This window comes from Paraburkholderia silviterrae, from assembly GCF_004353915.1.
Lineage (GTDB): Bacteria > Pseudomonadota > Gammaproteobacteria > Burkholderiales > Burkholderiaceae > Paraburkholderia > Paraburkholderia silviterrae.
Map to the genome: position 1 here is coordinate 374,965 of NZ_SMRP01000005.1, position 45,550 is coordinate 420,514.

The window sequence follows — 45,550 nt, forward strand, 5'->3', positions numbered from 1 at the left end:
CGTTGGCTGTTCCTGCACGTACTGACGAACAGGCCCTCCATGAACATCATCAAGCCCATGGCCGCCGGCATCCTGACGCGCACTTACCGCCTCGATGGCGTCGAGCGGCTCGGCGTGGCCATGCCGGTCATGACGACGCTCGACGAAGCGCCGCGCATCGTCGGCGAACAGGAGCTGTGGCAGCTCGCCCCCGAGGTGCTGCGCACGGCAACGCTCGATGCCGGGTTCGCCAAGCCGAACGCCGAATTTCTCGTTGCCGCCAGCGCCTGGCGCGCGCATTGCGACACGCGGCATGCAAGCCGCGTCGGCATCGAGTTCGGCGGCTGCGCGAAGCATCTGGCCGTCGCCTTCCCCGAAGCGGCCGACGAGACGCACATCGCGCTCGACGAATTCATGCCGCTCGCCGACGACGCGCCCGCGCGCCACGCACACTATGGCGAGTGGGATCAGGCCAGCGCCGCCGCCGATCCGTTCGGCTTCCCGCCGGCATTCGAGCGCGCATGGTTCAACGTCGCGCCCGCCGACCAGCAGCGGCACGATCTGCAAGCCTGGCCCGACGCCCTGCCGTGGCGCATCGCCGGCATGCATCCTGAGCACGCGCAGCAGCAAGGCAAGCTGCTGCCGCTGCGCGGCCGATGCTTCGTAGTCCGACAAGGCTCGACGAGCCTCGAACCGGTGCCGATGCGCCTGTCGACCGTGTGGTTCATGCCCGACCGGGAGCGCGCCGTTCTCGTCTTTCACGGCGAGACGCCGCTCGCGCAATTCGATGCGAGCGATATCGCCAGCCTGATGCTCGCGCTCGAGACACCGGACGAAAGCCGCAGCATGGAGCACTACGCAGAGGTTCTGGCAAAGCGCTCGGACCCGCAGAACGCGGCCATGCACGCGTTGATCGACGCGGACCTGATGCCTTCGAACGTGAGCGCGGCCGTCGCCTTTCCCGACCCCACGCCGCCGGCACCGGCATGGCAACTGTCCATGCAGCGCTACGGCGAACGGCTCGCGCGCGAGGCCGAGGCGCGCGCACAGGCAATGCCGCCAGCGGCGGCGGCCACGCTTGCCACACAGCCCGGCGCCGGATTCGGCGCGCTCGGGATGCCCGGCCCGGCACCGGCCCTGCCACGCCTGAGCGAGTTGCCCAGCTACGCGGAGAAGCAACAGGCCATGGCCGACGAAGCCATCGCGCAAGCCCGGGCGCACGCGGCCGCAGCGCGCACACAAATGGCCGCGCAACCGGGCGTTCCGCAAGGCATCAGCACCGCGCGGCGCGGACCGCCTCAAATCAAGCACCTGATGGATGCCTTGCGTGCTTCCCAGGCCACGCAGCTCGTGCCGCCGGAGACGGAAAGCAAGCTCCTCGCCATGTACCGGCAAGCGGCCCAGCATCAGGAAGCGGCACTGCCCGCAACTGCGGAAGCTTCGCAGTCCGCAAGGCATCGTGTGCAGGAAAAACTTGCGCGCGGCGCGTCGCTGGCCGGCGAGGATCTGACCGGCATCGACCTGAGCGGACTCGACCTGCGCGGCGCCGATCTGCGCGACGCACTCATGGAGAGCGCGGACCTGACCGGCACCGACCTGCGCGAAGCGACGCTCACGGGCGCGGTGCTCGTGCGGGCAACGCTGCACCAAACGCAGCTCGCCGGCGCCGACCTCAGCGACGTCAACCTGTCGCTCGCGAACTGCAACGACGCTTCGTTCAAGGGCGCAAAGCTCGACCGTGCGACGTGCGAGAACACCGTGTTTCGCCGCTGCGATTTCAGCGAGGCGCATCTGGAGCGGCCCAACCTGCGCGAGTGCGAATGGGAAGCGGTGCGCTTCCTGGGCGCGGCGCTCAACGACCTCATCCTGACGGGACAGACTTTTTCCGGCGCCGACTTCAGCGGCGCAACGATCCGCAAAATGACACTCGTCAAGTGCTCGCTGAAGGAGACCGCGTTCAGCGGCGCGGATATCGAAGGGTTCGGCCTGCTGGAAACCAGCGCCTCCCACGCGCGCTTTAACGACGCGTCGATCCGCAAGGCGTGCTTCGTCAAGGGCACGCGGCTCGACGCAGCGAATTTCGCGGGCGCGGCGCTCACGGAAGCCAATTTTCGCGCGGCGGACGCGCCGGGCCTCTGCCTCGAAAACGCGCGCACGGTGCAATGCGACTTCTCCGACGCCGTGCTCACGGGTGCGAACCTGCGCGGCGCGCGACTGCACGACGCGATGATGATCCGTACCGATCTGAGCGACGCCGACCTGACCAACAGCGACCTGATCGGCTCGGTCCTGCGCGGCGCAAAGCTCACACGCGCGAAGCTCGCGGGGGCGAACCTGTTTCGCGCGTTGCTCGCCGAGGCGCATCTGGAGCATGCCGCCGGACTCGACGCCGCCTACACGGTCCAGACCATGTGGTCCCCACGCGCGAGGGCAGCGGCATGACGTTCACACGCGTAACCCTGCTCCAGCACCTGCGCGAGGGCGCGCCCGTGCGCGACGTGGAACTGAGTGGTCTCTCGCTGGAGGACTGCGAGCTCGCTGGTGCGCGATTCGAAGGCGTGACTTTCACCGGGACGACGCTCGCGCGCGCCTCGCTGAAGGAATGCCTGTTCCAGCGTTGCGAGTGGCACGGCGTGACGCTCGCGCACGCGGACCTGAGCGGCAGCACCTGGGTCGATTGCAGCCTCATCTCGGTGGATGCATCGCACAGCGACCTCTGCAACGCCCGGTTCTCCGGCACGCATGCGCGCGACTGCGATTTCACGTCCGCGCGGGCGGAGGGCCTGGCCTGCATCGAAGGTGAGCTCGAGCGCTGCCGCTTCGACGCCGCTGCGCTCTCGCGCGCCCTCTTCGAGCGCGTAGCGCTACCCGGCATCTCGTTCAGGCAGACGCATATCGTCAAGACCGTTTTCCACAAACTCGATCTGCGCGACGCGGCCTTCGCCGGCGCAACGTTTGCCCAGGCTGCGTTCATCGACTGCAAGCTCGACGGCCAGCGGCTGCACGATCTCACTCTGCAGTCCTGCCAGTTCATCGAGTGCTCGCTCACGGATGCCGTGTTCGACCGCGCGACACTGGCCGGCTGCAACTTCCAGCGCGCGGAGCTCGGAGGCGCATCGCTGCTCGCGGCCCAGGCGCCGGGCGCGATCTTCTATCAGGCGCGGCTCGCGCTCGCCCGGTTCCGCGACGCTCACCTGCCCGGCACGATGTGGATCGAGGCCTATGCGCAGCATGCGGACTTCGGCGGCGCGTCGCTGGAGGACGCGCAGTTTCGGGGCGCCGACGCGAGCCACGCCTCGTTTGCGGGCGCGCAGCTCACGCGCGCCGACTTTTCGGGCGCCATCCTCACCGGCGCCGACATGCGCGACGCCCGCATCGAGGGCCTGCGCTGCCAGGGCGCCATCGACGCGCCCTGCGCCGGCCTGCCCGGCATCGCCCCCGACGACGATGCGCGGCTTGCCGCCGAGCAATGGTCGCGCGAGCGCGATGCGCGCCTCGGCACCGATATCTACGGAGAATCCTGATGAAAACGAACATCGCCGCATTCCCTGTGAAGCGATCCAGCGCCGCCATGCCGCTGCCCGCCGGCATGCCGCTTCCTGCCGGCAGGGTCCTCACACGGCTGGCCGACAATCACTGGCTCGTCGAAATGCCCGGCGCGAATGTGCCTTGCCGGCGCGCCGTCTCGTGTCTGGTCGACCCGCAGCCCGGCGACCGCGTCGCGCTATGCGACAGCGATGGCGAGACCTTCGTGCTCGCCGTGCTCGAGCGGCCCGACCATGGCGCGCTCACGCACCTGCGCGTCGACGGCGATCTGCTGCTCGAAGCCACGCACGATCTGCAGCTGCGCGCGGGCCGCGAGCTGGCCGGCGAGGCGCAGCAGACCCTGCGCCTCGACACCGCGGATCTGCGCGTGGGCACGCGAACGGCCCGGCTCACCGGCGAGGACGTCGAAGTGCAGGCGGGCGAAGCGCGCCTGCACACGGGCCTCATGCGTGTCGTTGCGAACGTGCTCGAAAGCGTTGCGAAGCGCATCACCCAGGTGAGCCGCACTTCGTATCGCAGCGTCGAGACGGTCGATCATCTGCGCGCGGCGCACGTCGATCACGCGGCCTCCACGAGCATGCGCCTGCACGGCCGTGCTGTGCTGCTGACGGCCGAGCAGCTCACCAAGGTCGATGCCGACCAGATCCACCTGGGGTGAACATCATGGTCATGGTCAATTCGAGCATCGGCGGCGGCAACGACGCCACCAGCGTCAATGCCACCCCACCCTTCGGCACGCCGGTCGGCTATGGCAATCACGCCAGCCGCAGCGAGGCGATTCCCAACAATCCCACCATCCAGGTGGGGGGCGGTCCGGTCCACAACGTGGCAACCGTCATCCCGTCCACCAAGGGCGATGCCGGTGGCTCGATGGGTGGCGTCGCGTCCGGCACGGTCAGTTCGTATAGCCGCAACATCATCGGCTCGAGCAAGGTGTTCGTGGGCGGCAGCCAGATCACGCGCAACACCGACCCCACTACGCAGAACGCGACAAACACGCAAGGCACGGGCACGTCGCCGAGTCAAGTGACCATCTACGTGTTCGCATGAGAATCGATTCGATATCCTCAGAAAAACCGCTCACGCCGCTCGCCGATCCTGCGCGCCGCCGCTGGATCGCGGCGCTCGGCGGCTTGCTCGTGACCGGCTGCTCGTCCACGCCGCCCGCGAGCGACGCGACCGCCTACAGCGTGCATATCGCGGTGGACAAGCTCGTGAACCCCGACAGCCGCGGGCGGCCCTCGCCGATTCTCGTCGGCGTCTACGAACTCAAGACCACCGACGCCTTCGCCCTCGCGAGCTTCCCCGCGCTCCAGGAGCGCGCGAAGGAGACGCTGGGCGAAGACCTCGTGTCGCTCGAACAGATGGTGCTCGTGCCTGGCGAGCGCCGCATCGTCAAACGGCGCGCCAACGAAATGGTCCACGCGGTGGGTTTCGTCGCCGGCTATCGACAACTGGAGCAAAGCGCCTGGCGCAGTTCGGTGGAATTGCAGGCCCCGCGCCGCAACGCACTCGTCTCGTTCGTCTGGCCGTTTGCGCCCGAGCCGCCTGCCATTGCGCTGCGTGTGGGCGAACGCAGTCTCGTTTCAGACATGAAGGGAAAAAATCAATGAGCACACTCGATGGATTGCACGACGCACCGCCCGATGCCTTGCCCCCACGCAATCCGCACGCTGCGCATAGCAAGGTCGTCTGGTCGGAAGGCATGTATCTGCGGCCCCAGCACTTCCAGCAACTCGAGCGCTACCTCGAAGGTTACGTGCAGCAGCGCTGCGGCGCGCTCGAAGGGCCGTTCTGGGGCTTCGCCGCACTCGATCTCGATGCGGACGCCCTCGCGCTCGGCAAGATCGCCGTCCTCGGCGCGCAAGGCGTCTTCCCGGACGGCACGCCGTTCGACCTGACGAGTGCCGATGAGCTGCCCGCACCCCTCGATATCCCGACGAGCGCCGATGGCGAGCTCGTCGTGCTCGCCTGGCCGGTCCAGCGCGCCGGCGCCGAAGACATCATCTTTGAAGTGCAGTCCGAATCGATCGCGCGATACAGCGTTTTCACCGGCGAAGTCGCGGACACCAACGCCGCCGCGCTCGGCCACGCCACCCTGGACCTCGCGCGTCCGCGCGTGCGGCTTGCCCTCGCCTCGCAGCTCGGCGGCGAATGGCAGACGCTCGGTGTCGTGCGCGTGCGCGAACGTCTCGCCGACAACCGCGTGGTGCTCGATCCGCGCTATGTTCCGCCCATGCTCGTTGCCAGCAGCCACCCGGTGCTGCAAGGCTACGCCGGTGAATTGCACGGGCTGCTCGAGCAACGCGCCCAGGCGCTCGCGCAACGCATTGCGCAACCGGCGCGCGCAGGCGTGGCCGAAGTCGCGGAATTCCTGCTGCTTGCGCTCGTCAACCGCGCGCTCGCCGATACGTCGCGTGCGCTTTCGAACCCCCACAGCCACCCGCACAGCTGGTTTCGCGAATGGCTGCGCCTTGCGTTCGAGCTCAGCACCTATACGAGCGACGCGCGCACGCCCGCGTTGCGGCCGGTCTACCGGCACGACGACCTGCACGGCAGCTTCGCGCCGCTGATGGCGCAGTTGCGCACGGCGCTCTCGATCGTGCTGGAGCAGCATGCGGTGGCGCTGCCGCTGCACGAGCGGGCGCACCGCGTATGGGTCGCCGAAGTGCCGTCGCTCGACTTGCTGCGCGACGCCGGTTTCGTGCTCGCGGTCCAGGCGGAGCTGCCCGCCGACACGATGCGCTCGCGCTTTCCCGCGCAAATCAAGATCGGCCCGGTGGAGCGCCTCGCCGACCTCGTGCACCTGCAACTGCCCGGCATCGGCCTGCGCCTCTTGCCTGCCGCACCGCGCCAGATTCCCTATCACGCGGGCTTTCACTACTTCGAGCTCGAAACGGCCGGCGACCTGTGGAAGCAACTCGAACAGTCGGCCGGGCTCGCACTGCATGTCGCCGGCGAGCTACCCGGACTCACGATGACCTGCTGGGCGATCCGCCGCTAGCGCGCCCGCATGCCTTGCGCTGCGCGCCGCCTTCGCCCTCTGCCCTGAGCCATGAACACCGTTGCCTTGTCGCCTAACGATATGCCCCTCGATGCCGCGCGCAAACCTCCCGCGCCCAAGCCCTTTCCCGCGGCTGCCGTCAGCGACCCGAACTCGCGCAACCGGCTGGTTTCGCTCGCCAGCCGGCTGCTCGACGCCATCGTGCAGATCAGGCTGCAATCGCCGACCGAACCGCGCGCCCTGCGCGAGCAGCTCATGCGGGAAATGCGCGCTTTCCAGTCCCATGCGCAGCAAGCCGGGTTGTCGCCGGAAACCATCGTCGCCGCGCGCTATTGCCTGTGCACGGCGCTGGACGAAGCGGTTGCGCTCACGCCCTGGGGCCGTGCGCATGCCTGGTCATCCTATGGATTGCTGGTCGCGTTTCATAACGAGACGTGGGGCGGAGAAAAGTTCTTTCAGCTGCTCGCACGCCTGTCGGCGCAGCCCCAACTGCACGTCGATCTGATGGAGCTCCAGTATGTCTGCCTCGCGCTCGGCTTCCAGGGGCGCTACCACGTGATGCGCGATGGGGCCGTCAAGCTCGAAGGGCTGCGCCACCGCCTCTACCGCCTGCTCAGCACCACGCGCGCGCCCGTGCCGCAGGCGCTCTCGCCGCAATGCCGCGCGCCGGACAGCACCGCGGCGCCGCGCCTGCGCTTTGGCTTGCCGCCGTGGGTATGGGTCGCCTCTGCCGCACTGCTGGCCGCCGTGTGCCTCGCGGGCTTCCGTTTCGCCATCGACTCGCGCGGGGCCCGCACCGAAGCGGCCATCGCCGCATTGCGCCTGCCCGAGGTGGCCGCGCCCGTGCCCAACGACATCGCCCGCTGGCTCGCCACCGATATCGCCTCGGGCCGGCTCACCGTGCACAGCACGGAGGACCGCACGATCATCGCCATCCGCGGCGACGGCGCATTCGTCTCCGGCGCCACGCAGGTCATACCGTCCTATCAGCCCACCGTCGAGCGCATCGCCGCCGCGCTGAACCGCTTTCCCGGCGATCTGGCCATCACGGGCCACACCGACAACCAACCCGTGCGCACGCCGGCGATCGGCTCGAACACCGCCCTCTCCGTCGCCCGCGCGGCCTCGGTCAAAGATGCGCTGCTCGCAGCCGGTCTTGCCGGCAACCGGTCGATCAAGGCCGAAGGCGCCGGCGACTCGCAGCCGATCGACACCAATGCAACGCCCGCGGGCCGCGCGCATAACCGGCGCGTGGACATCGTGCTGTTCCTCACGCGCGGCGCGCCCGCTCCATCGCCTTCGCACTCCTCATGAATGTACTGAGACGTTTCTTCCGCTTTCTCACCTCGCCGCTGCTGTGGGTCAGCATTGCCGTGCTGCTCCTTGCCGCGTGGATCTGGTTCGACGGGCCGCTCATCGCGTTCGGCGAAAGCCTGCCGCTGCAAAGCCGGCGCGCACGCGCGCTCGTGATCGCCGTGTTGCTGGTGATCTGGCTCTGGTGGCTCGTGCGGCGCCTGCGCCCACGCGCAGGTGCGGCTGGGCCGATTGCGCGCTGGCGCGAACGCCGCCGCCAGCGCCGCGAGCAGGCGGCAGCCGATGCCGGGCCGAACGTGGAACGCCTCGTCGAACTGCGCGCGCGCCTCATCGACGCGCTCACGCGGCTGCGCGAATGCGTTCCGTCGACGTCGCGCGTGGCGGCGTGGGCCGACCGCTTGACCGGCCGCAGCAAATACCGCCTGCCGTGGATCGTCGTCGCGGGCAGCGCCGGCTCCGGCAAGACGAGTCTTTTGGCCGGCAGCGGTTTGCGCCTGCATGGCCCGCTGCCGGACGGCGCGCCGGTGCCGCCCACGACGCAGTGCGACTGGTGGTACGCCGACGAAGCCGTGCTCGTCGACACGCCGCACGACACGCTCGAGACGCGCCCGGACGGCACGCCGGAGCCCAATGGCATCTGGGCGACGCTCACCGCGCTGCTGCGCCGCCACCGGCCCCGCCAGCCGCTCAATGGGGTGCTGCTGACCGTGGCCGCCGATACGCTCGTGGCCATGGCCGCAACCGAGCGCACGGCGTGCGCGGAGCGCCTCGCGCGGCCGCTACGCGCGCTGCAGACGCGGCTCGACGTGCGCGTGCCGGTCTATGTCTGCGTCACGCGGATGGACCGGCTGCGCGGGTTTTCCGACTATTTTCGCAACCTGGGCCACGAGGCGCGCGAGGCGGCGTGGGGCATCGGCTATGCGCTCAGCGACCCGCGCCCCAGCAACCCGCTGTGGCCAGCCCACAACGGGCTCGCGGAGCTTGCGAAACGGCTCGACGACGGCCTGTGCGCCGCGCTCGACGCCGAGCCCGATGCCGACGCGCGCGCGCTCGCCTACCTGTTCCCGCAACAGTTCGACGTCGTGCGGCAGGCCATTGCGTCATTCTGCGAAAGCCTCTTTCGCGAACCGCGCTTCGAAGCGCCGCTGCATTTGCGTGGCATTTATTTCACCGCCGCGCGCAATGGCCCTTCGACGACCGATTGCGTGCTGGGAACGCCGCACGACACTCCGGCTGCGCCACGCGAATTCGAAGCGGCCACCGAGCGCAACGGCTTTTTCATCAAGGCGCTGCTGCGCGACGTGCTGTTCGCCGATACCGGCTTCGCGGGCGTGAGCCGCACCGAGCGGCGCCGTAACGCGCTCTGGCAAACCGTACTGGCGACCTGCGCCGTTGCGATGCTCGCGGTCCTCGTCTGCGGCTGGATAGTCAGTTATACGAACAACCGCGCTTACCTGAACGAAGTCGATGCGCGCGTCGCCGCATTCGCGCGCGACGCGGCGCAGCCACTCGAGGACGCCAATCCACAAACCCTCGCGCCCATGCTCGATGCGCTGAAGGCGCTGCCCGACTCGCCGCGCTTCAACGCCGATTCGCCGCCCTTCTTTCGCTATCGTCTGGGGCTCTTTCAGGGCACGCGCGTGCGCGAGGCCGCCGAGGACGCCTATCAGCGCGCGCTTCGGGAGAAGTTGCTGCCGCTCGTCTCGGCGCACCTCGAACAACTGCTCTCCGGGGCGCCCACCAACGACATCGAGTACGACTATGCCGCGCTGAAGGCCTATCTGATGCTGCACGATCCCGCCCACTACGACGGCAGCTTCGTCGCGGCCTGGCTCTCGCTCGACATCCAGCGCACGCTGCCCGCCAACACGACCCAGGCCGAGCGCACGCAAATCGACACGCACCTGTCGAACCTGTTCGCCTCGCGCAGCATCGCCGCCGCACAGTTCGGACAGCCGATCAATCAGGCGCTCGTCGATGCCGTGCGCGCGCGCGTGGCCCAGGTCGCGCTGCCCGAGCGCACTTACCGGGTCCTGCGCCGCGAGCTCATGCGCACCATGAAAGCCGCGCCAGTCACGTTCGCCGACGCGGGCGGCCCGCAAGCCGCGCTGGTCTTCGTGCGCGCGAGCGGCAAGCCGCTGACCGACGGCATCGCGCCGCTGTTCACGTATCGCGGCTACTGGGACACCGTCGACAAGCGCATCGGCGAGATCACCGGCTCGCTCGCCCGCGACGACGCCTGGGTGCTCGGCATCGCGGGCGCGGCGAAGGCGGACGGCGTCACGCTCGCGGGATGGACGGAACAGGCCCGGCGGCTCTATCTGAACGAGTACATCACGACATGGGACGACTATCTCGGCGATTTGCGGCTCGCACCGGCGCCATCGATGCAGCAAAGCATCCAGCGTGCACGCGTGCTCTCCGCACCCGATTCGCCGCTGCGCAACCTGTTGCAGGTCGCCGCGAAGGAAACGCAGCTGCTGCGCCCGGAAGCGGGCAAGCCGCAACTGGCCGCGCGCTGGCGCCAGCGCATGGATGTCGCGCGCCATTCGCTCGAAGCCGTATTCGGCAAGACGCCGACCGATAGCCCCCTCACTGGCATGGATGCTCCAACGGAAACCCTCGTCGATGCGCACTTCGCCGCCCTGCGGCAGCTCGTTGCGGGCCAGGGCCCGGACGGGCGCGGCGGCGCGCCGCTCGACCCGGTCCTGCAAAACGTCGATGCGCTGTACAGCTACCTGACTTCCGCCAGCGCCGCGCTCGCTAGCGGCGGCGTGCCGCCCACGACCGACGTGTTCGCCAAATTGCAGGCCGATGCGGGCCGGCTACCCGTGCCGTTGCGCGGGCTCCTGAGCGACCTGTCGCGCAACGCCGTGCAAGGCGTGGGCGCGACCACGCGGCAAGCTCTCTCGGAGCAAACCAGCAACGGCGTCGGCAACGTGTGCCGGCAGATGATCGCCGGGCGCTACCCGTTCGTGCGCAATGCCGCCCGCGACATGCCGCCGGACGAATTCGCGCGGCTGTTCGCCTCCGGCGGTGTGCTCGACGACTACTTCCAGAAGAATCTCGCGGCCCAAGCCGATACGAACGGGACGCGCTGGCGCTTCCGGCCGGTCGCGGTGGCGAGCACGGACGGCATGGGCTTTGCCGCGGACGCGCCGCGCGACGCGCGCGTGCTCGACGCGTTCAGCCAGGCCGCGAAGATCCGCGACACCTATTTCGGATCGAATGGGCGCAGCCCGGCCTTCGAACTGGTGCTGACGCCGCAGGAAACCGATCCGGACATCCTGCAGTACACGCTCACCATCGGCGCGCAGACCCTGCGCTACGCGCACGGCCCATCCACGCCCCAGGTCGTCAAATGGTCGGCCGACAGCATCCAGCGCGTGGCGCTGGAGATCAACACCGTGGGCGGGCCGCAGACGCTGCAGGGCGAAGGGCCGTGGGCGCTGCAGCGCCTGTTCGACAAGGCGCAGATCGCCCCGGGCAATACGGCCGACACCCAGAACGCGACTTTCGATGTCGATGGCCACAAGCTGACGCTGCGCATGGCGGCAGGCACGGCCGGCGGCGACGCACTGCACCGCGCCGAACTGCTTGCCTTCCGCTGCCCGGCCTGACGCGGCGCGCTGGCATGCGCGCGGCATTTCCCCTGTTCCGCCCTGCGAGTCCCTCCCATGACTGAACAATCCAATTTCGGCATCAAGCTTTCGGTGCTCACCTGCAACGGCGCTGCGCCGGGAAACGTCGTCGGCACCGAATTCGGCGCCAGTGGCGGCACGATCGGCAACGGCGCCGGCAACACCCTCGTGCTGCCCGACGACACCGGCGGCGTAGCCGCCCACCATGCGGATATCCGCTGCGTGGCCGGCGGCTGGCGCATGCGCAACATCAGCGAGCGCGGCACGCTGACAGTCAACGGCAAGCCGCTCACGCCCGGCGGCGACATGCGCGTGGGCGTGGGCGACTTCATCGGCCTCGGCCCGTACGTGCTGCGCCTGGCACCCGGGCTCGTCCCCCCGGACTGGCGCGCCGACGCGGCACCTGCGCGCACGGACGGTGCCCAGGCGGCATCGGCACCGGATGGGTTGAGCCCGCCACACCGCGAAGCCGGCCCGCTCTCCGAAGCGCCCTCAGCCGGCTGGCTCTCGGACGGCACCACGCTGCTCGAGTCGCCGATCGCGTTCGGCGACCTGACGGATGTGCCGGTGGATCCGCTGGCCCTGTTCGGATCGGTCAACCGCGCATGGCCGGGCGCGCACAATCCACAAGCCGCCGACCTGTTTGGCGAGGAAGTCAGCGTGGGTTCGCGAGCCGATGGAGCGCCTGCGCCGCTGGAGCCGCGTGCTCATGCGGGCGAGCGCCGCACGCCGACCGAATTGAACAACGCGTTCACGATGAACGTAACGACGCCCGGCGTTGTGTCGCCTGGCGCTGCGACGCTCACGCCGGACGTCGCTACGCCGGGCGGCCCTACGCCTGAGCATCGTGACGAACTCTTGCGAGCCGATGCGGAAGGCGCGCCAGCCATGGCGCCGCTATCGCCGGAAGCGTTCGATGCCCACGGCCTGTTCGAGGAACCGGACCACGCCGCAATGGCAAACGCGAGCGACGATCCAGGGTCCAGCGGCGCGCCGTGGAACGACGCTGTGGAGCCGCGCGTGCCCATGAAAGTCCGCTACGACACGCATTTCGGCGTCCCGCCGCACGACGTCACGCCAGCTACGTTCGCCGGGCCGCCGTTTCGATTCGACGAGCTGGCCGCGAGGCAAGCATCCGCCGTAGCGCCCGCCCCCGCTCGCGGGGGGCGCGCTGCGGGGCTTGGCGCGGGCGTCACGACGGCTGGCATGGCGACACCCAGCGTGGCAACGCCAGGCGTGGAGGCATCCGGTGTGGGAACTTCCGGCATGGGGACTTCTGGCGTGGCGGCCTCTGGCGCTGCAACGCCCGGCGTTGCAAGGCCCGCCGGGCCGAGGCGCCACGAAGCCGGCGACCTGCGAGCACGCGCCGCGGCACCCCCCCCCGCTGAAGCACCCAACGACCGGTTCGCAGCGCTGCGCGCATCGTTTCCCACGACGCTCGCCGCGAGCCGCTCCAAGGGCAGCGCTGCACCGCTGCCGCCCGACGTCATCGACCCGCTGGAGATTCACGCCACGCTTGGCGCCCAGTCATTGCCCACGGCGCAAGAAGACGCCGTGTCGGCCCTCGTCGGGGCGTTCTTCGCGGGCGCGGGCATTTCGGCTCACGATGCGGCGGCGGCCGGCCTCGACATCGAGTTCATGTACATGCTCGGCGGCGTGGCCCGCACGCTGCTCAGCAAACGCCACGGACCGTCATAGCGAAGCGCCCGGGGCCCCGCTACGCAAGAGGTCATGCAGGAGATCTGCCGGAAATGGCCGGCTCTCGACAAAAGATGTCCGGACTGTTCGGTCGAGACACATTACACTGCGCTTCACAACTCCTATACATGACCTTTTCATGCCATCGCCGCGTTGGGTTCTTGATGCCATCAAGGACCCAACGTTTGTCGCGGCGCCCGCGTGAAGCCTTTTTGCTTATCGACAATATGGAAACCAGCCTCGACAAGCGCGCCGCGCCCGGCGCCACGCCTGTGTCCGCCGCCTCCACGGCCTCCACCGGTGTGCAGCGCACCGTGTACTCCGTGCTCGGCGCGATCAGCTTTTCGCATCTGCTCAACGACATGATCCAGTCGTTGATCCTGGCCATCTATCCGATGCTCAAGGACAACTTCTCGCTGTCGTTCACGCAGATCGGCCTCATTACGCTCACCTACCAGATCACGGCTTCGATGCTGCAGCCGCTCGTGGGCGTCTATACCGACAAGCGTCCGCTGCCGTACTCGCTGCCCGTCGGCATGGGCTTTACGCTGTGCGGCCTGTTGCTGATGTCGGTGGCGCCGAGCTACGCCGTGCTGCTCGTCGCGGCGGCGCTCGTGGGTTGTGGCTCCTCCGTGTTCCATCCGGAGTCCTCGCGCGTCGCGCGCATGGCCTCGGGCGGCCGCCACGGCCTCGCGCAATCGCTGTTCCAGGTGGGCGGCAACGCCGGCTCTTCGCTTGGACCGCTGCTCGCGGCCGCGATCGTCATTCCGCACGGCCAGCGCAGCATCGCGTGGTTCTCGGTGGCGGCGCTCGTCGCGATGTTCGTGCTCACGCAGATCGGCCGCTGGTACAAGGCTCATCCGGCGATGAAGAAAAAGCGCGCAGAGGTCCCGCACGTCGCGCTCTCGCGCCGCAGTGTGGCCACCGCGATCGGCATTCTCGTACTGCTCGTGTTCTCGAAGTACTTCTACCTCGCGAGCATCAACAGCTACTTCACGTTCTATCTGATCGACCGCTTCCACCTGCCCGTGCAGGCCGCCCAGGTGCATCTGTTCGTGTTCCTCGCGGCCGTGGCGGCGGGCACGATCATCGGCGGCCCGGTGGGCGACCGCATCGGCCGCAAGTACGTGATCTGGGGCTCGATTCTGGGCGTGGCGCCGTTCACGCTGCTGCTGCCCTATGCCAACCTGTTCTGGACCAGCGTGCTGACCGTGATCATCGGCGTGGTCCTCGCCTCGGCTTTCTCGGCCATCCTCGTCTATGCGCAGGAGCTGATCCCCGGCAAGGTGGGCATGGTGGCAGGCCTGTTCTTCGGCTTCGCATTCGGCCTCGGCGGCATCGGCGCGGCGGTGCTCGGCCAACTGGCGGACGCCACCAGTATCGCCTTCGTCTACAAGGTCTGTTCGTTCCTGCCGCTGATCGGCATCCTCACCGTGTTCCTGCCCGACGTCGAGGGCAAGCGGGCGACAAAGACAGCCTGAGCGCGATCCCCCGCCGCTGCCGCGCTAACGCGCGCGATGCATGAACCAACGGCCGGTTGCCCAGCGGGGCGCCGGCCGTAATGAGAGGGTCAGCCGGATCGAAACAGCCGGATCGGCTTACGCTGATCGGGCTGTTTCCTTTTCGGGGGATCGGCGGCCCATACGCCGGGCCACGCCTTGGACGCGCCGCGACTTCGTACTAGTCTTCTTGAACCACGCCGCGCGCTCCTCGTCGTCGAGCGGCGGCGGCCTTCGAGACGCCCCGCGCGAGGTCCGCCATGCAACTGTCCACGGTAGAGATCGTCAAGCCCGAAGCCACCAACTTCATCCTCGGGCAAACGCACTTCATCAAATCGGTCGAAGACCTGCACGAGGCGCTCTACGGCGCGGTGCCGGGCATCCAGTTCGGCCTCGCGTTCTGCGAGGCCTCGGGCAAGCGCCTCGTGCGCCGCTCGGGCACGAACGACGCACTCGTCGAAATGGCCACGAGCAACGCGCTGCGCATCGCGGCGGGCCACAGCTTCATCGTCTTTCTCGGCGACGGCTTCTTTCCCATCAACGTGCTCAACGTCGTGAAGGCCGTGCCCGAGGTGTGCCGCATTTTTTGCGCGACCGCCAATCCGACCGAAGTGCTGATCGCCGAAACGGACAAGGGGCGCGGCATTATCGGCGTGGTGGACGGCGAGCCGCCGCTCGGCGTCGAGACCGAAGAAGACGTGCGCTGGCGCCACGACCTGCTGCGCGCGATCGGCTACAAGGCCTGAGCGCCGATGGCCGCGACCGTGCTCACGGCCCGCACCCTGCGCGACGCGATCGCGCAGCGCACGCGCGACGCCTTGCGATGCGGCGCGCTGCAGCCCATCGAAACCGCGCTCATGCACATCGACGATGGCGGCGTGCGCTTTGCCGTGCGCCAGGTGTCGAGTCTCGCGCGCAAGGAGGCGGCGCGGCGCACGGATGCGCCTTCGCGAGACATGCCACAGGCGCCTGCGCGCAACCCCTTCCTGCCTTACGACGACGATCTGTGCGTGGGCGAGCTCTCTTCGACGCACGTCGCGCTGCTCAACAAGTACAGCGTGCTCGACGAGCATCTGCTGATCGTCACGCGCCGCTTCGTGCCACAGGAGGTGCTGCTCGATCATGCCGACTTCGCGGCGCTGCTCGTCGTGCTGCATGGCTTCGACGCGCTGGGTTTTTACAACGGCGGGCCGCAAGCCGGCGCGAGCCAGCCGCACAAGCATCTGCAGGCCGTGCCGCTGCCGCTCGATGCGGCGGGGATGGCGGTGCCTGTCGAGACGCTGCTCGACGCGGCGCCGGCCGATGCGGTGGCGGCCGGTGCGGCGGGTGTCGATGCGGCAGCGGCCTATGCCGCAGCGGCCGATGCGGCGACCGCTGCCGTGCGCGTGCCGGGGCTGCCTTTCGCGCACGCCTTCGCGCGGCTCGATCTGGCGGGGAGAGCGAATGGAGCAATCGCAGGCGGGGACGCACTACGGGACGCACCACAGGGCGCACTACAGGGCGCACTACAGGACGCTCAACCCGACGCACAACGCGCACTCGACACCTACCGGGCGCTGCTGCATGCGGCCGGCATCGGGACCGTCGAAGTCGAAGGCGTGGCGCATCAAGACGCGCCGTACAACCTGCTCGTCACGCGCCGCTGGATGCTGGTGGTGCCACGCGGGACAGAGCGCGTCGAGGGCATCTCCGTGAACGCGCTCGGCTTCGCGGGCTCGCTCTTCGTGCGCGACGCTGCGCAACGGGAGACGCTCGCGCGCATCGGGCCGATGACGGCGCTCTCGCGTGTCGCCAAACCGCTCGCGCCGAAGGCTTCAACCCACGCCTAGCCAGTCGCGCACGACGTCGTCGCGCTGCACGAGCGCCTGCGGCGCGCCCTCGAACACGATGCGCCCATGCCCCATCACCGCGACGCGGTCCGCCAGTCCCGGCGCCAGTTCGAGCCGCTGCTCGATGAGCAGCAGCGCGACACCGCGCTCGCGCAGCGCGCGCAGGCACGCGCCTACGCGCGCGGCCATCTGCGCGGACAATCCTTCGGCGGGTTCGTCGACGATGAGCAGATCGGGGTCGCCCACGAGCGCGCGGGCCAGCGCGAGCATCTGCTGCTCGCCGCCCGAGAGCACGCCCGCGCGTGCGCTGCGGCGCTCGCGCAAGATCGGAAAAAGCGCGTGGGCGTCGTCGATGGTAAATCGCGGGGCGCGGCGCAGTGCACCCCGCCGTTCCCCCGCTCGTGCACCTGGACCGCGCTTTGCGAGACCGAGGCGCAGGTTCTCGTCGACGCTTAACGTCGGGAACACGTCGCGCTGCTCCGCCACGTAGCCCAGGCCCAGCCGCGCGATCTCGAACGTGCGCAGCGGCGCGAGATCCACGCCCGCGAAACGGCGCGTGCCGTCGGCTTCCACCATCGAGATCAGCGCCTTCGCGAGCGTCGAGCGACCGGAACCGTTGCGGCCCGCGAGCGCGACCACCTCTCCCGCGCCGACGCGCAGATCGACGCCGTGCAGCACCTGGCTCGCGCCATACCAGGCGCGCAGATTCGCGACTTCGAGGAGCGTGTTCATGGCGAGCGCCTCATGTGCCCCGGGGCGTTGAAGCGCACATCGAAATGCGCGCCGAGATACGCGTCGCGCACGGCGGGATCGCTGCGAATCGCCTCGGGCGTGCCCGTGGCGATCACACGCCCCTGCACCAGCACCGAGACGCGGTCGGCCAGGCCGAACACCGCATCCATGTCGTGCTCGATCAGCAGCACCGTCTTGCCCGTGGTGGTCGCGCGAATCAGATCGACGGCGCGCGCCGCTTCAGCGCGGTTCATGCCCGCAGTGGGTTCGTCGAGGAGCAGCGTCTGCGCGCCGCCCGCGAGCGCGAGGCCAAGGTCGAGCGCGCGCTGCTCGGCATAGCTCAGCGTCGCGGCCTCGCGCTGTGCGGCGTGCGCGAGGCCGAGGGCGTCGAGCAGTGCGTCCACGCGCGTATCGGCGCGCGCCGAGCCGAACCAGCGCGCAGCCAGCCCCGCGCCGCCGCGCAGCGACGCCAGCACCGCACAGCGCAAGTTCTCGCGCACCGTAAGGCGCGCGAACACGCTCGTGGTCTGGAAGCTGCGCGCAAGGCCACGTCTTGCGAGCACGGCGCTCGCAAGACGCGTGACGTCCTCGCCGTGCAGCACGATGCGGCCTGCGCTCGCACGGCGCTCGCCCGCGATCAGGCTAAACAGCGTGGACTTGCCCGCGCCGTTGGGGCCGATCACCGCATGGCGCTCACCCGGGCGCACGTCGAGATCGACGCCGCGCAGCACGGCCGTCGCGCCAAAGCGCTTCTCGACGCCGATGAGCCGCAGCGCGGGCATCATGCTGCCTCCTTGCGCTGGTCGAGCCGGTCGAGCCGCTCGAGCGCGCGCACCGCTCGCCGCGCACGGCACCCTGTCCAGGCCGCCACGGCCGACAACGCGACGATCGCCACGGCGAGCCCCGCCGCCGCATGGGTAGACAGCGTGCCGAGCCATGCGCCGGGATCGTCGTCGCCCAGGCGCAGCGCGTAGGCCCATTGGACCGCCAGCACGAGCGCGAACGCGCCGCACGAGGCCGCCAGCGCAGCCATCGCCCAGTACCTGCCGCAGCGCCGCCAGCCGTGCCGCGCGAGCGCCGCGCGCTGACGCGCGATCAGGCCCGCGAGCCCGTCGGGCGCCACCAGCACCATGACGATGAAAAAGAGCCCCACATAGAGCATCCAGGCCCGCGAGACGCTCGCCACGCCCACGCTGAACGCCACCCACACGAGCGCGCCGAGCGCCGGCCCGAAGAACGACGCGGTCCCGCCCGTCACGGTCGCAATGAGCACGGCTGCCGAGCGCATCATGCCGACGCTTTCGGCCGCGGCCAGCTCCACATTGATGAGCGTGAGCGTGCCCGCGACGCCGGCAAAGCCCGCGGCGAGGACGATCATCATGGCCCGCACGCGCGCGGGCGGCGCGCCCAGCGCTGCGGCGCGCACCGGGTTGTCGCGTACGGCGTTGGCGAGGCGCACGAACGGCGCGCGCGCAAGCACGTAGATCGCGGCGCACGCGATGAGACACCACGCAGCGATGACCCAGTACGCCTGACGATCCGGCCCGAAGGTCCAGGCCGCCACAGGCACGATGGCCGGCCCGCTCGTGCGGTCGATGGCGACGCCCGCCTCGCCGCCGAACCAGTCGGGCAACGCCCACGCGGCAGCGGCGACGAGCTCGCCGAGCCCGAGCGTGATCATGGCGAACGCGGTGCCCGCGCGGCGCGCGGCGACGAGCGCAATCAGCACGCCGACCGCCGCGCCCGCCATGCCGCCCACGAACGGCAGAAGCGGCAACGGGATCGCGTAGCGATTGAAGAGGTGTGCGGCCACGAGTGCCCCAAGCCCGGCGGGCGCGGCATGGCCGAACGACAGCAGCCCGGTCTCGCCGAGCAGGAGGTTGTACGAGAGCGCGAAGACGATCATCGTCGCCGCCTGGGCGAGGCACGCGAGCAGCCAGCCCTGTGGCACGCCCGTGGGCGAGAGCCACGCCGAAACGAGCGGCGGCAAGCCGAGGAGCGCCACCAGCCCGAGCCAGGGCGCCCAGCGGAATGCCGCCCAGCGGGATGCCGCCCAGCGAGATGCCGCCCAACAGAACCAACGTGGCAGCCGGCGTGGAGCCGGCGCATGAGGCTCAAGGCGCCGGCCAGCCGCGTCCATCCGTGTGCGAGATTTATCGGCTTTCATGGCGCGTCACGCGTCCTCGCCGCGTTGGCCGAAGAGGCCTTGCGGGCGCACCGCGAGCATCGCGACCAGCAGCAGATACGGCAGCAGCGGCGCAATCTGCGCGAGCGTGAGCGCACGCCACGCGGGCGCGAGCGTGACGCCAAGGCTCGCGGCCAGGTCGGCCAACGAGACATCGCTCGACACCGCGAAGGTCTGCAGCAGGCCCACCGCGAGCGAGGCAACGAACGCGCCCCAAAGCGACCCGAGGCCGCCCGTCACGACCACCACGAACACGATCGAACCAACCGATTCGGCCATCGCCGGCTCGACCACGAAGAGCGGCGCGGCAACCACGCCCGCCAGCGCGGCAAGCGCGGTGCCGAGCGCGAACACCATCGTCTGCACGCGCGGCACGTCGTGGCCGAGCGCCTCCACCGCCCCCCGATGCGTGAGCGCCGCGCGCACTACGAGGCCCGTCTGCGAGATGCGCAGCGCCACGTGGATCGCACCGAGCATGGCCAACGCCACGAGCATCGCGAACGCGCGATAGCGCGAGAACGCCGCGCCGCCGACCCTGAAAAGCGCGCCGTCGAGCCACGCGGGCACGGGCGCCGCGAGCGGCTGGAGTCCCCACACGAGCTTGACCAGCTCGCCGATCGCCCAGGCCGCGCCGAAAGTCAGCAGCAGCGCATTGAGCGGGTTGCCCGAGCTGTCCCGCCTGCCCGCGCGGGCCGCATGCGTGCTGCGCAAGAGCGTGGCTTCGAACGCCGCGCCCGCGAGGCCGGCGGCAAGCGGTGCGAGCACGAGCGCCCAGTCGAAGCCGAGCGTCCCGCCAAGCGTGACGCCCAGATACGCGCCGAGCATGTAGAAGCTTGCGTGCGCGAAATTGAGCACGCCGAGCATGCTGAAGATCAGCGTAAGCCCGGCGGACAGCATGAACAGCAGCAGGCCGTAGCTTGCGCCGTTGAGCGTGTCGATCACGAAAGCCTGCACGGTGGGCGCCTTGGGTGTTGCAGCGGGTGAGCGCGCGGAAGCGAAACGCGCTCGTTCAGGCCGGCGGCGCGCCAGCGCCCTCGACCACGAGCGGCGCGAGCGCGGCGCGCAATGCCTCGGGCAGCGCGCTCACGGGGCGGCGCGTCGCGCGCTCGACGTAGACGTGCACGAAGTGCCCCTGCGCGGCGGGCGTGGACTCGCCTTCGCGAAAGAGGCCGACCTCGTAGCGCACGCTCGACGCACCGAGCCGCGCCACGCGCAGCCCCGCCTCGACGCGCTCGGGAAACACGAGCGGCGCAAAATAGTTGCACTGCGTCTCGACCACGAGCCCGATGGTCGCGCCGTGCTCGATATCGAGTGCCTGGGCGCGGATCAGATACTCGTTCACGACGGTGTCGAAGTAGCTGTAGTAGACGACGTTGTTGACGTGGCCGTAGACGTCGTTGTCCATCCAGCGCGTGGTGATGGAGAGGAAATGGCGATAGTCGGAGCGCGCATTGGCAACGGGTCGGTTCATCGGACGGGTCGATTCATCGAATGGGCGAGACTCGGGGCGAGACTCGGGGCGAGACTCGGGGCGAGACTCAGGGTGACGGTCAGGATCCGACCGCGCTCAGGGTGCGCGAGGCGCCAGCGAGGCGCTCACTGCCCGGGCCGCTCGACATATTCGAACGGCAGGCCGCGCCGGCGCATCCATTCGCCGAGCGCCGGCCCCGTGCCCGCGCGCCATGGACGCAGCTCCGCGGGCTCGACGAGCCGATATTCGAGCAGCTCCGGCGAGAGCGCAATCGTGCCCGCCGCCTTCACGTGATACGCGATGATGAGCTCGTTCTTGCGGATGAATTCGTAGACGCCCACGAGTTCGACGCTCTGCGAGTGCAATCCGGTCTCTTCGTGCACCTCGCGCGCGATGCCCTGCTCCGGCGTTTCGCCGTTTTCGAGGAAGCCGGTGATGAGCGCGAACATGCCTTCGGGCCAGGCCGCGTTGCGAGCGAGCAGGATGCGCCCCTCGTACTCCACGATAGCCGCCACGACGGGCAACGGGTTGTTCCAATGGACATAGCCGCAGGCGATGTCGGGACACGCGAGGCGCACGCGGCCGCCCTCGTGCGCGGGGTCGGCGCGTTCGGTGAGGCGCGAGGCGCAACGCGGACAAAACTGGTATTCGCTCATGAGTCGGTAGGAGTCGCAGGATGCGCGGCGTGCCGTTCGGCGGGTCGCCCGTCAAACGGCATGCAATGGCAAGAAAACAGCACGAAACGGCTATTTTAGTGCGCCATCGCAGAAGGCGTGCGAAGCGTCCTGGGCCCGAGTCGAAACACGCCGCCCCGGCGAGGGACAGTTTGCTTACGCACGCGCTCGCACGGCGCGCCACACGAGCCCCGCCGCGCCCGCGAGCAAGGCCGCCGCCGCGAGCCAGAGCGAGGGCGAGAACGAGCCCGTCGAGGCCGCGAGCGGCGCGGCCACGAGCGGCCCGGCGATCTGCCCGATGCCATAGGCGCCGGTCGCATAGCCCATGAGCGCGGCGGCGTGCTCGCCTCGCAGCAGGCGCGCCTCGCGCATGGCGAAGAGCGTGATCGCCGTGAACGGCAGGCCGATCAGCACGCTGCCAAGCGAAAAGCCCGCGGCATTCGGCCAGACGATGCCGAGCGCGATCCCGAGCGCCTGCAGCACGTAGCACGCGGCGAGCATGAGCCGGTTGTCCCAGTGCAGCGGCAGGCGCGCCGCCGAGAGCGCTCCCACGATCAGCGCGATGCCGAACATCGGCCAGAACAGATCGGGCCACACGGAGCCCGGCAGCGCATGGCGCGCGATCACCGGCAAGAAGGTTGCCGTGATGATGTAGCCGAAGCCTGGCACCCCGTAGAGCAGGACGAGCCAGAAGGCGTCGGCGCGCGCGCCGTGGGATGGCGATGCTGGCGCGCTGATTTGAGCGGGCGGCGCTGGTGGCGCATTGCGCGCATTCGGCGCGGCCTGCACTGCGGCAGACGACGCAGCCACCGTTGTGGCCGCGGGTTGCGCCGCGGCTGCCGCCGGGCCTGCGCCTCGTTCCGCGCGGGACACCGCCTCACGGGCTTCACGCGCATCGTCGCCAAAGACCGGCCACACGAGCGCGGCGATGAGCACGCAAATCAACCCGAAGCCGATCCATCCCGCCTGCGCGCCAAAACCGCCCGCCGCGCTCACCAGCAGCCCCGTCGCGACGATGCCGACTCCCGGCCCCGTGTAGATCACGCCGCCCCACTCGTTTGCGCCCAGCTGCGCGAGGCGCCGCAGGCCCCATTGCGATGCGAACACGAAGGTCGCCGCGCTCACCGCGCCCGCCACGAAGCGCACCACCGCCCAGATCCAGAACGCGTGCGTCAGCCCCATCGCCACGGTCAGAAGCGCGGTCGCCGCGAGCCCGGCGCGCACGATGCGCGCGGGCGCGAAGCGCAGCGCCACGCACCCCACCGCGCCGACGAAATAGCCCGCGTAGTTGAGCGACGCCAGCCAGCCGCCGTGACGCAGGTCCAGTGCGCCGCCGTGCAGCATCAGCGGCAGGAGCGGTGTGAACGCGAAGCGCCCAACGCCGAGCGCCGCCGCCAGCGCCGCCATGCAGGCGAGCGCGGCACGCCGCGCGGCGTGCGGAAGATGGCCAGGATGAGCGGGAAGCGCGCGAGGGGCATCGGCGCGAGAAGCGATGTCGTTCATGGTCGGCGGCGGCCAAATGAGAAACCAGGGGGAAACTACGTGGGCGATGAGCGGCAGCGCATGCACGACGCCACCCTCCACATATTAGTCGCCGCAACCGTTCACAAAAAATGAATTATGATGAACGAATCCATCCCAAAGAGAGAATTATGGATCTCGCTGCGCTCGCGATCTTTCGCGCCGTCGTCCGCGAAAACGGCGTGACGCGGGCCGCCGCCAAGCTCAACCGGGTGCAGTCGAACGTCACCACGCGCATCAAACAGCTCGAAGAGCAGCTCGGCACGCCGCTCTTCACGCGCGACGGCCGCCGCCTCGTGCTCACGCCCGCGGGCGAGACGCTGCTGCCCTACGCCGAGCGGCTCCTCGCCCTCGCCGACGAGGCGCGCCACGCGCTCAAGGCGGGCGCGCCGTGCGGACGCCTGCGCCTGGGCGCCATGGAAAGCATGGCGGCCAGCCGCCTGCCCGGCGTCCTCGCGCGCTACCACCAGAGCTGGCCCGAAGTCACGCTCGAACTGGAGACCGGCACCACCGGCCACCTGATCGAGCGTCTGCGCGAATTCGAGGTGGACGCCGCGCTGATCGCGACGCCGCTTGCCGGCCCGCCCGATGCCGAAGTATTCGACTACGTGCGCGTGTACCGAGAGGAGCTCGTGATGATCACGCCGCGCGGCCATCGGCCGATCCGGGCGCCGGGCGACGTCGCGCTCTCGACGCTCGTGGCGTTCGAGCGCGGCTGCGCCTACCGCAACTATGTGGAGGCGTGGTACCTGGAGCACGGCATCCGGCCCACGCGCGTGCTGGAGCTCGGCTCGTATCACGCGATCGTCGCGTGCGTGGCGGCGGGCGCGGGCGTAGCCGTGGCGCCCCGCTCCGTGCTCGAATTGCAACGCAACGCCGACGAGGTGGCGATTCACTCGCTCGGCAAGCTCGGCCAGATCGATACGCTGCTCACATGGCGGCGCGGGCATTTCTCGCCCGCGCTCGACGCGCTGAAAACGGCGCTGGTCGAGCATGCGCAAAGCGAAGCGCGCGCTCGCGGCGATACGGCTAAATCCGAAGGTTTGCCCACGACCGCATGACATGGGCTGACGCGGTCTGATGCACACGGTGCGCGGCCGTCGCCCTGCGCGCGGAAATAAAAAAGGGCTGCCCTCACGGACAACCCTTTTTGCATCACAGCGGCCTCTCAGCCGCGTTGCGCCAGACGCGTTAGAGCTTCGCTTCGACCCAGCCCTTCACGCCCGCGAGCGCGGCGCTCAGGTTGGCCGGCTCGGTGCCGCCCGCCTGCGCCATGTCCGGACGGCCGCCGCCCTTGCCGCCCACCTGCTGGGCGACGAAGTTCACGAGCTCGCCGGCCTTGACCTTCTTGCTGGCCTCGGCGGTCACGCCCGCGATCAGGCTGACCTTGCCGCCTTCCACGGCCGCCAGCACGATCGCCGCGCTCTTGAGCTTGTCCTTGAGCTTGTCCACGGTCTCGCGCAGTGTCTTCGAGTCCGCGCCTTCGAGCGTGGCGGCCAGCACGTGCACGCCGTTCACCTCGATGGCCTGGCCCACGAGCTCGTCGCCCTGGCTCGACGCCAGCTTCGACTTGAGCGCGCCCAGTTCCTTCTCGAGCGACTTGACCTGGTCCTGCACCTGGGCGATGCGCTGCGTGAGCTCCGAGGGCTGCGCCTTGAGCGCCGCGGCTGCCGCGTTCACCCGCGCGTCGAGCTCCTGCACGAAACGCACGGCGTTGTCGCCCGTGATCGCTTCCACGCGACGGATGCCCGCGGCCACGCCGCCTTCCATCACGATCTTGAAGAGGCCGATGTCGCCGCTGCGGTTCACGTGCGTGCCGCCGCAAAGCTCACGCGAGAAACCGAGGTCGAGCACGCGCACTTCGTCGCCGTACTTCTCGCCGAAGAGCGCCATCGCGCCGCCCTTCACGGCTTCGTCGTAGGGCAGCACGCGCACGATGCCGGGCGCGTTCGCGAGCACTTCCGAGTTGACGATTTCCTCGACGCGCCGGATTTCCTCATCGGTCATCGGCGCATTGTGCGCGAAGTCGAAGCGCGTCTTCTCCGCGTCGACGAGCGAGCCCTTCTGCTGCACGTGCTGGCCCAGCACTTCGCGCAGCGCCTTGTGCATCAAGTGCGTGGCCGAGTGGTTGCGCGCCGTGCGGGCGCGGCGGATGGCGTCGATTTCCGCCTTCACGACGTCGCCCACCTTGAGCGTGCCTTGCTCCAGCGTGCCGTGATGGCCGCTCACGTCGGCCTGGACCTTGAGTGTGTCGGCCACCGCAAAGCGCACGCTCGCGTTCGAGAGCACGCCCTGGTCGCCCACCTGGCCGCCCGACTCCGCGTAGAACGGCGTGTGGTCGAGCACGACCACGGCGTCCTGGCCGGTCTTCACTTCGTTGACCGAAGCGCCATCGACATAAAGCGCGACGATCCTGGCGTCGTCGAAGACGATTTCCTCGTAGCCGTGGAACGTGGTCTTCGCGCCCGAGTATTCGAGGCCCTGCGCCATCTTGAACTTGCCCGCCGCACGCGCCTGCTCGCGCTGGCGCGCCATGGCGTCGTCAAAGGCCGGCTCGTCGACCGTGACGTTGCGCTCGCGGCAAACGTCCGCGGTGAGGTCGAGCGGGAAGCCATAGGTGTCGTGCAGCTTGAAGGCGAGCTCGCCGTCGAGCGTCTTGCCACCCTTGGCGTCCAGGTCGGCCAGCGCCGCTTCGAGGATCGACATGCCGTGCTCGATGGTCTCGAAGAAGCGCTCTTCTTCCTGGCGCAGCACGTCGGTCACGCGCTGTTGCGCTTCCTTCAGTTCCGGGTACGCCGCGCCCATTTCCGCGACGAGGTCGGCCACGAGCTTGTGGAAGAACCCGCTCTTGCGGCCGAGCTTGTAACCATGGCGGATCGCGCGGCGCACGATGCGGCGCAGCACATAGCCGCGGCCTTCATTGCCCGGAATCACGCCGTCGACGATCAGGAACGAGCACGCGCGGATGTGGTCGGCGATCACTTTCAGCGAGTTGTTCGTGAGGTCGGCGGTGCCGGTCTCGCGCCCAGCGGCCTTGATCAGGTTCTGGAACAGGTCGATCTCATAGTTGCTGTGCACGTGCTGCAGCACGGCGGCGAGGCGCTCGAGACCCATGCCCGTGTCGACGCACTGCTTGGGCAGCGGCGTCATGTTGCCCTGGGCGTCGCGGTTGAACTGCATGAACACGAGATTCCAGATCTCGATGAAGCGGTCGCCGTCTTCCTCGGGCGACCCCGGGGGGCCGCCCCAGATTTCCGGACCGTGGTCATAGAACACTTCCGAGCACGGGCCGCAGGGGCCGGTGTCGGCCATCTGCCAGAAGTTGTCGGACGCGTAGCGCGCGCCCTTGTTGTCACCGATGCGGATGATGCGCTCCGCCGGCACGCCCACTTCCTTCGCCCAGATGTCGTAGGCCTCGTCGTCTTCCTTGTAGACGGTGACCGTGAGCTTGTCCGCCGGCAGGCCGTAGACCTTGGTCAGCAGCTCCCAGCAGTAGTGGATCGCGTCACGCTTGAAGTAGTCGCCGAACGAGAAGTTGCCGAGCATCTCGAAGAACGTGTGATGGCGCGCGGTGTAGCCGACGTTCTCGAGATCGTTGTGCTTGCCGCCCGCGCGCACGCTGCGCTGCGCGGTCGTGGCGCGCGAGTACGGGCGCGATTCGGTGCCGAGGAACACGTCCTTGAACTGCACCATGCCCGAGTTGGTGAAGAGCAGCGTGGGGTCGTTGCCCGGCACGAGGCTCGACGAGCGCACGATCGTGTGGCCCTTCGACTCGAAGAACTTGAGGAATTTCTCGCGGATTTCGGCGGCTTTCATGGCGTGCTGTATGGTCCTTCGGGGCGTTCAGTGCTGAATCTTGTGAGGTCGTCTGGATTCGCGCATGCGCCCGGTTGCACCCGGATGCGCGCGGAATCGGCGATGCTGAATCGACCGATTATACGGGATCGCCGCCCGCTCGCGGCGGCCCGCACAGGCCGTGTGCGCGCTCGCGTCGGCGTCCCAGTGCGCTCGTCTGCCGCCTCTAGTAAGTTCCGCTTAGCGGAACATTGTACCGAAATTCACCATCTCCCGCCCAGATCGCTTAAGATGCCTGGATCGGCCGCCTCGCCTCCCGCGCGGACGGACTCCAAGCCTCAGAACGATATTGGAAGACACAGCATGGGCGCTCTCAGCCATATCCGCGTACTCGATCTCACCCGTGTCCTCGCCGGACCGTGGTGCGCACAGACCCTCGCCGACTTCGGCGCCGACGTCATCAAAGTGGAGCGCCCCGGCGCCGGCGACGACACGCGCCACTGGGGGCCGCCGTATATGAAGACGCCGGACGGCCAGGACACCGGGGAAGCGGCCTACTATCTCGCGCCGAACCGCAACAAGCGCTCGGTGACGCTCGACATCGCGACGCCCGAGGGCCAGCGCATCGTGCGCGAGCTCGCCGCGCAGAGCGACGTCGTGCTGGAGAACTACAAGGTCGGGCAGTTGAAGAAATACGGCCTCGACTACGAGTCGCTGCGCGCCGTGAAACCCGATCTCGTCTACTGCTCGGTGACCGGCTTCGGCCAGACCGGGCCGTACGCGCCGCGCGCGGGCTATGACTTCATCGTGCAAGGCATGGGCGGCTTCATGAGCATCACGGGCGAACGCGACAGCCTGCCGGGCGGCGGCCCGCAAAAGGCGGGCGTCGCGATCGCCGACCTCATGACCGGCATGTACGCCACCATCGCCGTGCTCACCGCGCTCGCGCACCGCGACCGCACGGGCACCGGCCAGTACATCGACATGGCGCTGCTCGACGTGCAGGTGGCCATGCTCGCGAACATGAACACGAACTACCTCGCGAGCGGCACGCCGCCCGCGCGCTGGGGCAACGCGCATCCGAATATCGTGCCCTATCAGGCGTTCCAGACGAGCGACAGCTGGATCATCCTCGCGGTGGGCAACGACGGGCAGTTCCGCAAGTTCGTCGAGGTCGCGGGCCGCCCCGAGCTCGCCGACGACGAGCGCTTCGCGACCAACCCCGCGCGCGTGCGCCATCGCGAGACGCTGGTGCCGATCGTGGCCGAGTTGATCCGCACGCGCACCAAGGCCGACTGGATCGGCGCGCTCGAAGGCGCGGGCGTGCCGTGCGGCCCGATCAACAACCTCGCGGAAGTGTTCGAGAACGAGCAGGTGGTCGCGCGCGGCATGCAGGTGGACGTGCCGCACCCGTCGGGCGCTACGGCGCGCCTCGTGCGCAACCCCATTCGCATGAGCGAGACGCCGCCCGTGGTGGCGAGCCATCCGCCGACTCTGGGCGAGCACACCGTGCAGGTGCTGCGCGACGTGCTCGGCTACGGCGAGGAGCAGGTGGCGGCGCTGCGGAGCAAGGGCGTCGTCTGATCTGAAGCAATTAATAACTATTGATAAAACTCCGCGAGGCAGCGTAGGATCGGTACGGTGTGAACCGGGAAAACAGCCCGCAACGAGGGAACGATCATGATCAGCGCCGATCTGGGACAGCAACTGGAAACGTATATCGCAAAGCTTGTGGAATCGGGCCGTTACGGCTCAAAGAGCGAAGTATTGCGTGAAGGCGTGCGCCTCATCCAGGATCGCGAGTCCCGGCTCGCCGCACTGGATAGGCTGATCACGAAGGGCATCTCGGATTCGGATGCCGGACTGGGCCGTCCGGCAGAAGGTGTGTTTGATCGCCTGGAGGCAAAATATGCGGCAAAGACCGGGCCCAATCGATGATCGTCACGCTCCTGCCCGATGCAGAAGCCGAGCTCGAAGATATTGCTGACTACATCGCACGGGATAATCCATCGCGTGCGTTGAGCTTTATCCGCGAGATCCGTGAAAAGTGTCTTTCGCTCGGCACAATACCTCACGCATTCCCGCTCGTGCCACGCTATGAAGAGCGCGGCGTGCGCTGCCGTGGGCACGGGCGCTATCTGATCTTCTACCGCGTCATCGGCGAACCGCCCAATCGAATCGATATTCTCCACGTCCTGCATTCGGCTCGAGACTACGCAGAGATTCTTTTTCCCGACTAAGCCATGCAACGCCCGCGAGCCGGAACTGGCAGGCCTGGTTTCGTCAGGTAGAATGGAAGGCACTACCGGGCGCCGGGTAGCGACTTTCCTTATGTACCGCGCCCTCGAACGACTTCCCTTTTCGCATGAATACCGAACGTAAAGACGCCGACCGCACGGACGCGCCTGCGGCATCCAATTTCATCCGCAACATCATCGACGACGACAACCGCTCGGGCAAGTGGGCGCAGCGCGTGGAAACGCGCTTCCCGCCGGAGCCGAACGGCTATCTGCACATCGGCCACGCGAAGAGCATCTGCCTGAACTTCGGCGTCGCGAAAAGCTATGGCGGCGTGTGTCACCTGCGCTTCGACGACACCAATCCTGAAAAGGAAAGCGTCGAGTACGTCAACTCGATCATCGACGCCGTCACCTGGCTCGGCTTCGAGTGGAAGAAAGAACAGGACGATCGCGACTACCTGTTCTACGCGAGCGACTACTACGACAAGCTCTACGAATTCGCCGAACTGCTGATCCAGCGCGGCAAGGCGTACGTGGACAGCCAGTCGCCGGAAGAGATGCGCGCGAACCGCGGCTCGGCCACGGAGGCGGGCAAGAACTCGCCGTTCCGCGAGCGCTCCGTCGACGAAAACCTCGACCTGTTCCGCCGCATGAAGGCCGGCGAGTTCGAGGAAGGCGCGCACGTGCTGCGCGCGAAGATCGACATGGCGTCGCCGAACTTCAACATGCGCGACCCCGTGATCTACCGGATCCGCTTCGCGCATCACTACCGTACCGGCGACAAATGGTGCGTGTATCCGATGTACGACTACACGCACTGCATCTCGGACGCGCTCGAGAACATCACGCACTCGCTGTGCACGCTCGAGTTCGAAGACCATCGCCCGCTCTACGACTGGGTGCTGGGCGAACTGGCCGATGCCGGCGTCTTCACGCGCCCGCTGCCGCAGCAAATCGAGTTTTCACGCCTGAATCTGACCTACGCGATCACCAGCAAGCGCAAGCTGCTGCAACTCGTGACCGAAGGCCACGTGGACGGCTGGGACGACCCGCGTATGCCCACCATCGTCGGCGTGCGCCGGCGCGGCTTCACGCCCGAAGCGATCCACCTCTTCTGTGATCGGATCGGCGTGACGAAGATCGATTCGTGGATCGACATGAGCGTGTTCGAAGGCGCGCTGCGCGACGACCTCGACGACAAGGCGCCGCGCACGGCCGCCGTACTCGACCCGCTCAAGCTCATCATCGACAACTATCCGGAGGACACGAGCGAAGACTGCACGGCGCCCGTGCATCCGCACCATCCGGAGCGCGGCCTGCGCACGTTCCCGATCTCGCGCGAGCTGTGGATCGAGCGCGAGGACTTCAACGAGACGCCGCCCAAGGGCTATTTCCGCCTGTTCCCGGGCAACAAGGTGCGTCTGCGCTATGGCTTCGTGATCGAATGCACGGGCGCGGACAAGGACGAGAACGGCAACGTGACCGCCGTGCACTGCAACTACTTCCCGGACAGCAAATCGGGCACCGAAGGCGCGAACAACTACAAGGTCAAGGGCAACATCCACTGGGTGAGCGCGGCGCATGCGTGCCCGGCGGAAGTGCGCCTCTACGACCGCCTGTTCCGCGAAGAGCAACCCGACGCGGGCGGCCGCGACTTCCTCGAAGCGCTCAACCCGAATTCCAAGCGCGTGGTGCAAGCGTATCTGGAGCCGGGCGCACGCGACGCGGCGCCGGAAGACCGCTATCAGTTCGAGCGTCACGGCTACTTTGTCGCCGACCGCTACGACTCGAAGCCGGGCGCGCCGGTGTTCAACCGCATCGTGGGCCTGCGCGACAGCTGGGGCAAGTAAGGACGCAAAGGCGGCCACAGGCCGTCCCGGCCGCTCGGAATGCAAAAAGCCCGCACAAAATGCGGGCTTTTTCTATTTCTGATGCCGCCGGTGCGGTCGGCTTGGCAGCGCCACTCAAGGCGCGAGCCAGAAGCAACAATCGAATGAATGCGTCAATCAGAGGCGCTCATGCAGCCCGGCGAGCGAGAGCGTCGTGCCGAAGAGCCGCGCGAGGCTGCGGCTCGCGTACTGGTCTACGTCGGCGGGCGCGACCCACAGCCAGGCGTCCATCTCGGGAATCATCACGCCGTCGTGCCGGCGCGGGAAAAGCGACACGCAGCGGCATTGCGAGAGATCGAGCTCCGCAGCTTGCGCGCGTGCGGCGAACAGATGCAAATCCTTGTCACGCCGATAGGCAAAGCGCCCGAGATCGACGAGCCGCGACGCGTCGATCGCAATGCCGGTCTCCTCGACCATTTCGCGCAGCGCGCTTTGCGCCTCGGTTTCGCCCGGCTCGCCCTGCCCCTTCGGAATGTCCCAGTGACCGGTGCCGGTCGCGTGCGCCAGAAGCACACGACCGTCCGGGTCAAGCAGCACGATGCCGCATGAGACGATCTTGCCGTTCACTGCGTGATCAGCGCTTCTTCTGGTAGACCCATGCGCCGTCGCCAACGCGGCAGAACTGCGGACGTAGCGTCATCGTCTGGCCCTTGGCGTTCACGACCACGTCCGAGTCGCGGCAAGTCTTGTCGCCGTCCTGCGCCGTCTTGGTCGGCGTGATGGTGGCGTCGATCTTCACGGGGTTGCGCAGGCCTTCGTTGCTCCAGTTGACGGTTTCGCCATCCTTCTTGGTGGCCACGGCGTCGCGCACGGCATGGGCGAGCGAGTCGTAGTCTGCCTGCTTCATCCAGCTGGCCGGCGTGTCGTTGAGAAAGCCCAGATTGGCGGCTTGGGCGGCCGGGCCAGCCGCAAGCAGGAACAAGCCAGCGAGGCCTGACAGGATACGGGGCGATTTCAACATTGAACTTTCTCCCTAAAGGACAATTGGGGCAATTGGGCAATCGTTAATTGCGGAAAAGGATAACACGCACCCCATTTTTACCTTGCCCTGCTTGGCGGCGTATTGCCGTGCAAGCCCCGCATGGGCGAGGATTTTCGACTTGCAATCCGACTACGTTTCGGATTGGTCCGATAGCGACTCAGGAAGGCATCCCATAAGCTTTTGACATTCAATCGCTTACGCACAAATAGGCATTTTCTGTCATGACTTACGCCATTGCCCTACGGATCTTTGCCGTGGTGCTTTCGCTGCTGTGCATCGGCCTCATGGCCATGATCGCGCAGCATACGCAAAAACCACAGCCCGAGTCGTCCGCGTCGCCCTACGCCATCCGCATCGACAACGCGCCGCGCTGGCCCGAGACCGTCGTGCGCGGCGGTTTCATATGCCTGCTTGCCTCATTCCTCGTGCTCACCGTCACCTGCATTCTTATCGCGCGCATCTGACGAAGCGCGCACGGCGCACGGCAGGCGCACTCAATGCGCCGCAGGCTGCCAGCCGTCGGTGAGCGTGCCCAGAAACGCAATCACATCCTTGATCTCGGCGTCGGAAAAGACCGGCGCGTCCCCTGGCTTGCGGTCGAACGGCGCATCGGTATTGAGGTTCGCCCAGTACTGGCGCGGCAAGTCGTCGAACTTCCTCACCTTGCCCTTCACCACCGGATAGAACGCCTCCGGATTCGTATCGCGCCGCGCATAGAAGCGCATCACGTCCTCCAGCGAGTGATAGATGCCGTTGTGGAAGAACGTCTTCTTGAGCGCGACGTTGCGCAGCGTCGGCGTGCGAAAGAGCCCGCAAAATTCGGCGCGGCCGCCTAGATCCGTACGCTCCGGGCCGCACGCGCCCAGATCGAAGAAGCGCGGATCGCGATTCACCGCGAGCGCGCGATTGCGCGGCACGCCGAGCGCGATCAGGCCGAAGTCGCTGAACTGCGGCGGCGAGCCGTCCTTCGCGCGCTGGCTGATGTGGCAGCTCGCGCAATTGCCCTTCTTCTCGTCGTTGAACAACTGCAGGCCGCGCATCTCCGCCGCGGTGAGCGGCGTCTTGCCCGCGAGATACGCGTCGTACTTGCTCGTGTACGGATAGAACACTTCCGGAGCCTGCTCGAAGGTTTCCAGCGCCTTGAGCACAGCCTTGAAGGTGGCGTCTTCATCGTCGAAGATGTGCGCGCCGAACGCCTCGCGAAACGCGTCGGCATAAGGCGCCGCTCGCACCGCGTCGGCCACCTTGCGCGGCGTGCTTGCCATCTCGAAGGACGAGAGCAGCGGAATGCGCGCCTGGTCCGAGCCGCGATCCACGCGGCCATCCCAGGTGAGACCGCCGGTTGGACCAGCGTCGACACTCTCGTCGCCTTCGTCGTCGGAGTCGTGATAGTGCTCCGCGAACGACGGCACGGCCTGCAGATACTTGAGCGTCGGCACCGCCCGCATGCCCGGTCGACGCAGATCCGCACCGCCGATCTGCACGTCGAGCGCGTTGGCCGGCGTGAAGGCGCGATCGGGATTGTGGCAGGTCGCGCACGACATCTTGCCCGAGCCCGAAAGCGAGGGATCGAAGAAAAGCTGCTTGCCCAACGCCGTCATGCGGCGCACCTGAGCGTAGACCTCGGCGCGCGACTGGCCATGCGGCTCGCCGTACGGCTGGCCCGCTGGGCCTGCCTGCGGACCAGGCGAAGACACGGCGATCTTCATCGGCTTGATACCGGTCCGGCTGCTCGTGCCGGCTGGGTCGCGGGCGATCGCATCACGCGCACTGCCCGCGCCGCTCGCTCCTTGTACAGCGCTGCCGGCACCCTCCGTCTGAGACGTGCCGCCATCGCACGCCGCCAGCAACGCCAGCACGCCGGCCACAACAATCAGCCGGCCATAACGGCGTCGCCGTCCTGCCGGCATTGGCGAACGCTTCTGAGTGCGCGTCGAGCGACGCGCCAATCTATGCAACATGAACGGATCCCCGGAGCTTGCATGTGCGGCGCGCGTCCTGCCGAACGCCATCGCGCCGCGGTTGTCGATGCACGTCATCGCGCGTCGAAATCGCGCAAGCGTATGTCAGCGACATGACGAATCGATGACTTTACGTAAGCACACCGTCATGCAATCACAGGGCCAATAAAAGCTAAACGTAATTATTTACATATGGCTGTCAAATTCCGTTGAGACACTGCGCGTCGCCCGAGGCCGGTGTCGTTCCCGCGCTGGCCGCCAAGGGGACCCCAACGCGAGAGAGAAAAGCATGATCAAGAGAAAATGGTTCTACGCAACGCCGATCGCAGCGGCTGCGGCGGCGCTAGCCGTCGCGGCGTGCGGCGGCAGCGGCGACAACAAGGCCGACCTGTCGTCGGTCAAGAACATCGTCGTGATCTACGCGGAAAACCGCAGCTTCGACAACCTGTACGGCAGCTTCCCCGGCGCAAACGGCCTGCAAAACGTGAGCGCGCAAAGCGCTCAGCAGCTCGACCGCGACGGCTCGGTGCTCGCCACACTTCCGACCGTCTGGAACGGCCTCACTCAAACGGGCGTCACGCCCGTAGTGACGGCGGCGATGACCGCGAACATGCCGAACGCCCCGTTCGCCATCGACGATCCGAAGGGCTACAACGCACCGCTCTCGGTGACGACGCGCGACCTCTATCACCGTTTTTACGAGAACCAGATGCAGATCCATGGCGGCAAGAACGACATGTTCGCCGCATGGGCCGACTCGGGCGGCCTCGTGATGGGCCACTACACCTCGAGCGCCGAAAAGCTGCCGCTCTGGAAGATCGCGCAGCAATACACGCTGGCCGACAACTTCTTCATGGGCGCGTTCGGCGGCTCGTTCCTGAACCACCAGTGGCTGGTGTGCGCATGCACGCCGTACTACGCGAGCGCGGACAAGAGCCCCGCAGCCGGCTCGATCTCGGCGGTCAACGCCGACGGCGTCTCGCTCACGCTCGCGTCGAACTCGCCGGCTTCGGCGCTCACCGGCATTCCGAAGTTCGTGAAGTCGGGCAACCTGACGCCCGACTTCTACGCAATCAATACGATGCAGCCGCCTTACCAGCCGAGCGGCAACGCGCCGGCTTCCGGCGGCGACACGAAGCTTGCCGACCCGAGCGCCGCTTCGACGCTGCCGCCGCAAACGGCGCAAAACATTGGCGACCTGCTCTCGAACGCGGGGGTCTCGTGGGCATGGTACGGCGGCGCATGGGGCGCGGCGGTGAGCGCGGCGCAGAACAGCACGTCGAATGTGATCTACGGCGCGAACATGACGGCGCCGAACTTCCAGCCGCATCATCAGCCGTTCAACTACTTCGCGAACTACGCGCCGGGTTCCGACGCGCGCGCGAAGCACTTGCTCGACGGCGGGATGGACGGCAGCGAGTTCATCAAGGCGATCGACGCCGGCACGCTGCCGCAAGTCGCGTTCTACAAGCCCCAGGGCAACCTCAACGAGCACGCGGGATACACCGACGTGGCGAGCGGCGATCAGCATATCGCCGACGTCATCGCGCATCTGCAGAAGAGCCCGCAATGGAACAACATGGTCGTGGTGGTTACGTACGACGAGAACGGCGGGTTCTGGGATCACGTCGCGCCGCCCAAGGGCGACCGATGGGGGCCGGGCTCGCGCATCCCGGCGCTCGTTATCTCGCCGTATGCGAAGAAGGGCTACGTCGATCATACGCAGTACGACACGACTTCTATCCTGCGGCTCATCACGCGGCGATTCTCGCTGCCGGCGCTGCCCGGGCTCACCGCGCGCGATGCCGCGCTCAAGAGCAACGGCGCGTCCGCTATGGGCGATTTGACTAATTCGCTTGATTTGAAGCTTTAAACGATCACGTCATCCACGGCTGGATATGAGGGCGTCCAGCTTTTTCTCGGGCAGCTTTTGGGCTGCCCGATTTTTTTGTTTATGCCTGTGCAAGAGCGAGAAAGGAAAACGGGCTACAAGCGCAGCCGCATCGATACTTGATATCGATGTGCGTCTTTTATTGATTGCGGATTAGGCAGGCGGCTCGCTGTCCACAACATGCAAACCATTCCACCTTCTTGCTGGTCCGCGCAAGGTACTCTGCAAATGCCTTGTATTCGTGCGCCTCAAACCCAGGATAGCAGAAATACTCATCGAACAGGATCACGGCCCCATCCATGAGCTTGTCTCCGAGGTTATCGAAGATGCAAGCGGTCGACGAATAGATATCGCAATCGACGTGGAGATACGCGATCTTGTCGATGGTGCTTCGATACGGCGGAATCGTTGCATCGAACCAACCCACATGGAGCTTCACGTTACTTCGAACCTCCGGCGTTTTCCCCTTACGGTCGAAGTCGAACGCTGCGTATCCTGACCACTCCTCCGGTAATCCCTCGAAGCTATCAAAGCCATCGATTCGAACATCCGGTCGACGGTCCGCGCAGAAGTTGATGGTATAGCCGGAGAACACGCCGAACTCGCAGTGTGCACCGTCCCGCGGCGCCTTGTCGATGCAATGTGCCAAAAATGGCTCGTACTGCTGGAAGATGAGCGCGTCAGGCATGTCACGCTCAACAATCACCGCCGATCGCCGAACCGCTGCATCCCCCAAAACCTTGAACAATGCTTCCGGAGTGCCGGGCTGATTGGCCGCGTCCGAAGGAACATTGACATTGACCGTCGGGGCGGCAACGTGCACTTCCGGCGGCACCACATTTACCTCCGGCGGTGCGACATTTACCTCCGGCGGTGCCACATTGACTTGCGGCACCGGCAGATGATCCAGCTTGCGCTCAAGGGCTTCCAAGCGTAACGCGCTGGTTTGAAGATAGATCGGAGCACGCCATAGTGCATGGAAAAACAACTGGACTTTCTTGAACATTTGACAGATGGATAAATGTGTTAGTAGGACCAGCTATTAAAATGCACCCGGCGTTTAGCAACAGCTCTAATGTGGCCTGGATTCCTGCGCTCAAGGGCGGCCGACAATCGGCGCGACGAAAGGCTAGCGGTCGATCCGACGGTCAATTAGTTCCCGGTGTTCCTCGACAACTTTCCGAAGGATATCGAATGATTCCTGTTTGGTTTCAGGGGTCATCAGGTTGCTCTTGCTCCGCAGCGGGATTTTTTCGCGAGGCTTCAGTGCCATTCCATCGAGCTTACGTGGCGCGGTCATATGATCTCCAAGTTCGACGCCTGAAATATCGGATAGCGAGGTTCAGTAGCTTGCTTGAGCCTTACAAAAATCAGGACTTCGAATTTTTTCGACGGGACACAATGCCCTCTCTTTGCGTCATACGCTTCCAAGCCTCGTCGGCATGCTGCTGGGCCGATTTCAGGGTATGCGCGGCCCGTTGGTTGGCTTTGTGCATTGGCGTGAACGCGGAAGTCAGGCCGGAAAATGCACGGCGGACAGTCTTGGTGACCATGATTGGCTCCGCGTTGACATCGGTGTGGTCAGTCTAACCTTTCCCTTAGGGGGTGCGACACTGTACGTTTAACCAGCCTTGCCGAGACTGATGGGCGTATGCTCAATTCATACGAGCGGCGCCACTAATCGAGCTTCATGATGCCCATCTGCATGGCGGTGTCTGCGCACATCAGTACCAGCTTGTCGTGCGACACACCTTCGGTCAATCGATGGTTTAGGACCTCGTCGAACGTCCCGGCGCACTCCGAGACCGCGTCCATCGCGTCTCCTTCCGTCCGGTTATAGGCGCCAGCAATGAGCCATCGCGCCCGGCATTTCGCGGCATCAATCGTTTCCTGCGCAGAAGCGTCGGGGCCCGCCGTCTGGCATTGAGGAATAGGTACAGGCTGGAATGCTTGCGACAAGGTGGGGATGAGCAAGGCAGCGGCAGCGATGTATCGACGGCACATAGCAGCTCCTTTTGTGAGGGCCTTCTTACTGCCGTTACTTGGTGACTGCGGTGGCCACGAACTCAGGCCGCGAAGGCAAGAGCCTCCGGATCGGTGTCGACAATCTAGCACCTCTTCCGAGCGGCGTCAGTGAGCAGGCGCACCCCGCTCATGGCCTTTTTCGCTTCTTCTCCCGCTCATCCAGCGCCTGAACGACCTTGCCGGCTACCGTATCGGCGAACAGATCGAGCGTCCGGTCGTCGACCGGCGCCCCGCCCTTGCCCGCGGCAAAGCTCTCCTCAAGCCGCGCCACCACTTCCGCGTTCATTGATCGATTGCTGGCCTTAGCGGCATTCCACCGCATCCAGCGTCACGTCGTCCACGTTGAAAGGCGGATTGGCCATCACGCATCCGAGAAGAGCTTGAGGAGGTCCTTTGGGATGCCTCTGTTCTTGTCGCTGCGGGTGAAGCGGTCGTATTCCTCTTGGGGTAACACGCCCAGCAACTCGGGTTTGCACTTTTCGATGCTAGCCATGGCGCGGCGGATGTTGTTCTGTTTCATTCTCGGCTGAGCGGCAGGCAAATGATACACATTTGCCCGCCAGCGCTCGATGCTCCAATGGCAGGTTCGGCCGAGTCATAGGTGATGGTGGGGTCTTGCCGCTCTCAGAAAAAAGTGAACCTTGCAACGACAGCTATCCGGGATGAGTGACGTTGGCTCCGGCCGTTCAGCGGCGCAGCAGCATCTAGTCCCATGCCGGTGGCGTACCAATCAATGTTGTCGCTATAGCAGGCAAACGGCACGAGCAGACCCGTATTGCTGAAATTGCTTACACCAGCGCTTACACAGATTCAGAATGCAAAAAGCCCAGCGGGTGAAGGCTGGGCTAAGTACTTGAATCTATTGGCGCGACAGGAGGGGCTCGAACCCCCGACCCTCGGCTTAGAAGGCCGATGCTCTATCCAGCTGAGCTACTGTCGCGTGAGTGATCTGCGAGGCCGGCGCGCGCGATACGCACCCGAAACGCAGCCTGTCCGGGCTCACGCCATGGGCGTGGGCGCAGACGGGCGTGGATTATACCGCGTTCGGCTCTCGCCGGCCCTGCCCCATGAGGTACGCACCGCCTGCAGCGCGAAGCGGCACGCGCACCATCAAACCTGCGGATGCATCACGAACCAGCCGAGGAAAACCGCACCCGCGATCACGCAATACAACCCGAACGAAGCCAGACGGCCGCGCCCTTCGAAATAGCGCATCAGGAACTTCACGCTCAGCCACGCGGCGATGCCGGTCAGCACGCCACCCACGAGAGCCGTCATGAGCTGATCGTGCGCGTGAAAGAGCTTCGGCAGTTCGAGCACACCCGCCGCGAAGATGATCGGCGTGCCGAGCAAGAACGAAAACTCGGCGGCCTTCTCGGTCGTAAGACCCGCGGCATTGCCGGCGATCATCGTCAGACCGCTGCGCGAGAAGCCGGGAATCAGCGCACCGATCTGCGCGAGGCCCACGAGAAACGCCTGGCGGAACGTGAGCTTCTCGGGCGGGCGATGTGCGCGTGCCTGTTGCAGACGATCGCCGAACCACAGCAGCACGCCGTTCACCATCAGCGCCGCGGCAACGATCCGCAGGTCGTGGAAGAGCGCTTCGATGCGCTTTTCGAGCACGAGACCGACGAGGCCCGCCGGAATCGTGCCGATGATGAGCGCCCACATCATGTGGCCGTCATCGTTCTTGCGGCCCGCGAGCGAAGCGAAGAACCCGCTGATGAGCGCGACCCAGCGCGCGCGGAAATACCAGAGCAGCGCGACCGCCGTACCCAGATGCAGCGCGACGAGGAACGGCAGAATTTGCGGGGCGTGCTTGTCGATATGCATGCCGAAGAGCGGCGGCACGAGCAGGGTGTGGCCGAGACTGCTGACGGGGAAAAGCTCCGTGACACCTTGCAGCACGCTCAGGAAAAACAGGAACGAGAGACTCACGCGGGGGATCCTCGGGATGGTTGGACAGGGTGCCGGACCATCGCAGGGGACGGTGCGGCAAGGCGCACCGATTATGCCTGGGCCGAATTGCAGCGCCAAGCGTTGGGACTCATTTGTCTGAAAAGTTACCGCGCTGCAACAAAATCGTGCGGAGAAAAATGAGCTTGGTGTATCAGAATGACGAGCGGGTCGAATTCGAACAAGCCCAATGGGTGTCCTGTTCGCGAGAGGGAGGGCGTGAGCGGAACGCCGGCGCAAGGTCCGGCGAAAGAAAATCGAAAGCCTGGTATGCCGATGCTCAGTCCGACTGGGCGATCAGCGGGCAACCTTGTAGAAGAAGTACGCACTGCTCCCGATAAACAAGCTGAACAGTCCCATCCCCATCGCCATTGCGAGATCCATTTTTGCGTCCTCCTTCTTTGTCGCTGCGTGCGCAAACGCACGGTTGAGGCCGATTATGGGCGAGCCCAAGCTTGCGCAACACCCACGATTTCCCGACGAGGGTTTTCACGCATCTGAAAGCGGCGCACAATCCCCAGGCGCGCCGGACGCCAGCGCTGCCTCGGCTTTGGCCGCAGCTTGGCCCTTGTCCCCTCTACCCCTCTCGACTCGACGCCCGCCCATGGAATCACACCCTCAGCAGGACATTCTCGAACTCACCAGTGGCGCCTCGACATTGCGCCTCGCGCCGTGGGCCGGCGCGCGGCTCATCTCATGGCATGTCGGCGGCGAGCCGGTCATCCGCTGGCCCGACAACGCGAACTGGGATCAGCCGGCGCGCGTGCGCGGCGGCAATCCGCTGCTCTTCCCGTTTCTCGGACGCCATTTCGTCGATGGCCAGATCGGCCGCTGGCGCGACGCCCAAGGCGTCGTGCGCGATCTGCCGACGCACGGCTTTGCCCGCGATCTCCCGTTCACCACTCAGGTCGACGCCGATGGCCGCGGCGTGAGCATGACGCTGGTGGATTCCGCGGCCACGCACGGCGGCTACCCGTTTGCGTTTCGCTTCGAAGCCACGTACCGGCTCGCCGATGAGCGCACGCTCGACGTCGTGCTCACGGCAACGAACACCGGCGACGCGCCGCTGCCCTGGTACGCGGGCCATCACTTCTACTTCGCGCTGCCTCATGAGCAGCGCGCGCAGAGCACGCTCGACCTGCCGCCGACGCAGCGCCGCCATCAGTTGCCCGATGGCTCGATCAGCGCGCCGGAGCCCGGCGAGCCGCAGTATCGTCTCGACGATACGCGCATCGTGGATCGCTTCCATGTGCTCGAGCCGTCACCGCCTGCGTCGCCGGTGCGATTCGTCGCGCCCGGTCTCAAGCATGCGGTCACGATCGACCTCGACCGCCCGGGCACGCTTGCCTGGTACGCCGTGACGACCTGGACCGAAGCGGCCGACTCCGACTTTTATTGCATCGAGCCGTGGCTCGGCTTGCCCGATGCGATCCACAATGGTCTCGGACTGCGCTGGCTCGCGCCGGGCGCAACCGAAACCGCTGCGTTGCGCCTGCACGTCGAAGCGCTCCGCTGAGCGACACGTTGACGCCATGCATCCTGCGCCTGACGAGATTCGCCAGCCGATTCATCAGGTGAAATCGCAGGCGCGACGCCAAACCCGCTAAAATTAAACGTTTTGCTGGTACGGCTGCCCTCCCGGGACGAGCCACCGGCAGCGTCTTGCGAGGTTCAACGTTGGCAAAGGGATTTAGACGTTTCGCATGCGCGGCGCTCGTCGCGCTGCTCGCCGCTTGCGGATCGGCTCCGGTCGGCCCCGGTTTCTACCGTGTGGAGCGCGGCGACACGATCAGCAAAATCGCACGCAGCAACCGTCAATCGGTTTCGAATATCGTGCGCTGGAACAATCTGTCGAACCCCGACGCAATCGAAGTCGGACAAGTGCTGCGCGTCGCGCCGCCTGCCGGCTCGTCGGCAGGCGCGCAGCGCACTGCACCGCGCGCGAGCACGCCCGCCGCGTCGGCCGTACCCGACAGCGCGAGCACAGCGGCAGCACCCGCCTCGTCCATTTCGCTCGTCTGGCCGACCACCGGCCAGGTGGTCCGTAACTTCGACGGACGCGACTCGAAGGGCATCGACATCGTCAACAGCGCCGGCACGCCCATCGTCGCCGCTGCACCCGGCACGGTCGTGTACGCGGGCAATGGTCTGCGCGGCTACGGCAATCTGCTGATCATCAAGCACGATGGCGAATACCTCACGGCCTACGCGCACAATCAGGCCCTGCTCGTGAAGGAAGGCGAGACCGTGACGCAAGGGCAGAAGGTTGCCGAAATGGGCAGCAGCGACAGCGATCGCGTGATGCTGCATTTCGAGCTGCGCTATCAGGGACGCTCGATCGATCCGGCTCGCGATTTGCCGCCGCGCTGATCGGCGCCACACGGGCAGTGTCTTCAAGGCCCGTTCGTGACTTTGCACAGCAGAAAAAAAGCCCGGCATGGAGCCGGGCTAACGGGGGTTTGGCGCATATCGGCAAAGGACCGGTTTACCATGCGCCGAATGGCAATCTATCAACGCGCCTCTGACGGCGCAATCACTTAATTAGATCGAAAATGTGTCGCGGCGCACGGATTATGTGCCGCATCAATTTCCGATGACGAATCAGCGTTTCAATGTTACGGAATTTGCGCACGAATATGCGCATTGCAGCGCGCTTTGCGCAATCGTCAAAAAGCGGCGCAAAGGCTTGCGGGCTGGGCGCTTCGCCGTAGCACCCGCTGCGCCGTGAGACGTGGTGCAGGCAGCATTTTCCCGCACCGCAATACTGCGCCTCGAAAGCGGTCGCGCGCCGTGTCATTTGGTGTGCAACCGCACAAATAAGCTCAATTATTCGCGGCAGTGGACTTTTTGAAACACCGAGTTCGGGACTCACGATTGACGTTTTTATTCAGATGTTTTGCTTATTCGCCCGTCTGCGCTTTTGTCTGATTAATTATCGCAAGTCGATTGGCATATGGGCTTTCTACCGCACATTAGCGTAGTCATTTCCCGCTTGCCTCCCCCGCCTATGCGGATCGTGCAGGTGCGATGCAATCTCTCGATCGATACTCGGCACCTATGCCAGTCGACAGGCCGCCCGCCTGCAACCTATCGTTTATAGTAACGGCCGCAACTCCATACCCAAGACCATGACTACCGACGACGCTACCCCTAGCCCGCTCTACGCCAAGCTGCTCGGCGAGACCGCCAAGATCGACTGGCAGGACCTCGAACGATTCTTCGCGCAGGGCAAGCTGCTCGCGGTTGCGCGCGACCTCGACCTCGTGAGCGTCGCCGAAGCCATCGCCACCGACGACAGCACGCAAGTGACGCAATGGCTCTCCGCCGGCCTCGTCGAGCGCATGCAGGCCTCGACCGCCGCCGACTACTCGGCACGCAAGCCGGAGCTCTGGGCCGTCGTGGTTTCACCGTGGGTCTGCGTGCAGGAACGTAGTTGAGCGAGAATCTGGCACTGCCGACGCGCGGTGACTGGCATCGGCGCGTGTTGAGGCTCGCCTTTCCGATCGTCCTCGCGAATCTCACTCAGCCAATTCTTGGCGCCGTGGATACAGCCGTTGCCGGTCACCTGGGCAGCGCCGCCGATCTCGGCGGCGTGGCGCTCGGCGGCCTCTTTTTCAACTGCGTCTTCTGGGGCTTCGGCTTTCTGCGCATGGGCACCACCGGGCTCGTCGCTCAAGCCTTCGGCGCCGACGATCAGCCTGCGTTGCGCGCAAACGTCGTGCGAGCATTGCTGCTCGCCTTCGGTATCGGCGCGTTGATCTTGCTGATGCAGTCGCCGCTGATCCGTTATGTCCTCGAGCTGATCGGCGGCAGCGACGAGGTGCAGCGTAATGCGCGTCTCTATTGCCATGCTCGCATCGGCTCGGCGCCGTTTGCACTGGCGAACTATGTCGTGCTCGGCTACCTGCTGGGCACACAACGCGTGCGTATTGCACTGATCTCGCAAGTGCTCATCAACGTCGTCAACGTGGTTGCCGTGCTCGCTTACGTCTATGGATTGGGCTGGGGCATTGCGGGAATTGGCGCAGCGACGGCCACCGCAGACACGGTTGGCTTCGCGTTCGGCGCGACGGTGCTTTGGCATCTGCGGCCTCGCGGCCAGGCGCCGCTTGTGTGGCGCGCGATCGTCGAGCCCGCGGCGCTCAAGCGCCTCGTCGCGATCAATCGCGACATCTTTCTGCGCACGATGTGCCTGTTGGGATCGTTCGGCTGGTTCGCGCATGTGGGCGCAAGACAAGGCGATGCGATCCTTGCAGCCAATGCACTGCTGCTCAACTTTCAGACTTTCATGGCGTACGGGCTCGACGGCTTCGCTCATGCCACCGAAGCGCTCGTGGGCGCGGCGATCGGCGCGCGCGACCGTGACGCTTTTCGGCAAGCGGTGAAAGTGAACCTGTTCTGGGCGGCGCTGGGCGCGCTCGGATTCTCGGCGGTGTACTGGGGCACCGGCACATGGATCATCGCCAGGCTGACCGATCAACCCGCCGTGCGCGCCGCCGCGCAAACCTTTTTGCCGTGGGCGGCGCTTTCTCCCGTCGTTTCGGTGTGGGGTTTCCTGCTCGATGGAGTGTTCATCGGGGCCACGCGCACGCGTGAGTTGATGCAGGCAATGGCTGCCTCGCTGGTCGTCTTCCTTGCCGCTTCTTGGGCGCTCGTTGGCCCCTTCGGTAATCACGGGCTCTGGATCGCGTTGCTGATCTTTATGGCAGCACGCGGCTTGACCCTCTCCCCGCTATTGCCGCGGATCACCGGCGCCATTCAAGCCGCCAAAATGCAACAGGCGCCCTGAGGCGCCTGTTCGATCCGCTGTTGCTGTTACTGTGCCGGCGGCGTTTCGATCATCGTCGGTGGACGATCGTCGGTCGGAACGCCGTGGTAGTCAGCAGGATCGTGGGGCGGCGGCCCGTGATGTTTGCTCGCTCCATCGTCGGCGCAAGCGGAAAGCAGTGCGGCCATCGCAATGGCCAGCCAGACACGTGACATCAACGCAAACTCCCTCAAATAATGTTGCCATGCAGCAGTCTAACGCGTGCACCGCACATTCGACGGCTTGCGAACATTGCTATTTTTTTCCTGCCTGGCTCTGTTCTAAGATACTCACATGGCTGCAACCGAAGGAGGCTGCCATGGATGCCGAAACTATTGCGGGTCTGATCGGTCTTGCTGTCGGTCTGCTGGTTCTGCTCGGGCTATCGATTTTCGAATCGCGTGCCTACAAGCAGGAGCACAACGGCGAAGGCATGATGCACCACTGGCTGGCCGAGCATCACGTGCTCGATCGCATGCGTCGCAGGCACTGAGCTGGCACATGGGGGTCGTCTAGCGGTCTCCATACATCTCGGTGAGCTTTCTCGGGCGCGGCTGGATTTGCCAGCCGTGAGTGTGCTCTTGTTGTCCTGATCTGAGGCCTGAGTCTGAAAAGCTCAGCGCGCCTTAGGAATTTCCACGCGCGTAAACGCCAGAACCCCGGTGCTCTTTTGGAGCCACCGGGGTTCTGGACGTACTGCATAAGGAGCCTGACGATTACCTACTTTCACACGGGCAATCCGCACTATCATCGGCGTAGAGTCGTTTCACGGTCCTGTTCGGGATGGGAAGGGGTGGGACCGACTCGCTATGGTCATCAGGCTTGACGGGTTGCTGCGTCGCTTTGGTTAAGCGCCACAGCCAATCTGGAAGAAGCGTAAAGAGGTGTTGCTCAATTGGGGTTGTGTTGTT

The 45,550-nt window shown here is 66.4% G+C and carries 43 protein-coding genes, 1 tRNA gene and 1 rRNA gene (1 of these 45 cut by a window edge); 25 read left to right on the forward strand and 20 right to left on the reverse strand.

Going from position 1 to position 45,550, the window contains the following annotated elements:
* The 13 genes from EYW47_RS13900 to EYW47_RS13960 all read left to right on the forward strand — a co-directional run.
* On the forward strand, nucleotides 1-25 hold the 3' portion of the coding sequence (locus EYW47_RS13900) for a type VI secretion system Vgr family protein (protein WP_133195396.1). Its footprint begins 2,015 nt before the window's first position; 25 of the gene's 2,040 nt are visible here — the last part of the coding sequence; the start codon falls outside the window, past its left edge; it ends in the stop codon at nucleotides 23-25.
* Nucleotides 26-39: 14 nt separating this feature from the next.
* A complete protein-coding gene (locus EYW47_RS13905; RefSeq protein ID WP_133195397.1) occupies nucleotides 40-2,421 on the forward strand; it encodes a DUF2169 family type VI secretion system accessory protein in 2,382 nt (793 codons plus the stop codon).
* Nucleotides 2,418-3,503: a pentapeptide repeat-containing protein gene (locus EYW47_RS13910; protein ID WP_133195398.1), complete on the forward strand. Its 1,086-nt coding sequence runs from the start codon at nucleotides 2,418-2,420 to the stop codon at nucleotides 3,501-3,503. Before EYW47_RS13905 ends, EYW47_RS13910 begins: the two co-directional genes overlap by 4 nt.
* Nucleotides 3,503-4,183, forward strand: coding sequence for a DUF3540 domain-containing protein (locus tag EYW47_RS13915; protein WP_165976551.1), 681 nt, complete (start codon nucleotides 3,503-3,505; stop codon nucleotides 4,181-4,183). Before EYW47_RS13910 ends, EYW47_RS13915 begins: the two co-directional genes overlap by 1 nt.
* A 5-nt stretch (nucleotides 4,184-4,188) precedes the next feature.
* A complete protein-coding gene (locus EYW47_RS13920) occupies nucleotides 4,189-4,575 on the forward strand; it encodes a DUF4150 domain-containing protein (protein WP_133195400.1) in 387 nt (128 codons plus the stop codon).
* Nucleotides 4,572-5,138: a type VI secretion system lipoprotein TssJ gene (gene tssJ / locus EYW47_RS13925; RefSeq protein ID WP_133195401.1), complete on the forward strand. Its 567-nt coding sequence runs from the start codon at nucleotides 4,572-4,574 to the stop codon at nucleotides 5,136-5,138. The genes EYW47_RS13920 and tssJ overlap by 4 nt, the downstream gene beginning before the upstream one ends.
* Nucleotides 5,135-6,529: a type VI secretion system baseplate subunit TssK gene (gene tssK / locus EYW47_RS13930; RefSeq protein WP_133195402.1), complete on the forward strand. Its 1,395-nt coding sequence runs from the start codon at nucleotides 5,135-5,137 to the stop codon at nucleotides 6,527-6,529. Before tssJ ends, tssK begins: the two co-directional genes overlap by 4 nt.
* Before the next feature lie 51 nt (nucleotides 6,530-6,580).
* Nucleotides 6,581-7,843 (forward strand): type IVB secretion system protein IcmH/DotU, encoded by a 1,263-nt coding sequence (gene icmH / locus EYW47_RS13935; RefSeq protein ID WP_133195403.1) that lies wholly within the window; start codon nucleotides 6,581-6,583, stop codon nucleotides 7,841-7,843.
* Nucleotides 7,840-11,463 (forward strand): type VI secretion system membrane subunit TssM, encoded by a 3,624-nt coding sequence (gene tssM / locus EYW47_RS13940; protein ID WP_133195404.1) that lies wholly within the window; start codon nucleotides 7,840-7,842, stop codon nucleotides 11,461-11,463. The genes icmH and tssM overlap by 4 nt, the downstream gene beginning before the upstream one ends.
* Before the next feature lie 57 nt (nucleotides 11,464-11,520).
* Complete coding sequence (locus EYW47_RS13945) at nucleotides 11,521-13,182, forward strand: FHA domain-containing protein (RefSeq protein ID WP_133195405.1); 1,662 nt, start codon at nucleotides 11,521-11,523, stop codon at nucleotides 13,180-13,182.
* 227 nt (nucleotides 13,183-13,409) lie between these two features.
* The gene (locus EYW47_RS13950; protein ID WP_133195454.1) at nucleotides 13,410-14,663 is read left to right on the forward strand and encodes an MFS transporter; all 1,254 of its coding nucleotides are present in this window, start codon (nucleotides 13,410-13,412) and stop codon (nucleotides 14,661-14,663) included.
* Nucleotides 14,664-14,941: 278 nt separating this feature from the next.
* Nucleotides 14,942-15,427 (forward strand): adenosine-specific kinase, encoded by a 486-nt coding sequence (locus tag EYW47_RS13955; protein ID WP_133195406.1) that lies wholly within the window; start codon nucleotides 14,942-14,944, stop codon nucleotides 15,425-15,427.
* 6 nt (nucleotides 15,428-15,433) lie between these two features.
* Complete coding sequence (locus EYW47_RS13960) at nucleotides 15,434-16,510, forward strand: ATP adenylyltransferase family protein (RefSeq protein ID WP_240763676.1); 1,077 nt, start codon at nucleotides 15,434-15,436, stop codon at nucleotides 16,508-16,510.
* Here EYW47_RS13960 and EYW47_RS13965 read toward each other — a convergent pair.
* The 7 genes from EYW47_RS13965 to EYW47_RS13995 all read right to left on the reverse strand — a co-directional run bounded on the left by EYW47_RS13965 (nucleotide 16,496) and on the right by EYW47_RS13995 (nucleotide 23,075).
* Entirely contained in the window at nucleotides 16,496-17,242 is a 747-nt protein-coding gene (locus EYW47_RS13965) for an ABC transporter ATP-binding protein (protein ID WP_133195407.1), read from the reverse strand. The two genes, EYW47_RS13960 and EYW47_RS13965, sit on opposite strands and share 15 nt — an antisense overlap.
* Nucleotides 17,239-18,027, reverse strand: coding sequence for an ABC transporter ATP-binding protein (locus EYW47_RS13970; protein ID WP_133195408.1), 789 nt, complete (start codon nucleotides 18,025-18,027; stop codon nucleotides 17,239-17,241). Before EYW47_RS13970 ends, EYW47_RS13965 begins: the two co-directional genes overlap by 4 nt.
* Complete coding sequence (locus EYW47_RS13975; protein WP_240763677.1) at nucleotides 18,024-19,247, reverse strand: branched-chain amino acid ABC transporter permease; 1,224 nt, start codon at nucleotides 19,245-19,247, stop codon at nucleotides 18,024-18,026. Before EYW47_RS13975 ends, EYW47_RS13970 begins: the two co-directional genes overlap by 4 nt.
* 168 nt (nucleotides 19,248-19,415) lie before the next feature.
* Nucleotides 19,416-20,381: a branched-chain amino acid ABC transporter permease gene (locus tag EYW47_RS13980; RefSeq protein ID WP_133195409.1), complete on the reverse strand. Its 966-nt coding sequence runs from the start codon at nucleotides 20,379-20,381 to the stop codon at nucleotides 19,416-19,418.
* Between the two features lie 55 nt (nucleotides 20,382-20,436).
* The gene (locus tag EYW47_RS13985) at nucleotides 20,437-20,898 is read right to left on the reverse strand and encodes an acyl-CoA thioesterase (RefSeq protein ID WP_133195410.1); all 462 of its coding nucleotides are present in this window, start codon (nucleotides 20,896-20,898) and stop codon (nucleotides 20,437-20,439) included.
* Between the two features lie 125 nt (nucleotides 20,899-21,023).
* Entirely contained in the window at nucleotides 21,024-21,554 is a 531-nt protein-coding gene (locus EYW47_RS13990) for an NUDIX domain-containing protein (protein ID WP_133195411.1), read from the reverse strand.
* A 174-nt stretch (nucleotides 21,555-21,728) separates the two neighbouring features.
* On the reverse strand, nucleotides 21,729-23,075 hold the full coding sequence (locus EYW47_RS13995; protein WP_133195412.1) for a YbfB/YjiJ family MFS transporter: 1,347 nt from the start codon (nucleotides 23,073-23,075) through the stop codon (nucleotides 21,729-21,731).
* Nucleotides 23,076-23,224: 149 nt separating this feature from the next.
* On the opposite strand from EYW47_RS13995, the gene EYW47_RS14000 reads away from it, so the two are divergent.
* A complete protein-coding gene (locus tag EYW47_RS14000) occupies nucleotides 23,225-24,154 on the forward strand; it encodes a LysR family transcriptional regulator (RefSeq protein WP_133195413.1) in 930 nt (309 codons plus the stop codon).
* Nucleotides 24,155-24,284: 130 nt separating this feature from the next.
* On the opposite strand, the gene alaS is transcribed toward EYW47_RS14000, so the two are convergent.
* Complete coding sequence (gene alaS, locus EYW47_RS14005) at nucleotides 24,285-26,909, reverse strand: alanine--tRNA ligase (protein ID WP_133195414.1); 2,625 nt, start codon at nucleotides 26,907-26,909, stop codon at nucleotides 24,285-24,287.
* 342 nt (nucleotides 26,910-27,251) lie between these two features.
* Here alaS and EYW47_RS14010 point away from each other — a divergent pair, with 342 nt between their 5' ends.
* The 4 genes from EYW47_RS14010 (at nucleotide 27,252) to EYW47_RS14025 (ending at nucleotide 30,978) form a co-directional block, all read left to right on the forward strand.
* A complete protein-coding gene (locus tag EYW47_RS14010; protein WP_133195415.1) occupies nucleotides 27,252-28,472 on the forward strand; it encodes a CaiB/BaiF CoA transferase family protein in 1,221 nt (406 codons plus the stop codon).
* Nucleotides 28,473-28,568: 96 nt separating this feature from the next.
* The gene (locus tag EYW47_RS14015) at nucleotides 28,569-28,826 is read left to right on the forward strand and encodes a type II toxin-antitoxin system ParD family antitoxin (RefSeq protein ID WP_133195416.1); all 258 of its coding nucleotides are present in this window, start codon (nucleotides 28,569-28,571) and stop codon (nucleotides 28,824-28,826) included.
* Nucleotides 28,823-29,128 carry a type II toxin-antitoxin system RelE/ParE family toxin gene (locus tag EYW47_RS14020; protein WP_133195417.1) on the forward strand — a complete coding sequence of 102 codons (306 nt, stop codon included), beginning with the start codon at nucleotides 28,823-28,825 and terminating at the stop codon, nucleotides 29,126-29,128. The genes EYW47_RS14015 and EYW47_RS14020 overlap by 4 nt, the downstream gene beginning before the upstream one ends.
* A 125-nt stretch (nucleotides 29,129-29,253) precedes the next feature.
* Complete coding sequence (locus EYW47_RS14025) at nucleotides 29,254-30,978, forward strand: glutamine--tRNA ligase/YqeY domain fusion protein (protein WP_133195418.1); 1,725 nt, start codon at nucleotides 29,254-29,256, stop codon at nucleotides 30,976-30,978.
* A gap of 156 nt (nucleotides 30,979-31,134) precedes the next feature.
* Here the strand turns inward: EYW47_RS14025 and EYW47_RS14030 are convergent, their stop codons facing one another.
* Nucleotides 31,135-31,584: an NUDIX hydrolase gene (locus EYW47_RS14030; protein ID WP_133195419.1), complete on the reverse strand. Its 450-nt coding sequence runs from the start codon at nucleotides 31,582-31,584 to the stop codon at nucleotides 31,135-31,137.
* Between the two features lie 7 nt (nucleotides 31,585-31,591).
* Nucleotides 31,592-31,978, reverse strand: a complete 387-nt coding sequence (locus EYW47_RS14035) for a hypothetical protein (protein ID WP_133195420.1) — start codon at nucleotides 31,976-31,978, stop codon at nucleotides 31,592-31,594.
* Nucleotides 31,979-32,220: 242 nt separating this feature from the next.
* Between EYW47_RS14035 and EYW47_RS14040 the strand changes: the two genes are divergently transcribed.
* Nucleotides 32,221-32,463, forward strand: coding sequence for a hypothetical protein (locus EYW47_RS14040; RefSeq protein ID WP_133195421.1), 243 nt, complete (start codon nucleotides 32,221-32,223; stop codon nucleotides 32,461-32,463).
* Nucleotides 32,464-32,493: 30 nt separating this feature from the next.
* On the opposite strand, the gene EYW47_RS14045 is transcribed toward EYW47_RS14040, so the two are convergent.
* The gene (locus EYW47_RS14045) at nucleotides 32,494-33,909 is read right to left on the reverse strand and encodes a cytochrome-c peroxidase (RefSeq protein ID WP_133195422.1); all 1,416 of its coding nucleotides are present in this window, start codon (nucleotides 33,907-33,909) and stop codon (nucleotides 32,494-32,496) included.
* Nucleotides 33,910-34,249: 340 nt separating this feature from the next.
* On the opposite strand from EYW47_RS14045, the gene EYW47_RS14050 reads away from it, so the two are divergent.
* Complete coding sequence (locus tag EYW47_RS14050; protein ID WP_133195423.1) at nucleotides 34,250-35,833, forward strand: acid phosphatase; 1,584 nt, start codon at nucleotides 34,250-34,252, stop codon at nucleotides 35,831-35,833.
* 157 nt (nucleotides 35,834-35,990) lie between these two features.
* On the opposite strand, the gene EYW47_RS41350 is transcribed toward EYW47_RS14050, so the two are convergent.
* The 7 genes from EYW47_RS41350 to EYW47_RS14080 form a co-directional block, all read right to left on the reverse strand.
* The gene (locus tag EYW47_RS41350) at nucleotides 35,991-36,857 is read right to left on the reverse strand and encodes a TylF/MycF/NovP-related O-methyltransferase (RefSeq protein ID WP_205710070.1); all 867 of its coding nucleotides are present in this window, start codon (nucleotides 36,855-36,857) and stop codon (nucleotides 35,991-35,993) included.
* Between the two features lie 364 nt (nucleotides 36,858-37,221).
* Entirely contained in the window at nucleotides 37,222-37,404 is a 183-nt protein-coding gene (locus EYW47_RS14060) for a hypothetical protein (RefSeq protein WP_133195424.1), read from the reverse strand.
* A 124-nt stretch (nucleotides 37,405-37,528) separates the two neighbouring features.
* On the reverse strand, nucleotides 37,529-37,855 hold the full coding sequence (locus EYW47_RS14065) for a hypothetical protein (protein WP_133195426.1): 327 nt from the start codon (nucleotides 37,853-37,855) through the stop codon (nucleotides 37,529-37,531).
* Between the two features lie 148 nt (nucleotides 37,856-38,003).
* Complete coding sequence (locus EYW47_RS14070) at nucleotides 38,004-38,198, reverse strand: Arc family DNA-binding protein (protein ID WP_133195427.1); 195 nt, start codon at nucleotides 38,196-38,198, stop codon at nucleotides 38,004-38,006.
* A 39-nt stretch (nucleotides 38,199-38,237) separates the two neighbouring features.
* Nucleotides 38,238-38,396 (reverse strand): hypothetical protein, encoded by a 159-nt coding sequence (locus EYW47_RS40860; RefSeq protein WP_165976543.1) that lies wholly within the window; start codon nucleotides 38,394-38,396, stop codon nucleotides 38,238-38,240.
* Between the two features lie 343 nt (nucleotides 38,397-38,739).
* Nucleotides 38,740-38,816 (reverse strand) — tRNA-Arg (locus EYW47_RS14075).
* A gap of 170 nt (nucleotides 38,817-38,986) precedes the next feature.
* A complete protein-coding gene (locus tag EYW47_RS14080) occupies nucleotides 38,987-39,814 on the reverse strand; it encodes an undecaprenyl-diphosphate phosphatase (RefSeq protein WP_133195428.1) in 828 nt (275 codons plus the stop codon).
* A 622-nt stretch (nucleotides 39,815-40,436) separates the two neighbouring features.
* Here EYW47_RS14080 and EYW47_RS14085 point away from each other — a divergent pair.
* The 4 genes from EYW47_RS14085 to EYW47_RS14100 all read left to right on the forward strand — a co-directional run bounded on the left by EYW47_RS14085 (nucleotide 40,437) and on the right by EYW47_RS14100 (nucleotide 44,621).
* Complete coding sequence (locus tag EYW47_RS14085) at nucleotides 40,437-41,348, forward strand: aldose epimerase family protein (RefSeq protein ID WP_133195429.1); 912 nt, start codon at nucleotides 40,437-40,439, stop codon at nucleotides 41,346-41,348.
* A gap of 161 nt (nucleotides 41,349-41,509) precedes the next feature.
* Nucleotides 41,510-42,202: a peptidoglycan DD-metalloendopeptidase family protein gene (locus EYW47_RS14090; protein WP_133195430.1), complete on the forward strand. Its 693-nt coding sequence runs from the start codon at nucleotides 41,510-41,512 to the stop codon at nucleotides 42,200-42,202.
* Between the two features lie 758 nt (nucleotides 42,203-42,960).
* Nucleotides 42,961-43,269, forward strand: coding sequence for a DUF2288 domain-containing protein (locus EYW47_RS14095; RefSeq protein WP_133195431.1), 309 nt, complete (start codon nucleotides 42,961-42,963; stop codon nucleotides 43,267-43,269).
* Nucleotides 43,266-44,621 (forward strand): MATE family efflux transporter, encoded by a 1,356-nt coding sequence (locus EYW47_RS14100; protein WP_133195432.1) that lies wholly within the window; start codon nucleotides 43,266-43,268, stop codon nucleotides 44,619-44,621. Before EYW47_RS14095 ends, EYW47_RS14100 begins: the two co-directional genes overlap by 4 nt.
* Nucleotides 44,622-44,647: 26 nt before the next feature.
* Here EYW47_RS14100 and EYW47_RS40865 read toward each other — a convergent pair whose 3' ends face one another.
* A complete protein-coding gene (locus EYW47_RS40865; protein ID WP_165976553.1) occupies nucleotides 44,648-44,815 on the reverse strand; it encodes a hypothetical protein in 168 nt (55 codons plus the stop codon).
* A gap of 143 nt (nucleotides 44,816-44,958) precedes the next feature.
* On the opposite strand from EYW47_RS40865, the gene EYW47_RS40870 reads away from it, so the two are divergent.
* Complete coding sequence (locus EYW47_RS40870; RefSeq protein WP_165976554.1) at nucleotides 44,959-45,132, forward strand: hypothetical protein; 174 nt, start codon at nucleotides 44,959-44,961, stop codon at nucleotides 45,130-45,132.
* Nucleotides 45,133-45,346: 214 nt separating this feature from the next.
* On the opposite strand, the gene rrf is transcribed toward EYW47_RS40870, so the two are convergent.
* Nucleotides 45,347-45,460: ribosomal RNA gene (rrf, locus tag EYW47_RS14105) — 5S ribosomal RNA — on the reverse strand.
* Between the last annotated feature and the right edge of the window lie 90 nt (nucleotides 45,461-45,550).

Bases quoted from the DNA above. Each gene is read 5' to 3' on its own strand.
- EYW47_RS13920 (WP_133195400.1), top strand. From the start codon at position 4,189: ATGGTCATGGTCAATTCGAGCATCGGCGGCGGCAACGACGCCACCAGC.
- EYW47_RS14040 (WP_133195421.1), top strand. From the start codon at position 32,221: ATGACTTACGCCATTGCCCTACGGATCTTTGCCGTGGTGCTTTCGCTG.
- EYW47_RS13915 (WP_165976551.1), top strand. From the start codon at position 3,503: ATGAAAACGAACATCGCCGCATTCCCTGTGAAGCGATCCAGCGCCGCC.
- EYW47_RS41350 (WP_205710070.1), bottom strand. From the start codon at position 36,857: ATGTTCAAGAAAGTCCAGTTGTTTTTCCATGCACTATGGCGTGCTCCG.
- tssM (WP_133195404.1), top strand. From the start codon at position 7,840: ATGAATGTACTGAGACGTTTCTTCCGCTTTCTCACCTCGCCGCTGCTG.
- tssK (WP_133195402.1), top strand. From the start codon at position 5,135: ATGAGCACACTCGATGGATTGCACGACGCACCGCCCGATGCCTTGCCC.
- EYW47_RS14025 (WP_133195418.1), top strand. From the start codon at position 29,254: ATGAATACCGAACGTAAAGACGCCGACCGCACGGACGCGCCTGCGGCA.
- EYW47_RS14010 (WP_133195415.1), top strand. From the start codon at position 27,252: ATGGGCGCTCTCAGCCATATCCGCGTACTCGATCTCACCCGTGTCCTC.
- EYW47_RS14060 (WP_133195424.1), bottom strand. From the start codon at position 37,404: ATGGTCACCAAGACTGTCCGCCGTGCATTTTCCGGCCTGACTTCCGCG.
- EYW47_RS13945 (WP_133195405.1), top strand. From the start codon at position 11,521: ATGACTGAACAATCCAATTTCGGCATCAAGCTTTCGGTGCTCACCTGC.
- EYW47_RS14020 (WP_133195417.1), top strand. From the start codon at position 28,823: ATGATCGTCACGCTCCTGCCCGATGCAGAAGCCGAGCTCGAAGATATT.
- EYW47_RS14065 (WP_133195426.1), bottom strand. From the start codon at position 37,855: ATGTGCCGTCGATACATCGCTGCCGCTGCCTTGCTCATCCCCACCTTG.
- EYW47_RS13905 (WP_133195397.1), top strand. From the start codon at position 40: ATGAACATCATCAAGCCCATGGCCGCCGGCATCCTGACGCGCACTTAC.
- tssJ (WP_133195401.1), top strand. From the start codon at position 4,572: ATGAGAATCGATTCGATATCCTCAGAAAAACCGCTCACGCCGCTCGCC.
- EYW47_RS13965 (WP_133195407.1), bottom strand. From the start codon at position 17,242: ATGAACACGCTCCTCGAAGTCGCGAATCTGCGCGCCTGGTATGGCGCG.
- EYW47_RS14085 (WP_133195429.1), top strand. From the start codon at position 40,437: ATGGAATCACACCCTCAGCAGGACATTCTCGAACTCACCAGTGGCGCC.
- EYW47_RS14015 (WP_133195416.1), top strand. From the start codon at position 28,569: ATGATCAGCGCCGATCTGGGACAGCAACTGGAAACGTATATCGCAAAG.
- EYW47_RS13985 (WP_133195410.1), bottom strand. From the start codon at position 20,898: ATGAACCGACCCGTTGCCAATGCGCGCTCCGACTATCGCCATTTCCTC.
- EYW47_RS13995 (WP_133195412.1), bottom strand. From the start codon at position 23,075: ATGAACGACATCGCTTCTCGCGCCGATGCCCCTCGCGCGCTTCCCGCT.
- EYW47_RS13990 (WP_133195411.1), bottom strand. From the start codon at position 21,554: ATGAGCGAATACCAGTTTTGTCCGCGTTGCGCCTCGCGCCTCACCGAA.
- EYW47_RS13910 (WP_133195398.1), top strand. From the start codon at position 2,418: ATGACGTTCACACGCGTAACCCTGCTCCAGCACCTGCGCGAGGGCGCG.
- alaS (WP_133195414.1), bottom strand. From the start codon at position 26,909: ATGAAAGCCGCCGAAATCCGCGAGAAATTCCTCAAGTTCTTCGAGTCG.
- EYW47_RS40860 (WP_165976543.1), bottom strand. From the start codon at position 38,396: ATGAAACAGAACAACATCCGCCGCGCCATGGCTAGCATCGAAAAGTGC.
- EYW47_RS14000 (WP_133195413.1), top strand. From the start codon at position 23,225: ATGGATCTCGCTGCGCTCGCGATCTTTCGCGCCGTCGTCCGCGAAAAC.
- EYW47_RS14050 (WP_133195423.1), top strand. From the start codon at position 34,250: ATGATCAAGAGAAAATGGTTCTACGCAACGCCGATCGCAGCGGCTGCG.
- EYW47_RS40870 (WP_165976554.1), top strand. From the start codon at position 44,959: ATGGATGCCGAAACTATTGCGGGTCTGATCGGTCTTGCTGTCGGTCTG.
- EYW47_RS13960 (WP_240763676.1), top strand. From the start codon at position 15,434: ATGGCCGCGACCGTGCTCACGGCCCGCACCCTGCGCGACGCGATCGCG.
- icmH (WP_133195403.1), top strand. From the start codon at position 6,581: ATGAACACCGTTGCCTTGTCGCCTAACGATATGCCCCTCGATGCCGCG.
- EYW47_RS14035 (WP_133195420.1), bottom strand. From the start codon at position 31,978: ATGTTGAAATCGCCCCGTATCCTGTCAGGCCTCGCTGGCTTGTTCCTG.
- EYW47_RS14045 (WP_133195422.1), bottom strand. From the start codon at position 33,909: ATGCCGGCAGGACGGCGACGCCGTTATGGCCGGCTGATTGTTGTGGCC.
- EYW47_RS14095 (WP_133195431.1), top strand. From the start codon at position 42,961: ATGACTACCGACGACGCTACCCCTAGCCCGCTCTACGCCAAGCTGCTC.
- EYW47_RS13970 (WP_133195408.1), bottom strand. From the start codon at position 18,027: ATGATGCCCGCGCTGCGGCTCATCGGCGTCGAGAAGCGCTTTGGCGCG.
- EYW47_RS14070 (WP_133195427.1), bottom strand. From the start codon at position 38,198: ATGCGGTGGAATGCCGCTAAGGCCAGCAATCGATCAATGAACGCGGAA.
- EYW47_RS13955 (WP_133195406.1), top strand. From the start codon at position 14,942: ATGCAACTGTCCACGGTAGAGATCGTCAAGCCCGAAGCCACCAACTTC.
- EYW47_RS40865 (WP_165976553.1), bottom strand. From the start codon at position 44,815: ATGTCACGTGTCTGGCTGGCCATTGCGATGGCCGCACTGCTTTCCGCT.
- EYW47_RS13950 (WP_133195454.1), top strand. From the start codon at position 13,410: ATGGAAACCAGCCTCGACAAGCGCGCCGCGCCCGGCGCCACGCCTGTG.